General features: G+C 43.3%; 50 protein-coding genes and 2 pseudogenes (2 of these 52 running past the window's edge). 28 read left to right on the top strand and 24 right to left on the bottom strand.

Going from position 1 to position 57,671, the window contains the following annotated elements; all coding sequences use genetic code 11:
- Window positions 1-2,847, bottom strand: partial view of a D-2-hydroxyglutarate dehydrogenase YdiJ gene (gene ydiJ / locus OCV44_RS06145; RefSeq protein WP_139686050.1) — the 5' portion only. It extends 189 nt beyond the left edge of the window; only the first 2,847 of its 3,036 coding nucleotides appear in the window; it begins with the start codon at window positions 2,845-2,847; the stop codon falls past the left edge of the window.
- A 219-nt stretch (window positions 2,848-3,066) separates the two neighbouring features.
- On the opposite strand from ydiJ, the pseudogene OCV44_RS06140 reads away from it, so the two are divergent.
- From OCV44_RS06140 to OCV44_RS06110, 7 genes and pseudogenes are all read left to right on the top strand, one after another.
- Window positions 3,067-3,743: pseudogene (locus tag OCV44_RS06140) on the top strand (DUF3334 family protein).
- 231 nt (window positions 3,744-3,974) lie between these two features.
- Window positions 3,975-4,664 carry a DUF2786 domain-containing protein gene (locus tag OCV44_RS06135; protein ID WP_139686051.1) on the top strand — a complete coding sequence of 230 codons (690 nt, stop codon included), beginning with the start codon at window positions 3,975-3,977 and terminating at the stop codon, window positions 4,662-4,664.
- 105 nt (window positions 4,665-4,769) lie between these two features.
- A complete protein-coding gene (locus OCV44_RS06130; protein ID WP_139686052.1) occupies window positions 4,770-5,438 on the top strand; it encodes an OmpA family protein in 669 nt (222 codons plus the stop codon).
- 151 nt (window positions 5,439-5,589) lie between these two features.
- Window positions 5,590-6,690 carry a tetratricopeptide repeat protein gene (locus OCV44_RS06125; protein ID WP_139686053.1) on the top strand — a complete coding sequence of 367 codons (1,101 nt, stop codon included), beginning with the start codon at window positions 5,590-5,592 and terminating at the stop codon, window positions 6,688-6,690.
- 165 nt (window positions 6,691-6,855) lie between these two features.
- Window positions 6,856-7,044 carry a hypothetical protein gene (locus OCV44_RS06120; protein WP_139686054.1) on the top strand — a complete coding sequence of 63 codons (189 nt, stop codon included), beginning with the start codon at window positions 6,856-6,858 and terminating at the stop codon, window positions 7,042-7,044.
- 392 nt (window positions 7,045-7,436) lie between these two features.
- The gene (locus OCV44_RS06115; protein WP_139684633.1) at window positions 7,437-7,844 is read left to right on the top strand and encodes a SulA-like leucine-rich domain-containing protein; all 408 of its coding nucleotides are present in this window, start codon (window positions 7,437-7,439) and stop codon (window positions 7,842-7,844) included.
- 316 nt (window positions 7,845-8,160) lie between these two features.
- Window positions 8,161-9,264 (top strand): phosphoribosylaminoimidazolesuccinocarboxamide synthase, encoded by a 1,104-nt coding sequence (locus OCV44_RS06110; protein ID WP_139684634.1) that lies wholly within the window; start codon window positions 8,161-8,163, stop codon window positions 9,262-9,264.
- 183 nt (window positions 9,265-9,447) lie between these two features.
- On the opposite strand, the gene OCV44_RS06105 is transcribed toward OCV44_RS06110, so the two are convergent.
- The gene (locus OCV44_RS06105; protein WP_009846478.1) at window positions 9,448-9,825 is read right to left on the bottom strand and encodes a hypothetical protein; all 378 of its coding nucleotides are present in this window, start codon (window positions 9,823-9,825) and stop codon (window positions 9,448-9,450) included.
- Window positions 9,826-10,028: 203 nt separating this feature from the next.
- Window positions 10,029-12,428 (bottom strand): helicase-related protein, encoded by a 2,400-nt coding sequence (locus OCV44_RS06100; protein ID WP_139684635.1) that lies wholly within the window; start codon window positions 12,426-12,428, stop codon window positions 10,029-10,031.
- A gap of 183 nt (window positions 12,429-12,611) precedes the next feature.
- Between OCV44_RS06100 and OCV44_RS06095 the strand changes: the two genes are divergently transcribed.
- The 3 genes from OCV44_RS06095 (at window position 12,612) to OCV44_RS06085 (ending at window position 16,891) form a co-directional block, all read left to right on the top strand.
- A complete protein-coding gene (locus OCV44_RS06095; protein WP_139684636.1) occupies window positions 12,612-14,300 on the top strand; it encodes an NAD-dependent malic enzyme in 1,689 nt (562 codons plus the stop codon).
- Window positions 14,301-14,461: 161 nt separating this feature from the next.
- A complete protein-coding gene (locus OCV44_RS06090; protein ID WP_139684637.1) occupies window positions 14,462-15,322 on the top strand; it encodes an ElyC/SanA/YdcF family protein in 861 nt (286 codons plus the stop codon).
- Between the two features lie 198 nt (window positions 15,323-15,520).
- On the top strand, window positions 15,521-16,891 hold the full coding sequence (locus OCV44_RS06085; protein ID WP_139684638.1) for an SLC13 family permease: 1,371 nt from the start codon (window positions 15,521-15,523) through the stop codon (window positions 16,889-16,891).
- A 312-nt stretch (window positions 16,892-17,203) separates the two neighbouring features.
- On the opposite strand, the gene OCV44_RS06080 is transcribed toward OCV44_RS06085, so the two are convergent.
- A complete protein-coding gene (locus OCV44_RS06080) occupies window positions 17,204-18,499 on the bottom strand; it encodes a GGDEF domain-containing protein (protein ID WP_139684639.1) in 1,296 nt (431 codons plus the stop codon).
- Between the two features lie 302 nt (window positions 18,500-18,801).
- Here OCV44_RS06080 and OCV44_RS06075 point away from each other — a divergent pair, with 302 nt between their 5' ends.
- Window positions 18,802-19,626: a DUF2797 domain-containing protein gene (locus OCV44_RS06075; protein ID WP_139684640.1), complete on the top strand. Its 825-nt coding sequence runs from the start codon at window positions 18,802-18,804 to the stop codon at window positions 19,624-19,626.
- 132 nt (window positions 19,627-19,758) lie between these two features.
- Here the strand turns inward: OCV44_RS06075 and OCV44_RS06070 are convergent, their stop codons facing one another.
- Window positions 19,759-21,051 (bottom strand): sensor domain-containing diguanylate cyclase, encoded by a 1,293-nt coding sequence (locus OCV44_RS06070; RefSeq protein WP_139684641.1) that lies wholly within the window; start codon window positions 21,049-21,051, stop codon window positions 19,759-19,761.
- Between the two features lie 204 nt (window positions 21,052-21,255).
- Complete coding sequence (locus tag OCV44_RS06065) at window positions 21,256-22,140, bottom strand: LysR family transcriptional regulator (RefSeq protein ID WP_139684642.1); 885 nt, start codon at window positions 22,138-22,140, stop codon at window positions 21,256-21,258.
- A 218-nt stretch (window positions 22,141-22,358) separates the two neighbouring features.
- On the opposite strand from OCV44_RS06065, the gene OCV44_RS06060 reads away from it, so the two are divergent.
- On the top strand, window positions 22,359-23,030 hold the full coding sequence (locus OCV44_RS06060; protein ID WP_139684643.1) for a type 1 glutamine amidotransferase domain-containing protein: 672 nt from the start codon (window positions 22,359-22,361) through the stop codon (window positions 23,028-23,030).
- A gap of 155 nt (window positions 23,031-23,185) precedes the next feature.
- On the opposite strand, the gene OCV44_RS06055 is transcribed toward OCV44_RS06060, so the two are convergent.
- From OCV44_RS06055 to OCV44_RS06030, 6 genes and pseudogenes are all read right to left on the bottom strand, one after another.
- Entirely contained in the window at window positions 23,186-24,421 is a 1,236-nt protein-coding gene (locus OCV44_RS06055) for a cysteine desulfurase-like protein (RefSeq protein ID WP_139684644.1), read from the bottom strand.
- Window positions 24,405-25,061: a 2OG-Fe dioxygenase family protein gene (locus tag OCV44_RS06050; protein ID WP_139684645.1), complete on the bottom strand. Its 657-nt coding sequence runs from the start codon at window positions 25,059-25,061 to the stop codon at window positions 24,405-24,407. The genes OCV44_RS06055 and OCV44_RS06050 overlap by 17 nt, the downstream gene beginning before the upstream one ends.
- A 1,018-nt stretch (window positions 25,062-26,079) precedes the next feature.
- A complete protein-coding gene (locus tag OCV44_RS06045) occupies window positions 26,080-26,910 on the bottom strand; it encodes a ribonuclease H family protein (RefSeq protein ID WP_102548917.1) in 831 nt (276 codons plus the stop codon).
- Window positions 26,910-28,607: a P-loop NTPase family protein gene (locus tag OCV44_RS06040; protein ID WP_102548918.1), complete on the bottom strand. Its 1,698-nt coding sequence runs from the start codon at window positions 28,605-28,607 to the stop codon at window positions 26,910-26,912. The genes OCV44_RS06045 and OCV44_RS06040 overlap by 1 nt, the downstream gene beginning before the upstream one ends.
- A gap of 256 nt (window positions 28,608-28,863) precedes the next feature.
- A pseudogene (locus OCV44_RS06035) lies at window positions 28,864-28,983 on the bottom strand (regulator); the annotation flags it as partial.
- 82 nt (window positions 28,984-29,065) lie between these two features.
- A complete protein-coding gene (locus tag OCV44_RS06030) occupies window positions 29,066-29,452 on the bottom strand; it encodes a DUF6575 domain-containing protein (RefSeq protein ID WP_139684646.1) in 387 nt (128 codons plus the stop codon).
- Between the two features lie 312 nt (window positions 29,453-29,764).
- On the opposite strand from OCV44_RS06030, the gene trxB reads away from it, so the two are divergent.
- The 4 genes from trxB (at window position 29,765) to OCV44_RS06010 (ending at window position 35,994) form a co-directional block, all read left to right on the top strand.
- The gene (gene trxB, locus OCV44_RS06025; RefSeq protein ID WP_102567002.1) at window positions 29,765-30,724 is read left to right on the top strand and encodes a thioredoxin-disulfide reductase; all 960 of its coding nucleotides are present in this window, start codon (window positions 29,765-29,767) and stop codon (window positions 30,722-30,724) included.
- 161 nt (window positions 30,725-30,885) lie between these two features.
- Window positions 30,886-32,670 carry a heme ABC transporter permease/ATP-binding protein CydD gene (gene cydD / locus OCV44_RS06020; RefSeq protein ID WP_139684647.1) on the top strand — a complete coding sequence of 595 codons (1,785 nt, stop codon included), beginning with the start codon at window positions 30,886-30,888 and terminating at the stop codon, window positions 32,668-32,670.
- Entirely contained in the window at window positions 32,663-34,384 is a 1,722-nt protein-coding gene (cydC, locus tag OCV44_RS06015; protein ID WP_139684648.1) for a heme ABC transporter ATP-binding protein/permease CydC, read from the top strand. Before cydD ends, cydC begins: the two co-directional genes overlap by 8 nt.
- Window positions 34,385-34,563: 179 nt before the next feature.
- Entirely contained in the window at window positions 34,564-35,994 is a 1,431-nt protein-coding gene (locus tag OCV44_RS06010; RefSeq protein ID WP_139684649.1) for a hypothetical protein, read from the top strand.
- Between the two features lie 399 nt (window positions 35,995-36,393).
- On the opposite strand, the gene OCV44_RS06000 is transcribed toward OCV44_RS06010, so the two are convergent.
- Entirely contained in the window at window positions 36,394-37,260 is an 867-nt protein-coding gene (locus OCV44_RS06000; RefSeq protein ID WP_139684650.1) for a LysR family transcriptional regulator, read from the bottom strand.
- A 141-nt stretch (window positions 37,261-37,401) separates the two neighbouring features.
- Here OCV44_RS06000 and OCV44_RS05995 point away from each other — a divergent pair, with 141 nt between their 5' ends.
- Window positions 37,402-37,776, top strand: coding sequence for a YybH family protein (locus tag OCV44_RS05995; protein ID WP_139684651.1), 375 nt, complete (start codon window positions 37,402-37,404; stop codon window positions 37,774-37,776).
- Window positions 37,777-37,947: 171 nt separating this feature from the next.
- On the opposite strand, the gene proX is transcribed toward OCV44_RS05995, so the two are convergent.
- The 3 genes from proX to proV are packed head-to-tail and all read right to left on the bottom strand — an operon-like array spanning window position 37,948 to window position 41,242.
- Window positions 37,948-38,955: a glycine betaine/L-proline ABC transporter substrate-binding protein ProX gene (gene proX, locus OCV44_RS05990; RefSeq protein WP_139684652.1), complete on the bottom strand. Its 1,008-nt coding sequence runs from the start codon at window positions 38,953-38,955 to the stop codon at window positions 37,948-37,950.
- Complete coding sequence (gene proW / locus OCV44_RS05985) at window positions 38,948-40,051, bottom strand: glycine betaine/L-proline ABC transporter permease ProW (protein WP_139684653.1); 1,104 nt, start codon at window positions 40,049-40,051, stop codon at window positions 38,948-38,950. Before proW ends, proX begins: the two co-directional genes overlap by 8 nt.
- A gap of 3 nt (window positions 40,052-40,054) precedes the next feature.
- Window positions 40,055-41,242 carry a glycine betaine/L-proline ABC transporter ATP-binding protein ProV gene (gene proV / locus OCV44_RS05980; protein ID WP_139684654.1) on the bottom strand — a complete coding sequence of 396 codons (1,188 nt, stop codon included), beginning with the start codon at window positions 41,240-41,242 and terminating at the stop codon, window positions 40,055-40,057.
- Window positions 41,243-42,043: 801 nt separating this feature from the next.
- On the opposite strand from proV, the gene OCV44_RS05975 reads away from it, so the two are divergent.
- Window positions 42,044-42,781 carry an HAD-IIB family hydrolase gene (locus tag OCV44_RS05975; protein ID WP_139684655.1) on the top strand — a complete coding sequence of 246 codons (738 nt, stop codon included), beginning with the start codon at window positions 42,044-42,046 and terminating at the stop codon, window positions 42,779-42,781.
- A gap of 38 nt (window positions 42,782-42,819) precedes the next feature.
- On the opposite strand, the gene OCV44_RS05970 is transcribed toward OCV44_RS05975, so the two are convergent.
- A complete protein-coding gene (locus tag OCV44_RS05970) occupies window positions 42,820-43,032 on the bottom strand; it encodes a TIGR02450 family Trp-rich protein (RefSeq protein WP_139684656.1) in 213 nt (70 codons plus the stop codon).
- A 176-nt stretch (window positions 43,033-43,208) separates the two neighbouring features.
- Between OCV44_RS05970 and OCV44_RS05965 the strand changes: the two genes are divergently transcribed.
- Together OCV44_RS05965 and OCV44_RS05960 are read left to right on the top strand one after the other, a co-directional pair.
- Window positions 43,209-43,484 carry a nitrogenase-stabilizing/protective protein NifW gene (locus tag OCV44_RS05965; protein ID WP_139684657.1) on the top strand — a complete coding sequence of 92 codons (276 nt, stop codon included), beginning with the start codon at window positions 43,209-43,211 and terminating at the stop codon, window positions 43,482-43,484.
- Between the two features lie 138 nt (window positions 43,485-43,622).
- Complete coding sequence (locus OCV44_RS05960; protein ID WP_139684658.1) at window positions 43,623-44,747, top strand: M14 family metallopeptidase; 1,125 nt, start codon at window positions 43,623-43,625, stop codon at window positions 44,745-44,747.
- Window positions 44,748-44,942: 195 nt separating this feature from the next.
- On the opposite strand, the gene OCV44_RS05955 is transcribed toward OCV44_RS05960, so the two are convergent.
- Window positions 44,943-45,299: a PilZ domain-containing protein gene (locus OCV44_RS05955; RefSeq protein WP_139684659.1), complete on the bottom strand. Its 357-nt coding sequence runs from the start codon at window positions 45,297-45,299 to the stop codon at window positions 44,943-44,945.
- Between the two features lie 494 nt (window positions 45,300-45,793).
- Between OCV44_RS05955 and OCV44_RS05950 the strand changes: the two genes are divergently transcribed.
- The 3 genes from OCV44_RS05950 to OCV44_RS05940 all read left to right on the top strand — a co-directional run bounded on the left by OCV44_RS05950 (window position 45,794) and on the right by OCV44_RS05940 (window position 47,978).
- Window positions 45,794-47,035, top strand: coding sequence for a DEAD/DEAH box helicase (locus OCV44_RS05950; protein WP_139684660.1), 1,242 nt, complete (start codon window positions 45,794-45,796; stop codon window positions 47,033-47,035).
- 285 nt (window positions 47,036-47,320) lie between these two features.
- Window positions 47,321-47,542, top strand: coding sequence for a hypothetical protein (locus tag OCV44_RS05945; RefSeq protein ID WP_004734659.1), 222 nt, complete (start codon window positions 47,321-47,323; stop codon window positions 47,540-47,542).
- Between the two features lie 133 nt (window positions 47,543-47,675).
- The gene (locus OCV44_RS05940; protein ID WP_139684720.1) at window positions 47,676-47,978 is read left to right on the top strand and encodes a thiamine-binding protein; all 303 of its coding nucleotides are present in this window, start codon (window positions 47,676-47,678) and stop codon (window positions 47,976-47,978) included.
- Between the two features lie 91 nt (window positions 47,979-48,069).
- Here the strand turns inward: OCV44_RS05940 and OCV44_RS05935 are convergent, their stop codons facing one another.
- Window positions 48,070-48,237 (bottom strand): hypothetical protein, encoded by a 168-nt coding sequence (locus OCV44_RS05935; RefSeq protein ID WP_170213716.1) that lies wholly within the window; start codon window positions 48,235-48,237, stop codon window positions 48,070-48,072.
- 108 nt (window positions 48,238-48,345) lie between these two features.
- Window positions 48,346-48,606, bottom strand: coding sequence for a DUF1289 domain-containing protein (locus OCV44_RS05930; RefSeq protein WP_139684661.1), 261 nt, complete (start codon window positions 48,604-48,606; stop codon window positions 48,346-48,348).
- Between the two features lie 190 nt (window positions 48,607-48,796).
- Here OCV44_RS05930 and OCV44_RS05925 point away from each other — a divergent pair, with 190 nt between their 5' ends.
- The 5 genes from OCV44_RS05925 to OCV44_RS05905 all read left to right on the top strand — a co-directional run bounded on the left by OCV44_RS05925 (window position 48,797) and on the right by OCV44_RS05905 (window position 53,712).
- A complete protein-coding gene (locus tag OCV44_RS05925; protein WP_139684662.1) occupies window positions 48,797-49,243 on the top strand; it encodes an META domain-containing protein in 447 nt (148 codons plus the stop codon).
- A 373-nt stretch (window positions 49,244-49,616) separates the two neighbouring features.
- Window positions 49,617-50,783 carry an ABC transporter substrate-binding protein gene (locus OCV44_RS05920; RefSeq protein ID WP_139684663.1) on the top strand — a complete coding sequence of 389 codons (1,167 nt, stop codon included), beginning with the start codon at window positions 49,617-49,619 and terminating at the stop codon, window positions 50,781-50,783.
- Between the two features lie 5 nt (window positions 50,784-50,788).
- On the top strand, window positions 50,789-52,489 hold the full coding sequence (locus tag OCV44_RS05915) for an ABC transporter permease (RefSeq protein WP_139684664.1): 1,701 nt from the start codon (window positions 50,789-50,791) through the stop codon (window positions 52,487-52,489).
- Window positions 52,455-53,105 (top strand): ATP-binding cassette domain-containing protein, encoded by a 651-nt coding sequence (locus OCV44_RS05910; protein ID WP_139684665.1) that lies wholly within the window; start codon window positions 52,455-52,457, stop codon window positions 53,103-53,105. The genes OCV44_RS05915 and OCV44_RS05910 overlap by 35 nt, the downstream gene beginning before the upstream one ends.
- Entirely contained in the window at window positions 53,095-53,712 is a 618-nt protein-coding gene (locus OCV44_RS05905) for a CDP-alcohol phosphatidyltransferase family protein (protein WP_139684666.1), read from the top strand. Before OCV44_RS05910 ends, OCV44_RS05905 begins: the two co-directional genes overlap by 11 nt.
- 141 nt (window positions 53,713-53,853) lie before the next feature.
- Here the strand turns inward: OCV44_RS05905 and OCV44_RS05900 are convergent, their stop codons facing one another.
- From OCV44_RS05900 to OCV44_RS05885, 4 genes are all read right to left on the bottom strand, one after another.
- Window positions 53,854-54,408 carry a TetR/AcrR family transcriptional regulator gene (locus OCV44_RS05900; protein ID WP_246091725.1) on the bottom strand — a complete coding sequence of 185 codons (555 nt, stop codon included), beginning with the start codon at window positions 54,406-54,408 and terminating at the stop codon, window positions 53,854-53,856.
- A gap of 346 nt (window positions 54,409-54,754) precedes the next feature.
- Window positions 54,755-55,150 carry a phosphate ABC transporter substrate-binding protein gene (locus OCV44_RS05895; protein ID WP_139684667.1) on the bottom strand — a complete coding sequence of 132 codons (396 nt, stop codon included), beginning with the start codon at window positions 55,148-55,150 and terminating at the stop codon, window positions 54,755-54,757.
- A gap of 11 nt (window positions 55,151-55,161) precedes the next feature.
- The gene (locus tag OCV44_RS05890; protein ID WP_139684668.1) at window positions 55,162-56,412 is read right to left on the bottom strand and encodes a hypothetical protein; all 1,251 of its coding nucleotides are present in this window, start codon (window positions 56,410-56,412) and stop codon (window positions 55,162-55,164) included.
- 12 nt (window positions 56,413-56,424) lie between these two features.
- Window positions 56,425-57,671: the 3' portion of a methyl-accepting chemotaxis protein gene (locus OCV44_RS05885; protein WP_139684669.1), read on the bottom strand. The gene runs 373 nt beyond the window's last position; 1,247 of the gene's 1,620 nt are visible here — the last part of the coding sequence; its start codon lies off the right edge, out of view; it ends in the stop codon at window positions 56,425-56,427.

The raw sequence follows: 57,671 nt of genomic DNA, 5'->3' as shown, positions 1-57,671 counted from the left end.
GCCCGCCATGCCGCAACAGCCGACAGGAACGCTGGTTAACGCAGCACCAAAGTGTTTGAAGATAGCGCCCCACTCTTTTTCAGCGTTCGGCATTTTGGTTTTCTCAGTACAGTGAGCGAACAAGTACCACATCTCTTCATTTGCAGAGCGCGCTTCAAACTCACCCAACGATGGCATTAACCATTCATGCACAGTCAGTACATCAAAGTCTCCGCGTTTGTCACCTAAGATCTCAACGTATTCATCGCGGTAACAAAGCACAAGAGCCGGGTCCACACCCACCAAAGGAATACCGATATCCGCCACCATCGACAAGAAATCCGATGTTGATTTCGCTTCACGCGCAAAACGACTTAAAAAGCCTTTAATGTGCAGAGCTTTACCATTTGGCTTAAACGGCAGCAACACCGGAGTTTTACCAAGTTTTTGAGCCAGAGTGACGAAGTCTTCAATCACCTCCGCATCATAGAAGCTAGTGAACGGGTCTTGAACGATCAGCACATGCTGTTTCTTCTCTTCAGAAGACAAGCCTTCTAAGTACTGTAAGTCGAAGAGTTGCAGTTCTTTGCTCGCTAGACGATTTTTTAGCGTAGGCACCGACATCAGTGGTGCGTCAACATAACCGACCGTCTTAGCCGTTGCGGTTTGTATCCACTTTTGACCCAATGCCGCGTTCACTACTTTTGGCGCTTTCGCCATCAGCGGCAGCATGGTTTCAATGTTGGCAACTAAATAGTCTTTTGCTGGGCGCTGGTAACGCGAATAGTAGATGTTTAAGAATCGAGAACGGAAACTCGGCACATCAACTTTGATTGGGCACTGGCTCGCACACGCTTTACACGCCAAACAACCGTTCATCGCTTCATGAACTTCATGCGAGAAATCGTACTCATGGCGTTTGTTCATCGTGTTACGAACACGTTCCACCATGGTTTTAATCGGAGTATTGTCCTTCAGCGCTTCTTGCTCTAAATCGAGAATATCGACGCCTTGTTCCGTTAACTGACGCAACCATTCACGAACCAAGCCTGCACGGCCCTTTGGTGAATGACGACGGTCAGCCGTGACTTTCATCGAAGGACACATTGGCGAACTCGTATCGTAGTTGAAACACAAGCCGTTACCATTACATTCCATGGCTTGTTTGAAGCTATCACGAACTTGTACGTCGATCTGACGATCGTAGAAACCACGCTTGGTATCAGTGACTTTCACCAACTCAGCATCGCTTTCTAACGGCGTACAGATCTTGCCTGGGTTCATCTTGTTATGCGGGTCAAATGCCGCTTTAACTCGTCTCAATTCGGTAAACAGCTCTTCACCAAAGAAGTCAGGACCATACTCAGAACGGAAGCCTTTACCGTGTTCACCCCACATCAAGCCGCCGTATTTAGCCACCAGCTTAACCACTTCATCAGAGACTTCATGCATCAATGCTTCTTGCATCGGATCACACAAATCTAAAGCAGGACGAACGTGCAGTACGCCCGCATCCACGTGACCAAACATGCCGTAGTTCAACTCTTTTGAATCGAGTAATACTCTAAATTCAGAGATGAAGTCGGCCAAGTTTTCTGGTGGTACACAGGTATCTTCAGCAAAAGCGACTGGCTTAGCTCGGCCTTTCGCCGCACCTAATAGACCTACCGCTTTCTTACGCATGTTGTAGATTCGGCCAATGCTCGCCAAATCACTGCACACTTGGAAGCCAATCACACCCGCGTCTTCAGTTTCTACCATGCTTTCAAGCTGTGCGGTCAGCGCTTGAACTTGTTGTTCAACTTCCGCTTCATCTTGGCCTGCAAACTCAACCATGTTGATACCAAGCATCTCTTTATTTGGAACATCCATAAGCAAATCGCTCACGGTGTGCCAAACAATGTCTTGTTTCGCTAGGTTCAATACTCTTGAGTCAACGGTTTCAACAGACAGCGCTTTCGCTTCTACCATGAACGGCGCATTACGCAGTGCAGAATCGAACGTGTTGTATTTCACGTTAACCAACGTTCGTGCTTTTGGAATCGGCGTGAGGTTCAGCTTTGCTTCAGTGATGAATGCTAATGAACCTTCTGCACCACATAGAACACGAGTCAGGTCAAAGCTATCGTCTTCTTCGTTGATTGCGTTCTTTAAATCGTAACCAGTTAAGAAGCGGTTCAATGGTGGGAATTTATTAAGAATTTGAGCGCGCTTATCTCGACAAACGGCTTCAGTTACTGCAAGGGCATGGTGAGCAAATTCACCTTCAGCAGGTAAGCCGTGTGATAAATCGGATTCGAGACATGAACCATCCGCGAACACCGCTTGTAGCGACAACACATGGTCAGACGTTTTACCGTACTTCAATGACCCTTGGCCCGAAGCATCGGTATTGATCATGCCACCTAAGGTTGCTCGGTTACTGGTAGAAAGGTCTGGAGAGAAAAAGTAACCATACGGACGCACAACATCGTTCAATTGATCTTTAACGATACCAGACTGAACTCTTACCCAGCCCTCTTTCTCGTTTATCTCAAGAACCTTGTTCATGTATCGTGAAAGGTCAACCACGACGCCTTTTGTTAAAGACTGTCCGTTAGTACCGGTACCACCGCCTCGAGGGGAAAAGGTCACGCGTTCGTAAGCAGATTTTGCACCCACTTTACCGATCAACACAACGTCTTGAGTTGTTTTAGGGAGAATAACTGCCTGCGGCAATTGCTGATAGACACTGTTATCAGTCGCCACAGCCAAACGGCTAGAATATTGAGATTCAATGTCGCCAGTAAAGCCCGCTGTTTTTAGTTCATCTAAAAAGCGTACGACAACTGGATCGACATCAGCATTGAGTTGAAGTCTTGGTAACATTTGCTTCCTGCCCCTACTTCGCTGATCCTATCAGCATTGGGTTATCTGAGATTTTTAATATTTTTCTTTGAATTTCGTCACTTTACTACTATTAAGATCATATAAAAAGGTGATCAAATAAGAATCTCGGTGCAAGAATGGAGAAATAGTCACTTTCGTCTTAATTCAGTAGTAAGATAGTAGATAACTTTTTTACGACATCTCCATGAGCAAATAACAATGAAAAAAAGCAAAACAGTCACAACTGAAGATATTCTTCTTAAGCTATGCCAATCAGTCTCAAACGTACTTACTTCAGCGACGGCTTCACAGGTGTCCTACTCAGCCATGGTTCAAAAGATCAACAAGACAAGTCTTAAGCCAGATTTTGGTTGTTTCGTCTTGTTCGACGGCGGGTTTTCAGGTCTTGTTGTTATCAATTTTACGTCGAAAGCAGCGCTAGAGATCTACACAAATTACATGCGTAATATGGGCATGCCTGAAGACGAACTCGCTGTACTTCAGACGAAGTAGGTGATGTATTAGGTGAGTTGATGAACCAGTTGGTTGGCGATTTTACAAATAAAATCCGTAAAGAACTGCAAACTAACATCACACAAAACCAACCGAAAATGCTGGCGCTGAACAAGCAAGTGAACCTTTCTGTTGATACTAACTTAGATCGCCCGCAAGCTCGTCGTGTTACTTTCTCGACTGCCGACAACAACATTTTCTACCTTGAGCTTGCAATGGACAAAACAGAATTCATCCAATTGGAAGAATTTGAAATCGCTGAAGACGAATGTCCAGACAGCATTCTTGAAGCGACTCAGAAAAAAATGCAAGAACCAAAGCAGCCAGAGCAAAGTTCAGGCAACGATTCTGCAGCCGATTTACTCGATGAACTTGGAATCTAGTTTGCGAAAGCTCTAGCACTTCCTAAAAATCGTGTCACTAACGCCATCAATACTCTTGATGGCGTTTTGTTTTGTCCGGGAGCCGCCGCTTCCTTCCTATATCCTTATCCTTATCCTTACCCTCACAATCGTTCACCACCTTCCTACAAATGACTTTTGACTTTGCTGTTACTCGCCAAAACATGTAAAATGTTGGACTTTTAAAAATTTGCGGTAATGATTAAGTTGTCGATGGATAAGAAAAAAGCCCTAAAGAAAATTGCCAAGTGTCTTGAGCTTGGAAATTCTGCGAACGTCAATGAAGCTGCCAATGCGATAAAAATGGCGCATAACTTGATGCTGAAATATGGTCTCGAAAAGGACGATATTGAATTTATCAAGATGGGAAAAACTCAGTCCAGTCACCTGTTACCTGCAAATATCAGCTCGACGCTGCTGCGTGTTATTCGTGGTATTAACACCAAGTTTGGCGTAGAGGCCGTGTTACTGAATCACAAAGGCCTCAAGCGTGTTGAATTCATTGGTGAAGCCGACCGCGCTATCTTCGCGGCTTTTGCGTTCGATATTATTTATCGCGAACTGAATGAGCATACTGGCCAATTCAGAAACAGTTTTGCGGGCTCGGGAACTGGGACACTAGAAGTAACACGTCGCGTAAACTCTTATGTTTCAGGTTGGGTAGAAGGTGCGCTTGAAAAACTGCCTGTTATTACCCCAGACGACGAGTCAAACAACAAGATCAATAACTACATTGATAAAGAGTTTGAAAATATTGACCGTGAGACCTTCAAACAACAACTCAGAGAAGCGATGAAAAACCTCACCGCAGACTATGAAGTTGGTTTAAAGAAAGGTCGAAAGCTGTCTGTAAATCGACCAGTTGCTGGTGCTCAAGCAGTTAAAAAGATAACTAAATCATAGAGCCACTTTACAATGCTTCAGCGTATTGATAAAAACCATCAATAGGACTTATTGTTGTCTTTCGTAATTCATGCGTTTGACAGAAGTACATGATGGAGAAATACGTTGAAAAAAATCACACTAGCCCTAGCACTCACTGTTGCTCTAACGGGCTGTCAAGCGACACAGCGCCAAAACGCTACAACCGGCGAATCTGAAACTAACTCCGCAACTCAAGGCGCTTTAATCGGTGCTATTGCTGGTGCCGTTGCTGGTGCTGCGACGGGCGACGACTCTAAAGACCGTCGTAAGCGTGCGCTCATCGGTGCTGCAGGTGGCGCCGCTGTTGGCGGTGGTATCGGTTACTACTTTGACCAGCAAGAAGCTGCACTTCGTGAAGAACTCATGAACTCAGGCGTTCAAGTAGAGCGTGTAGGTGAGAACCAACTTCTACTTCGCCTAGAGAACGGCATTGGCTTCGATTCTGGTTCTTACGCTTTAGAGTCCAGTATCCACAAAACACTTCGCGGCGTTGCGCGTATCTTAGTTGAATACCCAAACACTAGCCTAGTGATCGAAGGTCACACAGACAGCACAGGCAGCGAGTCTTCTAACCAAGTACTTTCTGAGCGTCGTGCTGAATCGGTTCGTGGATTCTTGATCTCTCAAGACGTTGCTGCAGGCCGTGCTATTGCTCGTGGTAACGGTGAACGTTACCCTCTATGTGACAACAACACCTCTCAAGGTCGTGCTTGTAACCGTCGCGTAGAAATTCAAATCTTGCCACTTAAGTAGCACGATTAAAGCCCAGCTCGTCTTTATCTATTGAATTAACCTCTATATAGTTGCTTACCGTCGTGTTACTTGTTTAAAGTAATACGACTAACCAACATAAATGTATTCATACTGAACTATCGACTCTGGGCTTTTTTACGAGACTTATCTATTGTTTATCCTATCAAACTTTCTGTCATCATCACCTCTCAGAACTCTATTTTTTGCCCTCATATTTTCCACGATGCAGTTCTTTGCTGCACATTTTGTTCATGCAGAAAGCAACGTGGCATTCTCGATAGAATCTCAACCTCAAGATCCAGTTTCTCAATACCAACTAGCTCAAGCTTATGAATCAGGTAATGATGTCCCTTTGAGCACCAGCGATGCATTTTATTGGTACTCACAATCAGCGGATAACGGCAATGCCAATGCACAATTTAGGCTGGGTGAATGGTACTTGGCAGGAGCAGATGTGGAACAAAGCAATAAGCTTGCTTTGGAATGGTTTATTAAATCAGCCTTGCAAGGTAACCAACGCGCGCCTATCGAAGTCGCAAAGCTCTACGAATCCTCACTAGAGAAAGAACTCCTGAAACCATTGGATGAAGCACAGTTATGGTATGAAGCGGCCTTAAAAAACAATCCTAATGCAGAAGATGGCTACAATCGCATTCTGGAAGCGCAATTCAACCAGCAGCGTGCCAAGCAGATCTCTTCGATTGAGAAGCTCAATGACAACGTCATTGCTGAAAGCAGCACGAATCAGAAGCTATCTAATCCAGAGCGAGCAAGTAGATCCCCTTCTTCTTTGCCCCCTAGATATCAAGCAACACGTTCTAACCTAACGTATTCAGACTATCTGATTGGCTCAGCCTTGGCCGTGTTGATTTCAATTATCAGCATTATCATGACTCTGGTGATATCAAAAAGAAGACACGCTCTAAAGTCGGGTGAATTGGGGCAACAAAAGCAGACACTTGAAGCACAGCTTAGCTCAAAGGACTTCACTATTAAGCAACAAAAACGTCAGCTGCACACCATGTTCCATGAGTTAAAAAAACAGAAAAGTGACAAGAGCCTGAACAATTTACAAGTAGCCTGCGCGCTATTTGGCTATACACCTAGCTCAATTCCGAATCAAAAAAGCATTAAAATTCGATATAAACAGCTATCCAAAATCTATCACCCAGATGGTTATGGATGTGACGAAGAGATGAAACGTTTGAACAATTCGCTAAAAACCATCCTTAAGAGTGTTACAAAAACGTAAATCAATTCGCTAACTAGATTTCCATAGTCACAAATGTATCGATTTTATTAGTGTTGCAATCGATCCCCCTCTCAAAAACGAGTAACAAACTATTAACTAATGAGTCTTACTTGTGTCATAATTTGCGCCGAAAATACACCTGACTTAAACAGGTGAGGAGAGAATATGTTCACAGTAGAAGGCGTTTGTGATTGGTGCAAAAAGCCAAGCCTAGTTAAAAAGCACGATTACCTAGATGGTAAGTGTCATCATGCATGTAAAGAGTGCAATGATATGGCAACCATTGATGTTCGCCAGTTCAATATTGGTGAAATGGAAATGAGAGCAAAAATCTCCCAAGCGACATTGAGATAAGCAACACCGTGAAATATAAGAAAGCGCCTAAGGCGCTTTTTTTGTGCCTGTGGTTTTAGATCTTCTATCTTCTATCTTCTATCTTCTATCTTCTATCTTCTATCTTCTATCTTCTATCTTCTATCTTCTATCTTCTATCTTCTAGACAGGTGTATACAGTACTTTTCTGTAAAAACCACTGTATACACCTGTATAAAGCTCACATTTCTTCAACTTATGAGACAAAACAACAAATTCATTCGAATTTAATTTTTATAATACTTTCAATTGCTTAAATAAAAACCACCGCCCTAACCAAGCAAGATCGTCCAATAATCCCTCAAAAAACGCTTGATTTTATAAGCAACAAAAACTACTGTATAGACATACAGCATGTATATAAGGACAGTAAAATGATTCCAGCTCACGTTAAAGCACAACACTCTAGCTCGCTAACTCACTGCGCATTTACATCCGTCTCTCGTGAAACAAAAAGTTCAAACGAAGAAGCGTTGTTTGCCAAAATGGCGTTGCTGTCCAATCAACATCAGTGGTTACTGTTTACGGCTCAAACACCAAGACCATCAGCTAAACAGCTGCAGCAACATAATGTTTGCTGTGATCGTGTTATCCACATGAAAGCCTCTAATCAAATGACAGAAGTAGAAACCGTCGAGAAAGCCATTCGCTCTAAGAATGCGAGCGCGATTGTTGCGAGCTCCTCGATTGATCAGTTCAGTCAGCAATACCTAAGAACATTAGGAATGCGCTTTCAGTGTGAAGTCTTCTTTATAGATGCTAATTCAGAGCGTATTCACTAAACCGCCTGCCTTGCTTAATAACATGCGGATTAATAACATGTTGACTCAAAAACATAGCTTAATCTTTTAGCTAACAAACATAAGTTAACTTTACAGCATAGCTCCAAAGCACAGTCCAAATATACTGCCTTCCCCTGCCCTGCAATTCGCCAATTTTTTAGCGAATAGTTAGGCGGGGGTTTTTAATTAAACAATATATTTAGCAATCGTTTGCTTTTCCTCTGGAAGCAAATAGTAGATTGGGTATAATGCCCGTCTAATCATGTGCACACCGCACTTCTCTGTATGACGTTTGATAAAAGATAGGAATGTCTAAATGAGCCTTGCTGATCAAGTTCTTGCCGTAAATGATGACCTACCAATCCGTACTGATAAACCTGTCCACAGTGGCAAGGTTCGCTCAGTCTACTGGTTAACTGAAGAAGATAGCCAACGACTAATTAAAGAGAAAGGCTACGATGTAGCACCAGATGCGCCTTTAGCAATCATGGTGATCAGTGACCGTATCTCTGCGTTTGATTGTATCTGGCGTGGTGAAGGTAATCTTAAAGGTGTTCCAGGTAAGGGAGCAGCTCTGAATGCTATCTCTAACCACTGGTTCAAATTGTTTAAAGACAACGGCCTCGCTGACAGTCATATTCTTGATATCCCTCACCCGTTCGTATGGATTGTACAAAAAGCTCGCCCAGTCATGATCGAAGCGATTTGTCGTCAATACATCACAGGTTCAATGTGGCGTGCATACGCAAACGGCGAACGTGAATTCTGTGGTATCGAGATGCCAGAAGGCCTTGAGAAAGACAAGAAATTGCCTGAGCTACTGATCACGCCTTCTACAAAAGGGATTTTGAAAGGTATTCCTGGCGTTCCAGAAGCTGACGATGTGAACATCACGCGTAACAACATCGAAGACAACTTCGCAGCATTCAACTTTACTCAAGCAAGTGACATTGCGCATTACGAGAAACTTCTAAAAGAAGGCTTCAACGTAATTAGCCAAGCGCTAGCAAAAGTCGATCAAACCTTTGTCGATACGAAATTTGAGTTCGGCTATGTGAACGATGCTCAAGGCAAAGAAAAGCTTATCTACATGGATGAAGTCGGTACGCCAGATTCATCTCGCATTTGGGACACTAAGGAATACAACAACGGCAACATCGTTGAGAATTCAAAAGAAGGTTTCCGCCAGTTCTTGCTTAACTACTTCCCTGATGCTGATATTCTTTTGAACAAAGAACGTATGCCAGAGCGTGAAGCGTTAGCTCGTGACAATGAACTTCCATTGGATTCATTGATGTCTCTATCGCGTACTTATCTTGATATCGCAGCGAAAATCACAGGTGCGGAAATCGTACTGAGTGAGAATCCTAAGCAAGAGATCATCGATGTACTGCGTGCTGACTATGGTCTAGTCGACTGATTGATTGATTTCATTCTAGAAAGCTAGAAAGCTTCTAAACACAAGTTTCAGATACTAAAAGGGCCTCATCATTATTGAGGCCCTTTTTACGTGTACGATTTTTAATATTCTTTGAGCTCGCTTCTAAGCTATATGTTCTAAGCTCTAAGCTCTAAGCTCTAAGCTCTAAGCAATACTGAAAGATCACAGCTTGATAGTAAACTCTTCTCCAGTATTCTCGGCAATCACCAAATGACTGCGCGATTCAATATACTCGATCTGCTCTTCTTCAAGAGAATATGGCATAGCAACTTTGAGTTCATTGATCCCCTCTAGCTTGGCTAGCTTGAGTAAGGTAACAATGTTTGATTCATCACTTTTACGCGTCGACATCGACTTCAATGCCATCTGCCATAAACGATCTTCAGGGCTTGCGAGCTCTTTAATGCTATCTCGCCAGACGGTACTGAATACCGGCGCAATTGTGGTTAGTGCTTCCAGAAAAGTCCATTTTTTACTGCATGAGGCGCCAAGAAATGTTGTGTAATCAAACTCTACACGCGTCTCTGTCTGTTTATCCATGATGTCCCCCGACACTTTGACAACACAATATACTCAATATCCACCAACTCCTTCTTTATAGCAATAGGATATAGAAGAATAGTCTTTTATGAACTTTTGATTGGTTAAAAAGGCATATAAAAATCAAACTTGTAACAAAATAAGCTCTGAAAAAACATATGTGCACCTATTTGATTAATATTTTAGAGATAAAACTAATCTATCTATTTAATATCAATTATCCGACTCGCTTTTTTGTACTGAATACGCCACCCAGACCATGTCGGTAGCTCCCAACGTTTTGGCGATAACTTTCGACTGCCCGATTGATAATGAACGTAAATCAGCTTGCGTGCTGGCAGGTATTCTACTTCAAGTTGCAAGTCGGCAAGGCTCAATGAAAACGGGTATTTTTCCGAAAACTCTGAATAGATCCAAGTAGGGATACCATCGAATGGAATATCAGCATGGTCGAACATTTCCAACTCACTCACATCCGTAACGCCTAACACTTCAAGCTGCTCTATCAACCATAGCTCAAAGTTAATGTTCTCAATTTCTGGTGTGTATTTGGTTTGTTCATCGAGACCGAGTTTCACATACAGCTGCCAATGTTTGATTTGTTGAGTGCGAGCTTCTGCAAAACCGGGAAGTTGAACCCCATTCGATACTAGATCGACGATGGGCTTTAACGATAGTTGCCCTTCCGCTGCAACGAGCTTGGTCGTGATCGTACGGCCTGCGTACACCAACGCCATCTCGGTAAATACGCCATCATCATTTATGATTGTTTCACCTTGCTCCCACTCTCCTAGTTCAGCTTCAATAATAAGCTCAACAGGAATCGGTGCCGTGACCGTCGCTAAGGTCAGTGTTTGCTTAACGCCTCTTCCCGGCAAGCTGTGGGTATCAAGCACCAACATCGCTTGTACATTGTCTGGAAATCGATTCTGACGTCCAAGAACAACCTCTAACATTCCGTTGGCAAAGGCTTCTTTCCTTTTCAGTCGGCGCACAAACACCAGTTCAGGATGCAGACTTACAATGGTCTTTAGCAGTTCGATACGTTGATAGCGAGACGCGACTTCTAATTGAGGAAGTTCAAATATTTCTCTCATTTGCGTCGCAAGCCCTTGTGCTTCATTCAGTGCCTGTTGCTCTATTTCTAGATGCGGATATTCGCGACCGCGAACGATCTGAATCAACAGAGATAAATCACACCCTTCCTTTTCTTGTTGAGCGAGCGCTTCCAAATGTTCTGCATTGCTAGGCAACTGATATAAACGAGCCGGAACAGACAACGCAGCCGTGAGATCGACCATGGCTTCTTTGAGTGCTTTGGTTTTGATTCGCGTAACAATATCGGCATACAAAGCGTCAATCGGCAGCGGGTAAAGTCTTTTTCCATGCTCAGTGATTTGATGGTCGGTATTAATCGCTTCCATCATCAACAGTGTTTGAGTCGCACTGTTTAGTGATTTTTCAGGAATAGGATCAAGAAAAGACAAACTCTCAAGCGGAGTACCACAACATGCCGCGGCCAACATAGGTTCAGTCAACTCTTCACGCTGCAATTCAGGTGGTGTGACCAACTCTAACGCCGCATGCTCACCATATAGACGCACACAAACACCATCCATCACTCTACCCGCTCGGCCAGCGCGTTGCTTGGCGCTGGCTCGTGAGATGGATTTAAGCATCAGTGTGGTTCTGCCATTTCGTTGAACGGTGCGTCTTTCTAATCCTGAATCTATCACCACGCCAATGTCAGGAATGGTTAATGAAGTTTCTGCAACGTTGGTAGCAAGGATGACTTTTCGCAAACAGTCGCTGTTGTCGGTATTGGTGTAGGCGCTAGTATCAATATTACGACCCGATAACGCTAAATCTCGCTCTTTATCACTGACCGAAGCATGCAATTTGACCACTTGGGTGTCTGGATTTTTTGCCAAGGCTTGTTCACATTGCACGATCTCTTTTTTACCCGGAAGGAAAACCAAGATATCGCCATGTGAAGCGATCAGTTGATGATTCACTTCTTCAGCAATGCGTTGCTCTAGGTGTCGAATATCTGGCAGTGTTCTGGATTCATTCGCCCTGTGTTCAATGGCGACTTGATAAGTACGGCCTTCACAGCTTATTCGACTCGCATCTAAATAATGAGCAAGACGTTCCCCTTCGATGGTAGCAGACGTAATCACCAAGCGATGACACGCTTTTTGTTTGAGAATCGCCACCAGCAAATCAATATCCCAGCGTCTCTCATGAAACTCATCCACCACGATCACATCAAAGTTAGCGAGTCCATCTTCAGATAACCAACGAAGCGCGATACCGGGAGTCACAAAAACCACATCGGTTTGCTCGGTATATTCAGACTCAAGCTTGATCGCATAACCGATCTTGCTACCCAGTTTATCGCCCGATTGCTGTGCTAAGTATTTAGCTAATGACGTACACGCGATTCGTCTTGGTTCAACCACCAGCACTCGCCCATGTTGGCAAGCCCAAATTGGCAAACGTGTTGATTTACCCGATCCGGTTTCAGCTTCTACTACAAGGTGAGAATTGGCGATTTGTTCGTGAAATACGTTTTGATAAGCATCAATGGGAAGTAATGACATAAAAGGAGGCGTCGCGAAAAAGTGTGAGCGAAGTATAACGAATTATGGTGCTAAAATTCGATAAGTGTGGGACATGGGTAAGAATATCATTTTGTTTGCTAAGATCGCTGAGAAACTATTTACAATTGAATAACTAAACCGTTATCATTTTTCAGTTACCCTTTCTCCCATATTAGGCATCTAATGAACAACGATAAACGCCCTCTATATATCCCTTATGCTGGTCCTGCTCTACTAAGCACCCCTCTTCTAAACAAAGGCAGCGCATTCTCTGCTGAAGAGCGCAGTTCTTTCAACCTTGAAGGCTTGTTACCGGAAACAACCGAAACAATCCAAGAGCAAGTAGGACGTGCATACAAGCAATATTGTAACTTCGAAAGTGATATGGATAAGCATATCTACCTTCGTAACATCCAAGACACTAATGAAACGCTTTTTTATCGTTTAGTTCAAAACCACATCTCTGAAATGATGCCTATCATTTACACGCCAACAGTTGGCGCAGCATGTGAGAACTTCTCAAATATTTACCGTCGTGGCCGTGGTCTGTTTATCTCATACCCGAACCGCGATCGTATCGATGACCTACTGAACAATGCGACAAACCACAACGTTAAAGTTATCGTGGTTACGGATGGTGAGCGTATTCTTGGTTTGGGAGACCAAGGTATCGGTGGCATGGGTATTCCAATTGGTAAACTAGCACTTTACACAGCTTGTGGCGGCATCAGCCCAGCTTACATGCTACCAATCGTGCTCGATGTGGGTACAAACAACCCGCAGCGTCTTGCTGACCCAATGTACATGGGCTGGCGTCACCCTCGTATCACAGGTGCAGATTACGATGCATTTGTTGAAGAATTCATTCAAGCCGTTCAACGCCGTTGGCCTGATGCATTAGTTCAGTTCGAAGATTTCGCACAAAAGAACGCAATGCCACTGCTTGAACGCTACAAAGATCGCCTCTGTTGTTTCAACGATGATATCCAAGGCACAGCCGCTGTAACGGTTGGTTCTCTACTTGCAGCGTGTAAAGCAGCGAACAGCAAGTTGTCAGACCAACGCATCACCTTCTTAGGTGCGGGTTCTGCAGGTTGTGGTATTGCTGAAGCGATCATTGCTCAAATGGTGTCTGAAGGTATCAGCGATGCACAAGCACGCTCTCAAGTTTACATGGTTGACCGTTGGGGTCTGCTACAGGAAGGCATGCAAAACTTGCTTGATTTCCAACAGCGCTTAGTTCAAACCAACGCGAACACCAAAGATTGGGAAAGCGACGGCACTGGTTTCTCTCTACTAGACGTTGTTCGTCACGCGAAACCAACCGTATTGGTTGGTGTATCTGGTGCTCCAGGCCTGTTCAGCAAAGAAGTCATCAAAGAGATGAACCTACACTGTGAACGTCCTATCGTGTTCCCACTGTCGAACCCAACAAGCCGTGTTGAAGCGACACCAAACGACATTATTCGTTGGACTGATGGCCAAGCACTGGTTGCAACGGGTAGCCCGTTTGAGCCGGTGACTCATAATGGCACCACTTACCCAATTGCTCAGTGTAACAACAGCTACATCTTCCCAGGTATTGGCCTTGGTGTATTAGCTGTAAATGCTTCACGTATCACTGATGAAATGTTGATGGAATCAAGCCGTGCGCTTGCTACTTGTTCTCCACTTGCTATCAATGGTTCAGGTGCTCTACTTCCACCACTGGAAGAGATCCACACCGTATCTAAGAAGATTGCTTTTGCCGTTGGTAAAAAAGCGATTGAGCAAGGTGTTGCTCTAGAGATCACTGAAGAAGCACTGCAACAAGCAATTGACCAGCACTTCTGGCAGCCAGTTTACCGTCGCTACAAGCGTACTGCGTTCTAATAGAGCGTACTTGTTCTCAAATAGCACTCTTACAAGAGCCTCTGCAATTGCAGGGGCTTTTTTCTTTTCTCTGTCTTGTCTTTTTAACTGATTTTTCTCATTTTTATTTGGTATTATCGAGCACTCAAAAATTAATGTTCAGCCAAAGGACCATACCGAGAGTGAAATTCGATTCTCACATTTTCCGTAGCTACTTATTAAAAGCTTACAAAAAACTGCAAGGTTTTCTGTTTGGCGCATTCCTCGTGTTCTTAGTAGGCAGCGCTGCGGTCATTGCGATTGATTATTGGGTTTCATGGCAAGCAAGGGATCGCATCATCTACCATATCGATGACGTGCCAGAGCGAGAAGTAGCCGTGGTACTAGGTACCAGTAAATACCTAGGTCGAACACTCAACGAATACTACAAACATCGAATTGACGCAGCGATTGAGCTATTCGATCGTGAAAAGGTAGACCAATTTCTACTGAGTGGCGATAACGCTCATCGTTCTTACAATGAGCCGTGGACGATGAAACGCGACTTATTGAAAGCCGGCGTACCCGATGAACGTATCAACCTAGATTACGCAGGGTTTAGAACCCTAGACTCGATTGTTCGCGCCAAAAAGATATTCGATACCGATAACTTCCTGATCATCACTCAGAAATTCCACTGTGAAAGAGCGCTATTAATCGCAAGCTCTTACGATATTCATGCCCAATGTTTGGCGGTTTCAGGCCCGACTAACCACTCAGGAAAAACCATACGTTTACGTGAGGTATTTGCGCGCACTAAAGCGTTCCTTGACCTTTATATTATAGGTACCACGCCAAAGTTCCTTGGACCTAAAGAGCCAATTCAACCCAGTCCGAAACCAGAATCATTGCCGATTCCTAGTCCTATTACAGATCCCGCTGCAAATCCTATAGTAGATCCCACGGTAAACCCTATAGCTGACCCCACGGCAAACCCGAGTGAAAATCCGATTGCAACTCCCTCAGCAAGCCCTATTTCAGAACCAGCAGAGACCGATGTGTAGAAAACTACACATTTTGAATTTGTTGCCTCACACTTCCCCATTGTTAAGCAAAAACACACCAACACTCCTTTATTAACTTGAGTAACATTCTCCCAACAAAGTCTGACCCTACATCAAGTCTATATACCTCGAAAATAATAAGCACCGCTCAACGAAGTTGTGCACCAATAAAACGAGGATAAACAAAAGGAGCGTCTTATGACGGCACTTGTTACTACACTGAAACACTGGTTATTTACCCGCAACAGCATGATATTAATCGGTAATTTCACGCTATTTGCAGTTTTGCTCAATTCCCTGCCATTCGAAGCGCAAGTGAATACAGGTTTAAGTATTCTCGTGTTCGTTGCCATTCTATGGTTAACAGAAGCTATCCACGTCAGCATCACCGCTTTGCTCGTTCCCCTATTGGCTGTCTTGTTTGGTGTATTCAACACGCCCGCTGCGCTGGCTAACTTTTCGAATCCCATCATCTTCCTATTCATGGGTGGCTTCGCGTTGGCAGCTGCACTGAACAAGCAAGAGCTGGATAAAGCGATAGCTGACAAAGTATTGCTGATAGCAAAAGGCAAAATGTCGGTCGCCGTGTTCATGTTGTTCGGTGTGAGTGCCGGTTTATCCATGTGGATCTCAAACACAGCCACCACTGCAATGATGCTTCCTCTTGTTCTTGGCATCATGAACAAGGTTGACCAAAGTGAAGACCGAAACACCTATGTGTTTGTACTTTTGGGTATCGCTTACTGTGCTTCAATCGGTGGTATCGCAACTTTAGTTGGTAGCCCACCAAACGCCATTGCTGCGGCAGAAGTTGGCTTAAGCTTCACTGAGTGGATGGCACTTGGCCTACCTATTTCGATGATCTTACTGCCAATCACGATGATTATTTTGTACGTGATGACTAAGCCAAAGCTTGACCACAAATTCGAGCTAGACCATGCACCTGTCGAGTGGACAAACAGCAAGAAAATCACACTGTCTATCTTCCTTTTAACCGTAACGCTTTGGATATTCGGCAAACCAATCAACGCTATGATTGGCGGGTTCTCTAAGTTTGATAGCTTGGTAGCGATTGGCGCAATTGTACTGCTTGGCGCTTCTAGAGCGGTGGAATGGAAAGACGTTGAGAAGACAACGGACTGGGGTGTACTTATCCTGTTCGGTGGTGGTATCTGTTTAAGTAACATTCTGAAAGCGACAGGAACAAGCGTATTCCTAGCACACTCACTAAGCGGATTTTTAGAAACAGCAGGCATACTTCTTACCATTCTAGCCGTGGTAGCGTTCGTTGTATTCCTAACGGAATTTGCGAGTAACACAGCAAGTGCCGCATTGCTTGTACCTGTATTCGCAACCATTGCTGAAGCGCTAGGTATGTCGCCTGTTATCTTATCAGCTCTGATTGCGGTTGCCGCTTCTTGCGCCTTCATGCTACCAGTTGCGACACCGCCTAATGCGATTGTCTTTGGTTCGGGCCATATCAAGCAGAGAGAGATGATGCGAATCGGTATGGTGTTGAACCTAGTTTGTATCCTAGTACTGACTCTGTTCGCTTGGATCTTCTGGTAAACAGCAAATGCTTATAGAGTTATGTTTATAGGCTTACGTTTATAGGCAAGTACTTATGGGAATGCTCCCCACTCTCAAAAAAATCTGGTTGCAGCTTCCCCCGGCTCAACCAGTACAAAAATGCCCGCTCAGCTAACAAGATCAGTTTAACTAACAAGATCACCTAAACGGGCATCTAAAAACAAGCAACACTTTCCCTTTTGGTGGCCCCGCGCCACCTTTTTTGTTTTGGCTTTTGGGATAAGAACCATAAAAATACCACACGTCACTTATGCACGTGTAGCTAATAAACGAATCAAAACAATTTGCAGTTTAGTGACTCAAAATCACTTGATTTCGCCCTGAATGCTTCGCTTGATATAAGGCTTCATCAGCGCGGGCAATGGTCTCTGTCACCCGCTCTTGTTTCATCTCGGCAATGCCGATACTGCAAGTGAGAGAATCCCCATGAATCCAAAGATGTTGGCTAACCAAAAGTCGGATTTTCTCCGCCTTTCTCTGCGCTTCACCCGCTTCGGTTTCAGGGCAAAAAACAATAAACTCTTCACCACCCCAACGTACAAGTTTGTCCGTCGCACTGATAGAACTGCCAACCACCATACTGAATTCACGCAAGATATGATCACCCATCTGGTGTCCGTATTTGTCATTCACACTTTTAAAGTAGTCAATGTCCAGGTAGATCATACTTAACTTGCCGTGGCCTTGCTTCACCTGTTGCGACTGCATTTTCAACCAATCACGAATCGCGTGTCGGTTAAGTATCCCAGTCAATTCGTCACGATGAGCCCTTTCAGAGAACTCAAAATTTTGCTCTCTCAATGCCCGATTGACGTTTTTTAAGTGATGGTGTCTTTTTTCAGCGATCGCCATACGTTTTCTGGAGCGATGTAATTCGGAAATTAGGAACACAGTGCCAGTGCCCACCCAGATAAACAGCAAGATCAGGAACAGGCTTTCAGCCGAAATATACGAACCCTCAAACTCAATACTTCGAATAATTATTCGATGATGACCTAATTTAGCACCAGAAGCGGTAGCAAATTCGACCATGTTAACGTTCGAATATTCAGGTGCTGAGTGCTCTAACGCAATCTCGTTATCCGCTAACCACCACGTCATGACTTGCAAATTTTTGATCGGGATCTCGATCACGCCACCATCGATTCCTGGAGAGAACTCCATCCCGTTGTACTTGTGTGTGTACTCATCATCAGGAACAGAATAAGCAGGATTGTAATTGCGTAGGTAAGTTCTCAGACGACCACTAGAGTCAGCCTTCGCATGGTAATCAATATTGACTCTAAAGGTGTGATACTGCGAAAGGTCAAGGCCAGTCGTTATATCTGGGTTAATACGAATCGATAGCCCACAATAGGGCCACGGATATTCGGATTTTTTAAGCTCACAATCGAGAACATACGTCCCATTTTCATAGGATAATTGAGATGTACTTACTCCCCTGTCTACTTTATCGCTGGTCGCAATAAATTCATATTGTTCAGGAGTAATTGTTGTTATCACACGATTTCCACTTATCTGGTAATACTGCACAATGGCAAGTGTTGCGATAACTAGAAAGATGACAATCTTATGGATCCACTTCATATCTAAGCTTCCGGCTTTAGATCCCTATAGTTGGGATTTGACGATATAAATAAACAACATTAATCATTAACTTGCATGCTAACAATTCACTGAAAAACGTTATATCACGCCCAAACAAAATGTCATACTATAATTTCAAGAGCAAATTATTTGCAAATCATTCACCAAGTAAATCAATTAATATTGCGTATAAACAAAGCCTCTATTTGCTATACTCATCGCATAATCATCGTTAACCGCAGCACCTGCTTACAAGGCGTTCGAGTCGACGAAATAATAATCAAAATACAACGAGTAATGTCATGTCTTTATTAGCAAAAGGAACACTCAAGAAAATGAGTGCTTCCCTTGATGGTGCGGTTACCTACCGCTTACCTGTAGGGGAAGAGTTTGTAGAGCTAAACCCTCTAATTGGTAAAACCATCAACCTTACACACACAGGCAATATTTTTTGTTGTTCGTGTGGCAAGAAAACCAAGAAAAGCTACTCTCAAGGCCACTGCTTTGTGTGCATGAAAAAGCTAGCTAGCTGCGACATGTGCATCATGAAGCCTGAGACTTGCCACTACGATCAAGGCACTTGTCGAGAACCTCAATGGGGTGAAGAAAATTGCTTCGTCGATCACTTCGTTTACCTATCGAACACATCAAGCCTAAAAGTGGGTATCACTCGCCATACTCAAATCCCTACTCGCTGGATTGACCAAGGTGCCACTCAGGGCCTACCTATTTTGAAGGTAAAAACGCGTCAGATCTCTGGCCTTATTGAAGTCGAATTAGCGAAGCACATTGCTGACAAAACCAACTGGCGCACACTGCTTAAAGGCGACGGCGACGATATGGAGTTGGTTGAAAAAGCCAAAGAATTATTGCCATTGGTTGAAGATAAAATCCAAGAGATCAGAGCGAAATTTGGAGATGATGCTATCGAGGTGCTAAGTGAGAACATCACTTCACTCAGCTACCCAGTTGAACAGCACCCAATTAAGATTGTATCGCACAACTTTGATAAGAACCCTGAAGTGACGGGCGTACTTCAAGGCATTAAAGGCCAATACCTTATCTTAGATACTGGAGTGATTAACATCCGTAAATTTGGTTCTTACGAAGTGGAAGTGTCTGCCTAATTTATAGAACTTAAGCGTTTCTCATAGTGAGAAGCGTTCAGTTAATAGCCAAAAACTAAAATGCCCTCAAGTGATGACTTGAGGGCATTTTTCGTTAACGATTCTATTCGCTTTCGATGACGGTTTTAGGCATTAAAGCGCGACTACATCTCCGTCTACACAATTCTTGCCATTAGCTTTCGCGCGATAGAGAGATTGATCGGTTAAATTCACGAGTGCGTCAATAGTGACACCGTTTTCACATGCCCGGCTATCACTCATGCCAATACTCACACTAGAATTAAATCGAACCTGTTCATCAATTTGAAACTCAACTTGATTGAACTGTTGGCGAATCTCTTCTGAAACTTCAAGAGCTGTTTCAAGAGACGCATTTGGGATAAATATAATGAACTCTTCACCACCCCAACGGCCTGCTACTCCACCAACTTTCTCGGCATTGCGCTTGGTAATACTAGCCAAAGCACAAATTACCTCATCACCCACCATGTGACCATAAGTGTCATTGATCGACTTGAAGTCATCGATATCAAGTAGCATACACACGACATAGGAATCAGAAAAAAGGTGTTCTCTTAGCCATTCATAAATAGCTCTACGGTTAAGTAAGTCGGTCATCTCATCGTAATTCGCTTGATGAACCAACTGCTTTTCCAACATCACCTTTTGAGTCACGTCTTCTAGCACAACCTGAACCGCGGGTTGACCTTTCCAAGTGATCGCATTGTCGTAAATATTGAAAAAGCGATGAACACCATCAAAACCAACATTTTCAACCACAGTGCTGGTTCCCGACAACTCACCCGACACAATCGCTTGATAGTGCTTATAGATGACATCTGTATGTTGCTGTGGCACTAGGTCAAGAATCGAATCCAACGCTAAGACTTGCTCTATAGAAGCTCCACCTTGCAGTTTTACCCATGATTGATTGACCATCAGTGGTTTGAAATCTCGGTGAACCAAGATGCCCTGCCCTGATTGCATGATCATGTCGTGATACATCTTATCTTGCTCACGCACTGCATTTTGCAGCTGAATCGCAGGGGAAAGATCGATAACCGTGACTTGCAGTGCAGGTCTTCCCTGCCACTCCGTCACATGATCAATAGAAAACACGGTGAACTCTCTGCCGTTGCGATCAATATTGGTATAGGTGTGAACCTGAGGGTCTCGTTGACCACTGACCGTTTCAAGGTAATTTTGATAGGCTAAAACATGGTACTCTTCTGAGATGAGATCTAGAAAGCTATCGATATCAGAAAGGAGTTCTTCGGATGATTGGTACCCATAGATGCGAGCATAGTTAGCGTCAACACTCACTACATTCATATCTTGAATCGTTATTACACCGTACGTGGATTCGAAATTTATTGAAGACATTGCCAACTCCGCATTCTCGCTACACTTCATAAGCTGAAACATAACAACACATCCTGCCAACGCTTCCACACAATCTATCACGCGCTAGGACATTAATATGATGTTAAGTATATCGTACTGCTTCTGGCTTCTCTACAATTCAATCGTAAGCGTAAGTCATCAAAAGTAGACAAATAGCACCTTCTTGTTACGCACGTCAAAAAACAAGAAGGATATTGTATAGCTATGTAAGCATTATCTATTCGGTTATTCATTCCAATCCGAAAAGTGAGAGACTAAGAAGTCGATAGCCAGCCTTGCTCTCTGTGGAAGAAAGCGACGGTTTTGATATACGATCCAACTGCTTGTACCTGCTCCCCAATACTCTTCTAGCACTGGAACGAGCTTTCCATTGGCAAGACCGCCGTTGAAGCTGCTTTTGGGAAGATAAACAATGCCAAGCCCTTCTTCACAAGCTTTCAGTACCGCACTCGAGTTATTGCTTTTCCAACGCCCATGTACGCGCACCGCGTTTAACGGTTTTCCATCTTTCTCAAACAACCACTGATCACTGTTGGCAATAATACAGCTGTGCAACTTCAACTGTTCAGGCTGTGTTGGAGAACCGAATTGATCGATGTAGTTCTGACTCGCGGCCGCTGCCATTGCGCGATCCACCAGCTTCCTTGCCACCAAACCAGAATCATCTAACCGACCATAACGAATCGCGAAATCAATACCATCTTCAATAAAGTTAACCATATTGGTATTGAAGTTCATTTCGATAGTCAGATCAGGGTGGTCTTTCGCAAATTCCATCAGCGCCGCGGCAACATGATTTTCAGCAAACGCACCCGCAGCACTCACGCGTAATGTACCGCTCAACTGAGCTTGTTGAGATGTGACTTGTTCATTCGCCTGTTGCAGCCCAATAACCAGATCTTTGCATTGCTGATAATACGTATGCCCAGACTCCGTCAAACTCACCATACGAGTGGATCGAGCGAGTAAAGCCACACCTACCCTCTCTTCTAATCTCGACACTTGGCGACTGACATGACTGGTACTGCAACCCAGCTGTTTTGCTGCTGCAGAAAAGCCGTGACATTCGGCTACCGCAACAAACTCATTAATACCTTCAAAACTATCCATACTTCACCTGTTTACATCTAACGAGTTCACATCCGACTAATTCACATCCACTATTGCTATATAGCAATAATGTTTTGTCTACTCGGCATATTATCACTCAAATGGTTTACTACTAGTATTACAGGTAACGAAACAGCGGTATCTAAATTGAAAGCTTTGGTTTTCTAAATAAAAGCCACGACGCTGAAACCAAACAAACGTGCTCAAAGGAACGAATCATGAAAAAAATACTAATCCCAGTAACTAACCACGCAACACTAGGCGATACAGACCAAGCGAACGGTACTTACGCTCCAGAACTGACTCATGCACTGAAAGAGATCATTGCTGCGGGTTTTGAGTACGACATCGCGTCTATCAAGGGTGGTAAAGGTCCACTGTATGGAACCGATATTGAAGGTGATTCAGTAAACGCAGAGATCTTAGCTGATGATGACTTCCAGAACCGCATTAACAATACAATTCCGGTAAGCCAAGTTAACATAGAAAGCTACGATGCTATCTTCTACCCAGGTGGATTCGGCCTACTTTCTGACTTAGCAACCGACGAGCAATTCGCAACGATTGCCGCTAAGCATTATGAAGATGGCGGTGTGATCGCATCAGTATGTCACGGCCCAGCAGCACTGCTTCCGATTGTTTTAAGCAACGGCGAGAAGCTATTAAGCTCTAAATCGGTGACTGGCTTTACACGTGAAGAAGAGATCGACTTTGGCACAATCAACGACATTCCATTTCTACTGGAAGAGTCTCTTGCTCGCAGCGCAGCGCGTTTCAACAAGGTTCAACCTTGGCAAGAGCTTGTGATCGTTGATGAGCGAGTGATTACCGGTCAGAACCCAACCAGTGCTCACGCAGTAGGTGCAGCTCTGGTTAAGCACCTGTCTTAGTTAAATCAAGGGCTTATTCGAATAACTGGCGTTGAGCAAATAAGCTCAATCAAACAAAAAGAGCATACTTCCTACTCAATATTCTTGAGAGAAGCATGCTTTTTTCTAATTTTGTCGCTATTAAAGCACTAGTGACTTCTTGCTAATTACTCCTGCTAGTGGCTTCGCAAGATCCCTTCAAGCACATTGAACAACAAGTCGATCTCTTCAATCGAGTTGTAATGCATACAACCAATACGCACCACGCCCTGCTCTTCAATACCCAACTGCTTCACCAAACCTAAAGCGTAGAAGTGACCATTCCACACACAGATATTATGCTCACCCAACTTCTTAGCGATGAACTCTGGAGAATGGTTCTCAAAGGTAATCGCAAAGGTTGGCGTTCTTAGATTCGAATCAAACTCGGTTTTTCCGTAAAGCTTTGCCCCTTCAAGATCGGCCAAGCGCTTAAGGAAATACTCACTGAGTTGGCTTTCATGCTTATTATAAAGCGCATAGCTTTGCTCTAAACGAGAACGCAATGAATCGGCGGGATCACCTAACTGCGCCAAGTAATCTACCGCCGCAATCACACCGGCAAGGCCTTCAAAACTTTGCGTACCTGTCTCAAAACGACCTGGGCCAATATTGGTTGCAGGCTCTACCTTGTAAGGCTTTAAAGTATGCAGCCATTGAGGCGCAACATAAGCAATACCCACATGCGGGCCGAAAAACTTATAAGCTGAACACGCTAAGAAATCACAATTCAATTGCTGAACATCGACCAAATGGTGTGGCGCGTAATGAACGGCATCGACATAAACCTGAGCGCCATATTGATGTGCAAGCTCGATAACTTTCGCCATGTCAACAATCGAGCCTGTCGTGTTTGAAGCAAACGTCACCGCGACAAGCTTGGTTTTCTCGTTAAGCAGCGATTCAAAGTGCGCCATATCTAAACTGCAATCCGACTCGTCTACGCGAACTTGGCGAACGATAGCACCTTTGTCGTCTGCCGCTTGCTGCCAGCTCGATACATTTGAGTAATGGTCTAACGCAGTGACAATAACTTCATCGCCCTCTTTCCAATCGCGACTGATCGATCGGCTCAATTGGAAGGTCAGCGATGTCATGTTCGGACCAAACACAACGTTGCCAGAAGACTCCGCATTAAGCAGTGCTTGCGCCGCTTCTCTTGCTTGCTGCATTAAGCTTGTGGTCTTTTGGCTAGAAAAGTAGTGGCCGCCTAGGTTTGAATTGAAATGCCCTAGGTATTCGGTCATTGAAGCTAAAACATTCTCAGGCACCTGAGAGCCACCCGGTCCATCAAAAAAAGTGACTGGCTTGCCGTTATGATATTGGCCTAACGCGCTAAACTGTTGGCGCACATCATTAAGAGTGAAGGACATTGCGCGCATCCTTAGCCGTTAATACAAACACATCCATGTAGCCCATCTCGCCGTGGTCTATGGTACGAATCGGTTGTGCATTGTGCCAAAGCTTACTATCAGCAAGCATTGCCACTTCGCCATCGCCTAACACTTTTCTAAAGAATGGCGCTTCGTGGCTATCTTGATACAGCATCACTTCACCACCAACGATGTTGTGACGAGTAACACCAATAATCGCGATGTGGTCAAAACCATCTTGGTGAACACCTTCTGGTGCAACCTGAGTTTCTTCAAAAATAGCGGCAATACGGATTTGATGGATTTCGATTTCTTGTCCGTCTTCAAGCCCATTGGTTTCAATAAACAGTTCACACATTTCTTGCATGCCTTCACTGCTTAAAATATTCGCTTCAATTGGCTCGAACTGACGAACAACGTCACCTTGAAAGTGATTAATGTTTTCAGACTGAACAAAGTTATGTTTGTCTTGCTCAACGACTTGTCCATTACTGAATTGAACCACCGAGTACCTTCTCAATCGAAACTGGCCATCCGCATGCTCTGTGCTTGGTAGCTTAGAGAATGATGGTGACAACTCCTCAACCGCGTGGTTACTGAGGTGGGTAATATGTAGGGTATTTTCGTGAGCATGTAACATCATCGACTCCTTAATGATTGTTAATTAACTTTCGATATTTAACGTTTTGTTTACATAAAGGATACTTGAAGATCTTGTCAAATCAACATTAAACAATCATTTATCCCGTAAGATTTAATAATTCAGACACTAAATCCAATCTAGAAATAAAAAGCAGTGTATAACACCAGAATAAAAGATGACCAACTCTTAAAACTAGCACACTCCACTAGCCAGTTATAAATCCCTAAAAATTTAAATTAAACGATATTATTAACTGGCAAGCTATGTTTCATATTGTGTCAGCCCTTTCGCTTCAATACGCCAGCCTCCTTACCTGAGTTCAGGCATCACGTTCACCATCATTCATTTCTATGCTTTTGCACAATGAAATACGACCTACCTATCAGTTGCCAAGCTATTGATTATTTACACAACAAACTGAAATTGGTTAATTTATGAGTAAGCCAGAAACCAAACGCCTTTGCTTGCGCGTCTGGAACAGGTCGAGTTCGGGGGGAACTCGGCCGCCCCAAGTCAATTAGCTTCCTTTAAAGACTAAGACTTCACTGATCTTTCAGTCACGAAAACACTCAGATTTAAACGGTGTACACCTAATTCGAATTGATGATGCAGTTTATGTGGATTGCTTGAAATGGAATATTACGAAGGTAGTTTACTTAGTATTTTTGACTGCCCAGAGCATCAGTAGATGTTCACAAATGTTTGATGTTCTTCGCCAATACGTTTATGCTTTTTTAGATAGACCTTTTACTCATTCACATCCTGTTTATGGGCTTTGCCCTACTAGAAGTTATCCATTCTTCTAATGCTGTTCGTCGTGAATCCCCGTGTTGTATCACGGGGGGGAAATTCGACGTAATGACAAGTGTTAAACCTGTGCGTAGTGTTCAAAACCTGTCAAAACTTGGTCTAAACTTCGAGAAAGTTATGAATTCGATTATGAGGTAAGAGGCTAGTTTAAGACTAAGTATCAGCCTCTTCTATCATCTTTAATATTAATTGAGAGGATAAAAGTTTAAACATTAAACTCTTTCTTCACTTCATTTCGACATTTTATCCAAGTAATATCTCGTGTAATTAAACTATTAGATGAATCCATATTAGAACGAAATAAGAACCAAATTTGCTTAAATTTTTCATTTTCTTTACTTGAAGTCCAAGACGGATTTGATCTCCAAGACTTAGCCCAACGCTCACACATGACACCAAATAGCGTTGAATTTGTCGAAATTATCAATGCTTGGCATACCGCCAATATTTCCTGAAGTTCTGCAAATTTCACATCAATCAAAGTAAGATTAGCCGAAGACTCGAGCTTAAGTTTTATCCCATTTTTACCGGCTAAAACCCTATTTGAGTGAACAATACCATGCCGTAATTCACATATCTTATCGAACTCTGCAAGTATTGCTTCAAGCCCAAGCGACTTAAGCTTTATACCTAGATATTTATCACTTGTTTTACAAATGTTTTCCGATGCAGCTAACGATGTATGTTCGAAAGCACCTTTAGCCATTTCAGAATTGGGGTGCCAAATTACTGATCCCATATTGATTGTTTGTGACGCCGCATTCTTTTGAGCATCACTACAGATGCTAAGTATTTCACTAAAGATTTGACGAAAATAATTTTCACAACATGACACAATTCCAACGGTACTTAATGCACCTAAAGTAGGTGAACTATTGATATTCTGAGGCGTCGCAAAAGATATAATATTTCTAGTTTCTTTGTAGAATTGATCAATAGGTGAATCAGTAGAGATTGAAACCCTAGACACATAACGATTCAGATCAGTGACTCTTTCCACACCACTTTGCTGGCATATGCTATTTCTCCATGACATTACGCAATAAACTCCTCTGCATAATTACGGATTTTTTTAGCCCATGTGGGACCAATCATTCTTACGCTACGTAACTCTTTATTATCATGATCCATCAAGATATCTTTGATAATTCTAATCTTTGATGACTCTTTTATCGATTGTGCACGAGCTTCTGTGATCGGTAATTTCGATATATCTTGATTAACAATGTCTTCAAATATAGATGCATCTTTTAGTTTTGAACCACAACTCATGCAAAACCTTGCTTCATCCGACAGCCTAGGTGTTTTACATACTTCGCACGCTGGTAATGCTAGGACAAAAGAACACTCTATCGCTTCTAACAGTGATTGTTCACCGTGCCTTGGGTAATGGTGGTTAGGCCGACTACTAAACGCTAAACAGTAGTTTTCAACATTAATACCACGGCTACTAAAGAACACATTTCTATCAATTATCGCTGCATAATGAAGCTCATAAAGTTCATATACACCTTTATTACCTCTACTACTTATACCTGATGGCGATATTATCCCTGAATACTGAAAGAAACCGATTACTTTACCTAATTCTGGGCTAATAGGCCTTTTTATGGCGATAATTGAGCTCTGCTTAGTTGTATCTGGTCCTTTATTAAATTCTTTTAAAAGTTTCAAACTGTTTTCAAAAAATGATGCACCTGTGTCAATAAAGTTACTATACATAGGTAGTTTCAATCTTAATGAATCATATATTTGATAACTTTTTTCAAACGATCCCTTGATAGCAGCGAGCGTTCTTTTATTATCCAATTTTATCTCTGCAGCATCCCCTCCATTTGCATCGGCGTTAATTTTACACAATTCAGAAATCATATTTAACAGCGAACGAGGAATACCATATGCTGCATAGCACATGAGGTTGAGTAGATGCTCATGTTTTGTTAATTGAAGATAAACCTGTTCGTTGAACCGACTTTTCAATAATTGATGCATAAAGTCTAAGTAGCCATTGTCCGTTGGTTTAACCCATACATCAATTTCTTCTGCATCATGCCCAACGTGGAAAGAAGACGAGTAGCTTGTAACTCCAGGGTAAATAGCTGCTTTAGGGGATATGGATTTAGATTTCACTTCTCTGAAAAATTCAAAAAAGTCATGCTGTTGTTCTGCTGAGAAAGCATGGCCAGCATCATCAAGCAGCAGTGCACACCTAGATTTACCGAGATTGGAAATAACACTATTTATACAGCTATCTATAATAGAGATGCTTACGTGATCTTCATTTTCATCAATCAAGTCAACTCTTCCCATTTCAAGTAGTTCAACTACTTTTTGAATATGGGCTTTACTCATTGATAAAAAAGATAAGCTTTGTTCGCCTAAAGCAATTTCCTGACTTTCATAAAGTCCTAAGAGAACTTTCAATAAAAGCCATTGATTGAACCAATAAGCTGCGTTTGGATTATTTCTGTACAAAGGCTCCAACTTTAATGAAGACTTGAAGTTAACATACACTGGTAAGGTATTGGCTCGCTTACTCGATATCAGGTTGTTATAAGCTTTGAGCATCAGAGTAGTCTTACCACACCCTCTAGGTCCGGTAATTAGTTTAGCTCCCCCTTGCGTGAGCTTTTTGACTATATCTACTTCATTTTGATGGCTGATTGTCCACTTTTTAAATGATTTTTTGGGGATGTACTCAGCTTGCTCAGTAAATACGTCTAAGTCTATCATTTTGTTATAATCTCTTGTTTAATCTCACGTCAATTATGGCATCAACGGATTTACTTGTCATTAAGGACCAAGTCAAATTGGGCTTCTAAGGCTAAAACAGGCTTTTGTTGTTACCAGTGTTTGAAATAATTGTTTAATTGATTAAGCCGAGCTGTAGAGTTTTGAGCTCAACTTTGACTACATAGCATCAAAACTATGGCTAAGTAGTCAGGTTAATTACCATTCTAGCTATCCCAACATAGCCGTATATTATTTCTTAATGTATGGCTATAGCTCTAGCAAGCCTAAGTAAATGTGTTGAAGTCTTAACCTCTAATTCAGATTGAATCCATGAAGGCGCAGTTCCTGCTAAGTATTGTTGTCGCCTAACTACTTGCATATTTTCCTTACAAGAAGTAATTCATTAATTGCTAATGTCCAATTAGACGCTTCGGAGCCCGTAACTAATCTTGTAGAAACTAAAACACACATGCTTCTTCAAGGTCGATTTCAAAATCAACGGGCGGTAGGTTTACTAAATGCTTGTTCGTTGTGTTTAGCAGTTCGACTTTCGCGGGCTTCCCTACTTCGTTTGTGTAGATAGTCGCTAAATAAAGCTTGTCTGAACGGTGGAACGCATCGTGAAAGCTCACTTCTTTGTTTAGCAAGCTGGCAAGCAATGGTTTGGTCACCGGAATGTAAGCCCACTTAATGCATTTGCCGGCGTCGTAATCCCCACTCCAATACACCATAAACCTTTGAGTGTTTTCATTCTTAACCGAAAAGCACTTCGGCCCTAAGACGTCTTGATACACTTCCAGTAGTTCCAATTTACCTAGCTGTGTGCCTGTTGGGAGTAAGTTCATCGCTCGTTCCTCATCTTTCTAACGTTGCCTATCAAACGTGCGTGCAATCTTATAACTAAATACTGTTTTTATATACAGGTATTTGGGCGTATTTTGATATGGAAGTTAGAAATCGAAAAAGCGGCAGCAGCAATCCTTAAAGAAGACGGTAGTTTCACCGATCTTCCAACCACGAAAACGTTTGTCTCGATTAAGTTCTAACCTATAACGATTAATTACACTTCTGCCCTTGTTTAACCTTTTATTGCCTCCATATTTTCCATACAATCCTAAGCGATTATAAATAAAAACAATTTCAATTTCGGAGTCCTCATGAGCGACGTAAAGCACTGTAATTTATTGATTCTTGGTTCTGGCCCTGCTGGCTATACAGCTGCAGTTTACGCTGCTCGTGCAAACCTAAACCCAGTACTGGTTACCGGTATGCAGCAAGGTGGTCAGCTTACAACCACGACAGAAGTTGAAAACTGGCCGGGTGATGCTGAAGGTTTAACGGGTCCAGCACTAATGGATCGCATGAAAGAGCACGCAGAGCGCTTTGAAACAGAGATCCTGTTCGACCACATTAACGAAGTCGATCTATCAAACCGCCCTTTCCGTCTTAAAGGCGATTCTGGCGAGTACACGTGTGATGCATTGATCATCTCAACGGGCGCATCAGCTAAGTACCTAGGTTTAGATTCTGAAGAAGCATTCAAAGGCCGTGGCGTTTCTGCTTGTGCAACGTGTGATGGTTTCTTCTATCGCAACCAGAAAGTGGCCGTTGTTGGTGGTGGTAACACCGCTGTTGAAGAAGCACTTTACCTGTCTAACATCGCGTCTGAAGTTCACTTAGTTCACCGTCGTGACACGTTCCGCGCTGAAAAGATCCTAGTGAAACGTTTAATGGACAAAGTAGAGAGCGGCAACATTGTTCTTCACACTGATCGCACGCTAGACGAAGTTCTGGGCGACGACATGGGCGTAACTGGCGTTCGTATTAAAGATACTCAGTCTGATAAGACAGAAGACATCGAAGTAATGGGCGCGTTCATTGCTATCGGTCACCAACCAAACACTGAAATCTTCAAAGGCCAAGTCGACATGAAAGATGACTACATCATTGTTCAGTCTGGTCTTGAAGGTAACGCGACACAAACTAGCATCCCAGGCGTGTTCGCTGCAGGTGATGTAATGGACCACAACTACCGCCAAGCAATCACTTCTGCTGGCACAGGTTGTATGGCTGCACTGGATGCTGAACGCTTCCTGGATGGCCTTAACGATAAGTAAATCTGAGATTGCAGATTTAAATATCGAAGCCCTCACCTCAGTAGATGCAGGGCGTCATCACATTTTGTTGTAAATCCCTAGAGCCCAGTGGTATATCCACTGGGCTTTCTTTTGTATACTAGCCGCCCTCAACAAATAATAATTATCATTAAGCCTTCATAATGGATAAGAAAAAACAACGCAGCTTGAACAAGTGGCTTAAGCAACAGAGTAAGTTAGCGAAACGCTGGCTTATGATTGCGATTAGCCTTGGCGTACTTTCAAGCGTGTTCTTAATTGCTCAAGCAGCTCTTCTCGCCTCTATTCTTCACCAGCTGATCATCGAAAATGTCGATAAATCTGAACTGGTTGGTCATTTCGCAGGCTTGGCATTATCGGTCGTTGGCCGTGCTGGCTGTACATGGGGACGTGAAATCGCAGGTTATCGCTGTGGTGAACAGATCCGTGTCTACATCAGGCAACTCATCCTAGATAAGTTACGCGAGTTAGGCCCTGCTTACATCAAAGGTAAACCTGCCGGTACGTGGGCAACGCTGTTGTTAGAGCAAGTTGAAGACATGCAAGACTTCTTCTCTCGCTACTTACCTCAGATGTCTCTGTCGGTGATGATTCCGTTTATCATTCTTGTGGTCGTGTTCCCAGTCAACTGGGCGGCGGGTTTGATCTTCTTGATTACTGCACCACTGGTACCAATGTTCATGGCATTGGTTGGTATGAAAGCCGCTGACGCAAACCGTAAAAACTTCAAAGCGCTTCAGCGTCTTTCTGGTCATTTTTACGACCGTCTTCAGTCTATGACAACCATTCGTCTATTTGACCGCACCAACGCTGAAACAGAAGTACTTAAAGGTGCATCTGAAGTGTTCAGAACGCGTACCATGGATGTGTTGAAAATCGCTTTCTTGTCTTCTGCGGTACTTGAGTTCTTCACGTCTATCTCTATCGCGATGACGGCGGTTTACTTTGGTTTCACTTATATTGGTGAGCTGAACTTTGGTCATTACGGTGCAGGCATTACGCTATTCGCAGGTTTGTTTATCCTTATCTTAGCGCCAGAGTTTTACCAACCTCTACGTGACTTAGGTACTTTCTACCACGCGAAGCAACAAGCGGTTGGCGCAGCTGAAAGTATTGTCGAGTTCCTAGAAACAGACATCACTAAGGTTAAATCAGGTAACACTCAACTCGATTCAGCTCAAGGCATCAATATTGAAGCTACCGACCTAAAAGTGTTAAGCCCTGAAGGTGTTCAATTAGTTGGCCCTATCTCGTTCGTATTGAACACTCGCCAATCGACTGCGTTAGTTGGCCCAAGTGGTGCGGGTAAAACAAGTTTGATCAATGCCATCCTTGGTTTCATGCCTTATGAAGGAAGCTTGAAAATCAATGATATTGAATTGCGTGACCTCGACTTAGCCTCTTGGCGTAAAACCATTAGCTGGGTTGGTCAAAACCCGTTGCTACTGCACGGCAGCATTCGTGACAACGTCACTCTCGGTAAGCACGGTATTGCTGACCAAGTTGTCGAGAATGCACTTGAGCAATCATTTGCTAGCGAATTTGTAAACGAGCACGGCTTGGATTACATGATTTCTGATCGCTCCGGCGGCCTGTCTGTTGGTCAATCTCAGCGTTTAGCTTTGGCTCGCGCAATGATTCAAGACGGTCAGTTCTGGTTATTAGATGAACCAACAGCCAGCCTAGATACTCGTAGTGAACAGTTAGTAATGAAAGGCATCAATAGCAATATTGAAAGCCGAACTGCCCTGCTTGTGACGCACCAACTCGCTCCTCTTAAATCAGTCGATAATATTCTGGTTATGCGCGATGGTGGTCTGGTTGAACAAGGTCATTACTCTCAGCTTTCGACTGCGGGTGGTTTGTTTGAAGAGATGCTGAACGCGAACTTAGCTCAACAAGATAATAAGGGTAATTTAGATGCGTGATTTACTGCCTTACCTGAAACTCTATAAAAAGCATTGGTTTGGCCTATCGCTAGGCATGCTATTGGCTTTTGCTACTCTGTCGGCTTCTATCGGCTTGTTAACACTATCAGGCTGGTTCATTTCAGCTTCTGCGGTTGCAGGCCTTACGATTGCACGTGAAACCTTCAACTACATGCTACCGGGTGGTGGTGTACGTGGTTTGGCAATGAGCCGCACTGCGGGTCGTTGGGGTGAACGTGTTGTCAGCCACAATGCGACATTCAAGCTATTAACTGATCTGCGTATCTTCTTCTTCAAGAAACTGGCACCGCTGATCCCAGGTCGTATTTCAAATCTTCGTGACGCTGACCTACTCAACCGTTTGGTTGCTGATGTCGATGCAATGGATCACGTGTACTTGCGCTTAGTAAGCCCTGTGACGGTGGGTGTGTTCGGGATATTCTTCCTGACTCTGTTCTTAATGTGGTTCGATAGCTCACTAGGTTTGATCTTGGGTTCTATCCTTCTGATCATGCTGTTGGTTTGGCCAATCTTGTTTTACAAGCTAGGTAAACGTAACGGTGGTGAACTGACACAGAACAAAGCCGATCTTCGTGTGACTACGCTAGATTGGATTGAAGGCTACAGCGAACTGACTCTGTTCGGTGCGGAAGAGCGTTACCGTAATGCGATTCTAGAAACGCAACACAAGCTGATGGCGAATCAGTTTGTGAATGCCAACCTAACCGGTATGGCTTCAGCAGCGCTAATGCTGTTCAACGGTTTGACGCTGGTTCTTATGCTTTGGCTTGCGGCTGACGGCGTAGGTGGTAATGCACCAGACCCGTTCATCGCGCTAATGGCGTTCGCTACTATGGCAAGTTTTGAACTGCTGATGCCTATTGCGGGCGCGTTCCAGCATTTAGGTCAAACTCTGTCTTCTGCTCGTCGCTTGAACGAAGTTATTTTGTCGGAGCCTGAAGTTCAGTTCGCTGAAGAGAAGCTTGACATCAACAAGCCGCTTGATATTACGTTCTCAAACGTGACGTTCAACTACCCTGATTCTGAGCGCAGTGTTCTGAACGCTGTTGACCTAACGATTCCTGCAACAAACAAGGTTGCGATTGTGGGTCAAACGGGTTCAGGTAAATCGACTCTGATTCAGCTTCTGACTCGCTACTGGGATCCTAAAAAGGGTTACATCTCAATCGCGGGCATTGAACTAACACAATGGAACGAGTCACAACTGCGTGAATCAATCAGTGTGGTAAGCCAGCGTGTCGACATCTTGAATGGCAGCCTACGCGACAACTTGTTGATTGCGAAACCAGATGCCAACGATGAGCACCTAGCTAACATCCTTAAAGACGTTGGTCTAGAAAAGCTGCTTGAGAATGACGGTCTTGATAGCTGGTTGGGTGACGGTGGTCGTCAACTGTCTGGTGGTGAAAAGCGCCGTATTGGTATCGCACGTGCCATTCTTCATGATGCCCCTATCCTGCTTCTAGATGAGCCAACAGAAGGCTTAGATAAGCAAACTGAGCAGAGCATCATGACGCTGTTCGAGAAGCACTTCGAAGGCAAGACGGTTATCTTCATTACGCACCGTTTGATTGGTCTGGAATCAATGGATTCTATCGTTCTGATTGAACAAGGCGAGATTGTAGAACACGGCTCTCACGAGAAACTGTTAAACGAAGAAGGACGTTACTTCCAACTTCGTCAGGCAATCTAGCGAGCTTTAGTTCACTGCCAAAAAAGAACACCATTCAAAGCCTGAGTTCATATACTCAGGCTTTTTTGTGCATCCATACCATACCTTTATAAGTACATGGGATTTACAAATGCTTACAAAGAAAAAAGACGATTTATTGTACCATGGTGGCCTTATAATTCGCAGATAGTCGGTTTCCTATGATGAATAAATTTACTATTCCAACTTTAGTTTTAGCCACAATGCTTACCGCTTGTGGTGGCAGTGATAGCAACTCAAGTAACCCAAGTAGCTCAAGTAGCTCAAACAATTCTAAGAACATTATTGATGCGTCCAGCTCAAGCTCAGTTGCAACCCTAGGAAACGACTACTCACTGCATTTTAGCGTGAAGTCGATGAAACTGGGTGCCGAAAAAAATACAAACATTGATATCACTCAGTATAGTTCTGAAAAAAAAACGAGCGGCTATTTCGCACAAGTTCACGGTATTCCTGAACGTAATTACAAAACTCAAAGCGATGCTGATATCACTTTCTCGTTAACCGCAACAAACTCTGCAGGCAAAAAATACGAGGTCGAAAATTTCACTATCTATTACGAAAATTTCAATTCGACGACGACACCTGAAAAGCTTGCTATCGCCGAGGTTGAAAGCAACATCAAGAATATTGTTCAATGGAAAAAGGCCGACACTGTTCGTATTGATAAACAATTCATTAAAGATAATGTTGGCGTCACGTTTAACCTGGCACAAAGGAGACCGATGAACCTTTACGTTCGTGTTGATGATACTTTGAGTAATGGTATTCAATTCGTTCCTTCTTTCGCTCAAAACGCTTCAAAAGCATTCAACCTCGTATCAACTAATGACTGCTCCGTTATCTCAAATGCTACGGGCGCTCTACTCAAGGCGGGAGTAAAGCAGCAGACTTGTGTTGAAGCTCATGGTTATAAGATCCCTCTTCTAGTTGAAGACAAGTCGCTAGAAAATTCAGAAGACAAAGTAGCTCACGTTAAGAAAATTATGCAGTACTACCTGGAGCACTTCCCGGCAGAAGTCACCAAAGCGATTTACGACAGCAAAGCGACAATGGCATTCTTTTTCGACAAAGATTGGTCAGAGAGAGATGTGAGTGACTTCTTAGATGCGAATTACCGTTACCAAGATTTATTTGCAACAGAGACAACAGATACAACATCAGGCGAAAATAAACCGGGTTTAGTGACAAAAAGAGACGCTGCATTTGAAGAGATAATTCACTTTGTACACGATTACGGCATCATGAACCTCGCGATGCAGTCACCGTCATCAAAATGGGGAGTGATGCAAAAAGAATTAGATGAACTCAATGAAAAAGCCATTCAAGCAGGCTTATATTTTCCTAATGGAAAAGACTCTACGATTGTCAAAGCTGATTTGGATGCAGAATCATACGATCAAGAATATCTAGCCTACTCTCTATATTCATACTACGACTTAAACCATAAAGGCTACAGTGCGCAAGAATTAAGTTCAGCTACGTTTACCGAGCTACAGGCTAACGACCCTGCAATGGTTAAATTTATGGAGAAGTACTTCCCGACTCGAACTGCACTTAAAGCTAAGTTCCCTGGTTACCCTAACAACTAGGTATCCAGGTGGCACAGGCTCAGTCAATGCGCTACAAGCTTAAGCCGAAGCTACCATATAGGACTTGTAGTCATTGTTAGCCTTTAGATAGCTGTGTCTAGTCCTAAAATAGATTGACGACTTTTAGTAAGCCAGTAACGCAAGTTACTGGCTTTTTTTGTGTATTATTTGGTGCATGCATACCTAGGCTCAGATGGGCCTCATCTCGTCATACGTACATATCGACTCTTCAACACACGTTTTTAACTCGTTAAGACCGTTGCACTGAGTAAGCAAGTTCTCTTGCTTGAGGGTACGTTTGACCCGCTCAGGTAACGTTTTTTTACTGTTACTCAGGCTAATCTCTTACCAAATTTGCTTGCAGCCCTCTGACTAGATCGCTGACTTATCGAATTGGTATTAAACAAAGTTCTGTTTGAGCTTCTCTTCCAACGCTTGAACACACAGTTTGATGGCGATAGGTGTGTTGGAAGCGAATGGGTTCAGCGCATAAACCGTGTTAGTGGGTAATTGAAAGCTAGGCATGATGTCGACTACCTCATCGGACAACTGATGAAGGTAAAAGTCTGGAATCACACCAATACCAACGCCAGATTTGATCAAGGCGAGGCAGCTATGAAAGGAGTTCGTAGTGCAGCTTGCTCGTTGTTGGTAAATAAAGTCTTGCTCATTTTGAGAAGTAAAATGATGAGAGACTTGCTTACCTTGCCATGAGTTAGCAATGTAAGGAATAGCGTCCAGCTCACGAGATCGCAGGCTTTCAACGCCACACAACACGTCTTTAAACTCGCCCAAGCGTTTCTGCTTTAGGTTACTGTCACGAGAAGTTCCTACTCGTACTGCGAGATCAATATCGTGCTCCATAAAATCCAAGTGTTGATCATCACTAATCAGCTCAGGCTTTAGTTTCGGATATTGCTTCATCAAGTCTGCAATAACAGGCGCGACCAATAAATCCATCAACGCATTCGGAGCAGTAATTCGAATTCTACCTTGTGGCTCTTCTAGCTCGGCTTTGGCCATATCCCAAGCCGAGTCAGCAATCACGTTGATGTCTTTGCAACTTAAATAAAAACGCTCACCCATACTGGTTAAGGTTTGTCTTCGTGTTGTGCGTTTGAGAAGTGAAGCCCCTAGCTCTTGCTCCAATATTTTAAGATGCTGACTGACCACTGATTTTGATAACTCAAGTTTTTCAGCCGCGCCTGATACTGAGCCCTGCTCTACGATGTGAGCGAAAATCGACATCTGCTTTAGCTTACTCATCTTATTGTTCTCTTTTTACATACAGTATTTTCTATTATCTCTGTTTTTCAAATCAATTTCCAAGACTAAACTGAATCCAACTTATCGAGATATCGAATCAAAGACACAGTGTTTGAAAGAAGACTGTTATGGAGAAAAGCAATGTTAAACAACCAAGTATTAGAAGCATGTAAGAAAGGCATTAACGCGTGGCAAAAAGCATTCAACAGCCAAGATGCGAAAGGTTGTGCTGATCAATACACAGAGGCTTGTGTGATGGAAGCTCGCCCATTTGGCACTTTTGAAGGCCGTGAAGCAATTCAAGCATTTTGGCAAAACATCATCGACCAAGGCTTCAAAGACGTTGATTACACAGACGTTACGTGGGAAGAGCACCCAGAAGGCGGCTACATTCTTACCGCTAGTTGGACAATGAACAAGGCGTTTGGTGTTGTGCATCGTGAGCACTGGGCACTAGAAGCGGATGGTTGTGCTCGTTTAGTCAGCGATGACTTTGAGGTTCAGGGCGAACGCTAAATTACTCGCCTTTAAAGAAACAAGCGGCTTTAAAAAACAATGCGATAACAGTAGTTATGTCGCTAAAAAATAGTTATGTCGCTAGAAAAACAAAGGCCGGTAGTCTGAATCAGACTACCGGCCTTCTCTTTTTATTACAGCCTGTCATCGACTGCTTACGAGAAACAACCGTTATAGTGCCGCTTTCTTCGCTTCTGTAATCCAAGCATCAAACGTATTTCGGTTCGCTTTGATCCAACCGTTTACGTGCGCTTCAATATCAGCCGAGCTGTTCTTACCTTTACTCATCATCATGTTCTGAGCACTTACATCATTGATGTTAAGTTTGATGATTTCAAAAAGCTTCGCCGCAGATGGGTTGTTCTTAGCAAACTCTTTGTTCGCAATAATACGCATCGAGTTCATTTCGAAACCATAGTTCTTGCCATTAGATAAAGTCGTATCAACATTCGCACGATCACCCGGAAGTGAAGAGAATGGAACTTCTAACCAAACTACATCTTCGTTAGGAACCAATACACCACTCACCCAATAAGGTGTCCACGTGTAGTAAAGAACTGACTCGCCCTTTTGGTAACGTGAAATCGTATCTGCGATGATCGCTGCATAGTTACCTTGGTTATGAGTTACCGTATCGTCCAGTTTAAATGAAGAAAGTTGGTGTTCGATGACCATCTCACAACCCCAACCTGGGTTACAGCCCGCAAGATCTGCTTTACCATCACCGTCAGCATCAAACAACTTAGCGATTTTTGGATCAGTTAGTTGACCAATGTTAGTGATGTTGTATTTTTCAGCCGTTTTTTTATCGATTAGGTAACCTTGAGCGGCACCACTTACATATTGGCCTTCACGGTAGAATTTGTCATCGCCACCCGACATTTTGTATTTATCAGCATGAAGTGGGAACCAACCTACGGTTAGGAACGTCGCATCACCTTTTGCAATTGAGGTGTAAGCTACGTTGTAGTCCACTTCTTGTGTTGATTTCACGTCGTAGCCAAGCTCTTCTAGAGCACGGTTAACAATCAGTGTTTGGAACGTTTCTTCAGCAACTGAAGATTGAACAGGCTGAACTGATACACCTTCACCCGGTAAGCTTGCAGCCCACACGTTCGTTGATACAGCCAGTGTCGAAACGATGCTAACGGCTAGCTTACTCTTCCATGAATTATTCATTGGTGTTTTTCCTTAGTTGTAGTTCTGATTGTTTACCGCGATTTAAAGCTTTTAGCACAAGGGAAACAGGCCCCATGTGATACCAGCGTAATTTTGTATTACCTGCATTCACCCCGAGAACTTGGGTAATGCGGTCAAGTAGTATTGCAAGAATAACAATGCCTAAGCCACCAACAGCGGCCAGTCCCATATCCAGTCGGCCAATACCTCTCAGTACCATTTGACCCAATCCACCGACCGCGATCATTGATGCGATAACCACCATAGATAGAGACAACATCAGTGTTTGGTTCACGCCCGCCATAATGGTTGGCAATGCCAGTGGCAGTTGAATTCGATATAACATCTGCTTTTTGCTTGCACCGAATGAGTGACCCGCTTCGATCAAATCTTCCGGTACCTGCTGAATACCCAAGATGGTTAAACGTACTACTGGTGGCAGTGCGAATATGATGGTTACCACGACACCCGGAACGTTACCGATACCAAACAACATTACGATGGGTACTAAATAAACGAAGGCTGGCGTCGTTTGCATGGCATCGAGAATTGGGCGTACGAATTTAGCCGCGGTATTACTGCGGGCGAGCCATATCCCCATGGGTAAGCCAATCAATAGGCAGAAGAATACCGATGTCATGACCAGTGAAAGCGTGGTCATCGCTTCAGACCAAGCGCCAATTAAGCCAATGAAAGTCAAAGAAACGGCTGTAGCCAAACCAAGCTTCAAGTTTGAAAACTGCCATGCAACTAAAAACAAGATGATCAACATGAATGGTGCAGGTGTCGACACCAACGCCGTTTCAAATGAACTTAGAATGAAATCGATAGGCACACGAATAGCTTGAAACAATGGACGTCCGTGCTCAACTAACCAATTCAGTCCAGACTCTACCCAAGTGTCGACGGGCAGAACTGCTTCTACAAAAGGGTTAAGTGGATCAAAAGGTGTCGTTTCGACTGTTTCGCTGCTTAACCAATCTGCTGATGGTGAGGTATCCGCTGCTTGACCCCAAGGATCACTTGATGGCTGAGCTGTCGCTCCTGAGTTAGTAGACTGCGACCATGGGTCATTATTTGTTTGTTCAGACGACATGATCTACCCCTTATCCAATGTTTGTAACAGTCGTGACTTAGTTACCACGCCAAAGTAATTACCTTGCTCATCCACAACAGGAACCGAATAAGGCACACCGCCAACAAGGCCAAGCACATCGTTGATTGGTAAATCAGGGTTCAGCGTTAGGCCATCATCGAGCTGCGCACTGACGAGTGATTTGTTCTCTTTATGTGCTTTACGAAGGGAATCAACAGAGACAATGCCGGAGTAACGACTGCTCTTCTCAACAACAATGCCGTATTCACGGTCGTTATCCATCAAGATTTGTAGAGCGGACGCTGGGCCGTCATGTTCTGATTTTTTAAATACTGCAGCTGGCTTCTTACGAGCAATGTCTTTCACAGTAAGAACACTTGCTACATTTACACCGCGGAAGAAAGCTTCGACATAATCGTTCGCTGGGTTGTTAAGAATTTCGTCTGGTGTACCCACTTGAACCACTTCACCGTTTTGCATGATCGCAATACGGTCACCGATTCGCATCGCTTCATCCAAATCATGCGAGATGAAAACAATGGTTCGTTTGTCGTCATTTTGAAGACGAATCAGTTCATCTTGCATTTCAGTACGAATCAAAGGGTCAAGTGCAGAAAATGCTTCGTCCATTAACAGAATATCAGGGTCACATGCTAGAGCACGAGCCAAACCAACACGCTGCTTCATACCGCCAGACAATTCATCAGGGTAAGATTCTGAATACGGCCCGAGACCGACTCGTTCCAACGCTTCAAATGCTGACTGTTTTCTCTTATCGACTTCAACACCCGCTAGCTCAAGACCAAACGCGGCATTTTCAATTACTGTCATGTGAGGCATCAATGCGAAGTTTTGGAAAACCATGGAGATGTTGTTACGACGGACTTCGCGGAGTTCATCTTCTGAGATGTGGGCAATGTCTTTGCCTCGAAGAAGCACATTACCTTTGGTAGGTTCGATCAAGCGATTAAGAAGGCGTACTAGGGTTGATTTGCCAGATCCTGACAGTCCCATTATGACGAAAATCTCGCCTTCTTGAATACTAAGAGAAACATCGTTAACGCCAATCGTTAAACCTGTTTCTTCAAAAACTTTGTCTTTGTTCGCGCCTTCATTAATCATTGTAAAAGCACGGTCGGAGTCTTCACCAAACACCTTGTACAGTCCCTTAACTTCCAGTATGGGATCCATGTAATCTAATCCTTTCTTAGTTATCTAAACTTATAGTTATCTAAACTTGAAAACAGTTATTTAAACTTAAAAACGGTTGTTTAAACTTTAAAACGGTTATTTAAACCCGAAAAACGATTAGCACTCTAAGCAATTAACCCATGCAAATCAAGGGGTGTCGTACCGTAAAAATGATGAGAAACCGTAAAAACCCCAGCCTAAACAAAGGTCAAATATCAAACATAGATAAAGCAAAATATTGATAATAAAGAAATTTAAATCTCAACCAACACCTGCGATATTATGTATTACTTACTGATGGATTATTGAATATTTATTTTATATCAGAACAATTAATAGGCTAAATAGACCAAGAACATGCAGAAATGGTTCGTGTACAAATAATTCGAATACAAACTATTTGGTGGTGATTTTGGTATTATTTCAAAACCGGAGATTAACTCTATTGCTAGAGCCAAAACTTCCTGCTGCCTTTGTCTATATACAAAGGAGGTTCTGCATAAAGCCAACGAAGAAAAGAAGCATTCAATATTCCAGACCAAAACAAATATTTGGGTAAAAAACCACCGAGAAAAGGTACAAAAAGCCGCTAGGAACGTACCCAATGAGGTATCGTTTCGATTGATAGAATGATCTTTGATATCCAGAACATAACGCCGAGTGTGATGCTTGCTGCAAACTATAGAATGCCGATTATCTAAGCCAACAGACAACTTGTAGAGTGCTCATTGCTGAGCCATTCTTTACAGAAGAAATGGATATTCTTTCCACTATGACTAGTGAAACAAGCAAGGAACTCGAATGATAAAAATGCTGATATGTGACTTTGATGGGACGTTAGATGGGGGCTCTTCTCATGGGGTTAATCAGTTATTTGACTACTTAACCGAGCAACCCGATATCCGTTTTATCATTGCAACAGGAAGAACACTGCCTTCAATTCGAGTCGGCCTGTCATCGGATAACTACCCGAAACCACACACGATTATCAGCGACGTAGGTACGAGAATTCATCACGAACACTCCCAAACGCCGGATCACACCTGGCATAATCAATTAGAAGCGTATTGGAACAAGTCAAAGGTTGAGTCTGCACTTGCATCGCTCGATTTCATGGGAGAACGCCTAGAGAGCCATCAAGGGGACTACAAAATCACTTTCGAAGGAAAACTCTCAGAGCCCCAGCATGAGTTGATCGAATCTCGTCTGGAATCACACGGCTTAGATGTACACCTTACTTACTCCCACGATTGGTACTTCGATATCACACCTAGAGGTGTCAATAAGGCCACAGCGATTCATCACCTACTAAAACAGCATCAGTTAAGCATTGAAGAGGTGTGCGTGGCTGGCGACTCAGCGAACGACACCTCGATGCTAACCATAGCAGGCGTAAATTCAATATTGGTCGCTAATCATTACCCTGAGGTCGCTTACCTGTCTAATCGAGATAACGTATACACCAGCAAAGCAACGCATGCAGAAGGTGTGTTAGAAGGGCTCAAATACTGGCAAGAGCGTGCAGCCGCGAGTAATTAATACAAGTGTATCAAGCAGAACGCCTCGACTTGATACACTTATTGCCAACCAGGAAGCCAATGACCCTTGTCGGTTAGATCTCGCCAGTTAATGGTTTCCTCTCGCTTGGTCATCACTGCTTCTATCAAGCAACGAATGACCTCCCCTTCTTCGAATTCGACCTCTGTGATCATAAAGTGCTTTTCTTTCTTTACTGGGCTAACGGCCGTCCATTTACTACGAAGTAGTTTCTTTGGATTGATTCGATTCATTAATTCTTTCCTGCCACTGTTTGTTAATACTTTATCTATAACCCTCAAAGAGTTAAAAAGATCACTTCAAGTTAAGAAAGCCTACGATTCAAACTCAAGTAAGTCATAACTAAAATCAATAAAACAAATCATGAGCTCGGTACAATAGTTGCCACCAGATCACAAACCAACTCCCCATGAACCAATCAGAATTCCAACAAAAAATAGCGAGTTTTACTTCGATTGAACAAGCGCTTGATTACTTCGAAATCGGCTTTGATAGCAAGTTCATCAACCAAAATAGAACCGAGCTTGTGAAGCGCTTTAATGGTTATCTGATTCTGTCAAAACCGGATGATTGGTTTTCTGGAAGAAGAGCACTGAAAAATGCGTACTGTAAGGTGCAGCGCAGTAAACTCGATCGCTATACACGTTCCGCCTGTCGCGGGTGTACAACTTGCCAGCGCCGCTAGTTAAAAATCAGGCCGCTTAAACATAGATAACAAAGAAATAGAGAGTTGAAATAACATCTTATTACGATTTAGTTAGTGGTTTGCTCGAAAAAAAGTGTGCTAGTCTTACGGCAACTCAACTACGAGATAAAAACTACAATGAAAATTTTCAGCAACTTCGAAAGCGGCAACATTCACGTCGTTTCAGCAGATTCACTACAAAACATTCAACTGACTATTCCTGCGGACAACCAAACTGAAATCTCACAATGGTTTCATTTCCGCTTAGAAAGTGAAGCTCAACAAGCTCACCACTTTGAAATCGGCCAATTGGCAACATCTGCCTACCCTGAAGGCTGGAAAGATTACGATGTGGTTGCATCGTATGACCGTGAAGAGTGGTTCCGTGTTCCATCTCAGTTCGATGGCGACACACTAAGTTTCGACATCATTCCTGAGCACGATTCAATGTACTTCGCGTACTTCGCACCGTATTCATACGATCGTCACCAAGATCTTCTGCACAGTGCTCAAACGCATCCAGCTTGTAAGCTTGAAACTCTGGGTCACACGCTAGACAACAACGACATCACTTTGCTAACTATCGGTGAGCCAAGTGAAGAGAAGAAAAACATCTGGGTTATTGGTCGCCAACATCCGGGCGAGACCATGGCGGAATGGTTGATCGAAGGTCTGCTTCAACGCTTGCTTGATGAAACAGATACAGTCGGTCGCTCTCTTCTAGACAGCGTTGTATTCCGCGTTGTACCTAACATGAACCCAGACGGCAGCATCCGTGGTCACCTGCGCACCAACGGTATTGGCGTTAACCTAAACCGTGAATGGCAGTCACCTTCTATGGAACGTAGCCCGGAAGTATTCCTTGTTCGCGAACGCATGCTAGAAACGGGTGTTGACCTGTGTCTAGACATTCACGGCGACGAAGCGATTCCATATAACTTTGTTGCAGGTAGCGAAGGCACACCGTCATACAACGAACGTATTGCAAAACTGGAAAACCACTTCAAGCAAGCGCTTCTGACTATCACGCCAGAGTTCCAAGATGAATTTGGTTACGATAAAGACGAACCGGGCAAAGCAAATATGACAGTCGGCACAAACTGGATCGGCGAACAGTTCAAGTGTTTGGCTTACACTGTTGAGATGCCATTTAAAGATCACATCAGCCACGCTGACGAACTTTACGGTTGGTCTCCAGAACGCAGTGTTGCATTTGGTCACGACATGCTAGCAGCGGTTTGGGCAACAGTAGACGAGCTATAAGACGAATCAAATTCGTTGGTTTGTCCTTAGAGACAGTTGATCTTTAAAAGCAGTTTGTCTTTAAAAGCAGCTTGTCTTTAAAAGCAGCTTGTTCATATAGACGACAAAGCCCAGCACTTGTCAAAGTGCTGGGCTTTTTATATCAGATAACAATGAGTTATTTTGGTTTAAGGCGTCTAACTTTAGAGGCTTAGTTTATGCCACTCTGAGGTTCGCGAAGAAAACCGGGTATCTTTGCCTAATGTATCGTTGTTCCGCCACCATATCTTTGAAACTTGGACCTTGAGATAGCAAAACGATCACTTCATCGCCTTCTTGTCTCAAAACAGAACCACGAATATCAATGCTGTTATTACCATGCAGCCATAAAGTGCCAGCCATTGAGAAACCACGATAGACTGGGATGATGTTACTCATCATCAAACGCACGCCTTTTTCAGAAATTTCAGTGACATGGAAAAGTTCATCCTTGATTCGTATCACCGGACGCGCCTTTTTGGGGTACTTCAGGCGGTAATACTCACGTTTCTGGGTGAATGACTCTTCACTCATCGATGACTCCCTGTCTCTATTTTTATTATTATTTCTAGGTAAAACACGCTAGCGAAACACGCTATCCACTGGCTTTCATCATCTTTTAACTTCAAATCGAGATTCAAACAGAGATGCCAACCTAATGGGTAACTGATAATTATATCGATTTTACGATCGAATGCTTTAGACTTTTACACCAAAATATCCATAACCCTTGGAATTCAATAAAAAGTGAGAGGTGAAACGTCTATTTCAGGTTCGATTCCCCTATCTTAAGACTACCGCTGAGAGTTTGCCGTTACGCTAAGATATCAAACTAAACTCATGTTTATAATGATACTCAAGTCCACAATGGCGCTCCGATTTACAGCAGCACCAAGGTGACCGTTAGAATATCGTTAGTCCGTATTCATTCTCAGCATCACTCGTTTATCTTTGATGATCGCAAAACTGATTCTCTAACTTTTGACGTCCTGTTAAACTCCATCTCCCTATTGATACTTGGTTCATTTATGTCATTTGAAAACCTCACCCTTAATGCAAAAACCGTCGCTACTATCCCTTCTCTATTCAATAAACCGACAGAGATACAACAAGCGGTAATTCCTACAATTATTGCGGGGAAAGACGTGCTTGCGTTGGCTCAAACGGGTAGCGGAAAAACGTTGGCATTCGGCTTACCTTTGCTAAACAACATCAAGCATGGTGTAAATGAACTGCAAGCGCTTGTTATCGTTCCAACACGAGAACTGGCATCTCAAGTTGCTAAATCTTTAGAACCAGTCGCGACAGCGCTCGATATCAAATTCGTAACCTTAACCGGTGGCGTTAATACTGATGATGAGCAGCAGCAACAATTACTAACACAACCACAATTGGCAATCGCCACACCGGGTCGTCTACTTGCGTTAATTAAAAGTGGCGAACTGGATGTAACTCAGTGCGTATCATTGGTTCTTGATGAAGCCGATCGACTGATCGACATGGGGTTTTGGCCAGATATTAAAGCGATTACCGCAGCACTGCCTAGCAAACGCCAGTCACTGTTGTTCTCAGCAACACTTCCACCGGAATTAGTGGCTCAGGCTGAAGAGCTTCTTTCAGACCCAGTTAAAGTCACAGCACACCAAGAAAACAGCGTGGTTGCGACGATTGAAGAAACTCTGTACTTAGTGAACAAAGGCAGTAAAGCTCAAGCGCTGATCGCCCTACTTAACCAACACCCGTGGCCACAAGTATTGGTGTTTATTGGCGCAAAAGACAATGCCGATGCGCTAACCAAGCGATTGAGTAAAGCCAAAATCAATGTGAGCGCGTTACACGGAAATAAGAGCCAAGAGGAACGAGAGCAAGCCTTAGAGAACTTCAAAAATGGTGAGACTCGTGTACTTATCGCCACCGACGTGATGGCTAGGGGCATCCATATTGATCAACTACCTGTCGTAATTAACTTTGATTTGCCATCGCATTCGGCGACTTACGTACACCGAGTTGGTCGTACAGCAAGGGCAGGAAGCACTGGTAGCGCTATCTCTCTGGTTAGTCACAGCGAAACTGACTACCTGAATGCGATTCGTACTCTGACCAATAAGCCTCTTGTGCTACAAGCGTTAGAAGGTTTCCCTGTTACAGACAAACCGGCATCTGAAGCGACAGCTCGCAAACGTCCGCCTAAAGACAAAATGGCTAACCGAAGAACCGCAAAAAAGAAGAGCGTTAAGCAATTTAAGAGCAAGCCAAGTTCTTCGAAATAACCAGTGCTTCTATATAACCACAGAAAATCAATTAGCCCAGTTTGAGTTTGCACTGGGCTTTTTATGGTTCATCTCATATAAGCAGGAACACAATACAAACTTACGCCATCAAACCTCTACCAAACCTCCATTAAAGATGCCAACTTAAATGACACTTTTATGAATTATGATGCCAAGGTATTGATTCTTGGTTGCTCAAAAAAAATACTCTGAAATCACGTTGACGCCCCTATATCTGGCAACTAGATTTTTCTATTAGTGTCTAAAAACCGGGAGGTCATTGAAATGAAACGTGCAAGTTCTACATATCGATTACAACTGATTAAGGAAGTGGCTACTCGCCGAGATCGTCAGAGTTCTAATGACCCGATGGCAAACTACATACAAAACCTAATAGACAACAAAGATGACTGCGATACCTCGGTAGAGCGCAACCAGAGATTCAGTGGTAGTCATTTTGATGAGCATATTGGTGGTTGGGTTAGCGACCATTGGGGTAGCAAGTAAGCCGACATCTCTAGTCACTGATATAGTCGATAGAACAGCGTCGTTAGCTGTAGAATTAATATCTGCATTAACCTATCATCTGCAACAATCCCCTATCCTAGAGTAAGCAGAAAGTGTCTGAGAAAAAGAAGTGATGGTTGCCTTCCAAGTGATCCCTCGCGTTAAAGAAGGCAACAACTTCGAAGTGGTTGATAAAGCCATTGACGTTGTGAAAGCTGCCGATGTGCCTTTCCAAGTCGGTGCAATGGAAACCACGATGAAAGGAGAACTCAATCAGCTGCTCGATATCGTTAAAAAAGCGGAGCAAGCTTGTTACGATGCAGGGGCGGTAGAAGTGATCACAAACATTAAAATTCACAGTAAAACCACCGAAGCCGATGATACATTTTGCACGTACCATCGTGGTGTGACGAAAGCGAATCACATGTTTGTTTAACAACCTGTATATTTAATAGGCTGTTTATTTCAGAAAGCTGTTTATTTAAGAAAACAGGGCCTTTAAGAAAGGCTCTGAAGAACTAATGGTGTTATTGAAAAGGCATGTCTGACAGGTGAGAAAGGATCTCCATTCGTTCTTCTTCTGACATCGAATGCCAATCACGCGGAGTTTCTTCAGTATCCTCTATCGCCCCGATAGGCTTTCGATCCAGTGCTTTGACTGGCTCTTTTTTGAATTTTCCGTTCTTTTTATTCATACCGAACCACTCCTTCAGGTACAAAGGTACCTTCTTTAATATTACACCCCAACCATTATGTAAAGTAATAGTTACTTCGGAGTTAAATAAAATTTCAATACTTCCTCTTTAGCCGAAAAGATCTCTTTGGGGACTTGTATTTCCCTCTTCGTCGACCGACTTACCAACCAAGTTTTTTTGCTTCATTATTTTTCTTCTATAGCGCTGACGACAGAGCTTAATCACGTGCAATTGTTCTGACGGATTCATCGACATCCAATTAAAGCGCTCTTCTCGTTTACGCATACAACCATTGCAATAGCCTTTGTCATCGCTTGAGCAAACCCCTACGCAAGGGCTTGGAACTTGGAAAAATTCTAACTGCTCCACCGCGCCTCCTTACACATCAAAACTAAGCTTACTATTTCAAAACTAAGCGATTAATTTGTCGCCTAGCTCATAAAATTCATACTAAACTATGACCTTATACTGACACATATAGTGTTTTGTAAACTATACTTTGAACCCATCAAGTTACCCTTATTCGGTAACTTCGTTCTTTCCTTTGGAGCCTTATAATATGAAGTTTAGTTCAAAAAAATTACTAGCAGTAGCCGCTTTACCTATGATGTTAGCAGCATGCACAACAACAGGTGATAACGCGATGCAAGTAACACCAACCGATCTACAGCACCATAATTGGGAACTTGCTCAAATTGATGGCAAAGACATTGAGAAAAGCGAAGATCAAGCAGCTCCTCGTCTAGAGATCGGCGAAAAGATGACGGCAAACGGCATGGCTGGTTGTAACAACTTCTTCGGTCAAGGCGAGTTGAAAGACGGTCAATTCCGTATCAAGCAAATGGGCATGACAATGAAAATGTGTCACGGCTCTGCGATGGAAATCGAACAATCGGTTTCTGCTACTCTAAGCGAGTGGAGCGACGTAACCCTAACAAACGATACGCTAGTACTTAAAAACGATGTACATACGCTAACGTACACAATCCGTGACTGGGTAAACTAATCCGTCATCGAAGCCAAATATTGATTGAAGGAGCCTGATGGCTCCTTTTTTATTGCTTTCTGACACTCATGACTCCTTCAACACTGCCACTCATCGCTTACTTTTCGTACCAAGCCCCAATAAACCTAAAAAATCTATCATTTGAGTGCAATAAATTCATCAGTTCAACGGTCTGTTGCTAGGATAGTAAGAGCCCTTAAGTAATTGATTGAATTTACTGTTGAATTAGAAATTATTTCAGAAACAGATAGAATAACTATAGAGCGTATTGATCTTTCGAACTCGAACAAAATGTAACCGCGGAAGGTCAACGCGCCCTAGGGAGTTTGAAAATGCAATGCTCTTACCCGTTCACTACCAAATGGAAAAGTTTATGAACAAGATAGTAAGTACGTTAGGAATCATGGCAACCGTTGCATACAGCGCAACCATTTATGCTGATGAAGCAACATCAACCAATGACTGGAACCAAATAGAACAGCAGGCAGAGGGACAAACTGTCTACTTTCACGCTTGGGGCGGTAGCCAAGAAATCAATCGTTACCTACAGTGGGCTGGTAAGAAGCTACAAAGCAACTACGGTGTCACCTTAAAACATGTGAAAGTGACCGATATTGCTGAAACGACGACTCGACTACTTGCAGAAAAAGCAGCTGGCAAGCACAGCGAAGGCAGTGTCGATATCGTTTGGATTAATGGCGAGAACTTCCGCTCGATGAAAGACAATGCACTGCTGTTTGGGCCATTCACTCAAACGCTTCCAAACTGGCAGTACGTGGATAAGTCTTTGCCGATCGATGTCGATTTCTCGGAGCCGACAGAAGGTTTAGAAGCTCCTTGGGGGGTTGGGCAACTTGTGTTCATTCACGACCAAGAAACACTGCACAACCCGCCACAATCGTTTTCAGAGATGTTGAGCTACGCTCAAGCTTTCCCTAATCGCTTAAGCTACCCTCGCCCACCTGAATTTCACGGTACAAGTTTTATTAAGTCTCTACTGATTGAGCTAACAAACACCAGCCCTGCGCTTGCTAAACCCGTTTCAGAAGATACCTTCCAAACAGTAACCGCACCATTGTGGGCTTACTTAGATAAATTCCATAAAGTGGCATGGCGAGGTGGAAAGCAATTTCCTGCTGGTACATCGGAAAGCATTCAACTCTTGGACGACGGACAGCTCGACCTCGCCATAACATTCAATCCAAACTCTGTTTATTCAGCACAATCAAGTGGCCGCCTAGCGGAAACCACTAAGGCTTATGCGCTAGAAAACGGCGCTCTGTCTAACATCCACTTCCTTGCGATTCCTTGGAATGCCAATGCAACCGCGGGTGCTCAAGTGGCCATCAATTTCTTGTTGAGCCCAGAAGCACAGTCTCGCAAAGGTGACCTCAATGTTTGGGGTGATCCTTCAGTATTGAGCAGCAAGTACCTAACTGGTAGCGCTAAGAATACTCAACAATTTAAATCGATTGATGAACCACACCCAAGCTGGCAAAACGCGCTCGAGAAAGAGTGGCTTAAGCGATACGGTAACTAAGCTTCATGCTACGCGCTCTATATTTTGTTGTTATAGCAGTATGTATTATCCCAACCATTCCTGGGGTAGCGGGAGTAGTGGCTTCGTCACTAAGTTTCATCCCGCCCCTAGGGTTAGAGGAGCCGACACTCAAGGGTTTTAGCCAAGTCTTTCAATGGGAAGGTGCTTGGCACTCTATTAGCTTAAGTTTAGGTTCAGCAATTGCCAGTAGTTATATCGCCTGCTTCCTGACCTTTTGCATTCTTCAAGCCTCTTGGGGAAACAAGTTTTGGAGAAAGATTGAGTTAACGCTATCGCCAATGCTTGCTATTCCGCATGTGGCTTTCGCTATCGGCTTTGCTTTTCTGTTTAGCCCCACAGGGCTTGGTGCAAGAGCCGTACATCACTTGCTCGGTGAATCAGCTACGAGTTCTGAATTGGCTTTGTTGGTAAAAGACCCATACGCTTTCGGGCTCATCATCATGTTAGCGCTCAAAGAAGTCCCTTTCTTGTTGCTGATGAGCATATCGATACTTCAGCAGATTGATGTAGAACGTATCACTAAGGTCAGTGCCTCTCTGGGTTATAGCCGTGCTCAGATCTGGTGGAAATGTATTTTTCCACAATGGTTTACTAAGCTTCGCTTCCCTATGTTGGCGGTGCTTGCTTACAGCGTGTCGGTTGTCGATATTGCTCTGATCATTGGCCCAACCAACCCGCCTACCTTTGCCGTTTTGGTATGGCAATGGTTTAACGACCCAGACCTTAATTTATTGCCACGAGCTGCCGCTGGCGCCATCGTTTTATTCGGTTTAGCTTCGTTGATCATCGCTATAGCGCGTTTAATCGAATGGGCAATTCTCAAGTACTTTAGAACTTGGCAATATTCAGGAAGAACAGGTCTTAACCTCCCTGGGAAAACGGTATTCACAGTTCTTGCAGCTTTGTCACTTATGATCATCCCACTGATGATTATTTGGAGCTTTGCACAGCGTTGGCGTTTCCCTGATTTACTGCCTAGTCGCTACAGCATGCGCTTTTGGGACTTCGAGTGGGATGGCATCATGAGCACCGTTGGCCAAAGCTTATGGATTGGCCTTATTGCGGCATCTGTCGCGTTGTTGCTCGCGTTGGTTGCTCATGAATACCGAATCAAATACAAGTGGCAAGTCCCAGGCTTTATTATCGCTATCCCAATGTTGATCCCTCAACTCTCTGTGTTGTTTGGTATGCAGATCACCACCCTCTACATCGGCAGTAGTGCTTATGAGTTCTGGGTGATTTGGGCGCATGTTTTCTTTGCTTTCCCGTTTGTGTATCTGTCTTTGGACGGCCCGTGGAAAAGTTTCAACGATAAGTTGATTAAAGCCTCGTTGAGCTTGGGTAAATCGCCATTTCAGAGTTGGTACTCAATCAAACTGCCTATCTTGCTTCCTGCGATTGCCTTTGCTTGGGCAGTCGGGATCAGCGTGAGTTTGGCTCAGTACTTACCCACCTTGATGCTCGGCGCGGGCCGTATTAGCACAATCACCACAGAAGCCGTTGCCCTTACCAGTGGATTCGACCGCAGGGTGACTGCAATTTATGCTATCTGGCAGGCCTTATTGCCGCTGTTCTTTTTCTCTTTAGCGATATTGGTCAGCCGACTTCAACTCAGATATCGCCGTCTTACTTTTAAAGGTTTTCTAACGAATGAGTCTGCACCTCAACGACCTCGCCATCCATAAAAACGATGGTGTATCGCTGTTCTCAGCGCTAAATGTAACATTAGAATCAGGCCAAGTATTGGCTTTGATGGGGCCGAGCGGCTGCGGAAAATCGACGTTGTTAGACGCCGTAGCAGGTCACCTTAATGAAGAGTTTTCATATTCTGGCACCGTTTTTTTGAACGATATTCAGTTGGATGACCTTCCTTCACATCAACGTGAAGTCGGTATTCTGTTTCAAGATGACTTGCTGTTCCCTCACCTCAAGGTATGGGAGAACTTAGCGTTCTCTCTGCCTAATTCAGTTAAGGGTTCCGCTCGTCAACAACAAGCGATGAATGCACTTAAAGATATAGAGTTAACTCACTTAGCCGAGTCATTCCCTGATCAAATATCTGGTGGCCAACGAGCAAGAATAAGCTTAACTCGTATGCTGTTAGCAAAGCCTAAATTAGCTCTACTTGATGAACCGTTCAGTAAGCTAGATCAAGAACTCAGAGCACAATTTCGCGACTGGGTGTTTGAGCAATTGACCAGAGCCAATATACCTACGTTAATGGTGACGCACGACGAGGCTGACGTACCTCAAGGAGCGCAAGTACTGTCTTGGCCATGGAGAAGTAACAATGTTAGATAAGTACTCCATCAAGGTCATTAAGTGGCCATTAAATCAGTCAGCTAAGTTACTGAGCCAATTTGGTATCACAGCCAATCAAACCACGTTATTCGGATTTGTGGTTGGATGTTTGGCATTTCCAGCATTGGCATTTCAGCAATACGAATGGGCGTTGGGGTTTATTGTATTTAATAGGGTTTGCGACGGACTTGATGGGGCTTTGGCTCGAATCCAAGGCATTAGTGATGCGGGCGGTTTTCTTGATATCAGCCTAGATTTCCTATTCTACTCGCTGATCCCTTTTGGATTTGTCATTGCCAACCCAGAACACAACGCCATAGCCGGTGCATTTTTGATCTTCTCATTTATTGGTACAGGCAGCAGTTTCTTAGCGTTTGCAGTGATGGCCGGTAAGCGAGGCATTGAAAACCCTGTTTATAAACATAAGTCTCTCTACTACATGTCGGGGCTAACCGAAGGTACAGAAACCATTGCTTGTTTCATTGCTTTCTGTATTTGGCCTCAACACTTTGCTGTTATCGCCTACACCTTTGGCACCGCGTGTTGGCTAACTACGTTCATGCGAATTTACTTTGGATTCCAGACACTCAAGGATCAAACCAATTAGTATTAGTTTCTTGTATTTCTCATAAATAAAAACGCCGCTCAAATGAGCGGCGTTTTTTCGTGTCAGTTTTGAGGAATTAGGAGTTGAGACTTAAAAACCCAAAATGTAACTTACGAATAATTCATTTAATAAGCATTTTATTTAATAAGCAAAGCGAGTCTCTTCTTTAAATAAGCTAGCTATAACCTCTTGGTATTGCATAAGGTTAAATGTAGAGTTGTCATTGTTGTATTTTTGTTGCTTATTTGCTAAATATGGTTGAGACACTAACGACGTAACCAACATCTGGTAATAATGAAAGTTTGACTCGTTACAGCCATCAACTAAATAAAGAAGATTTTCAAGAGTCTTATTGTAGGTGTAACCAAACTTAGACTCTTTAAGGCGTTGAACATTTTCGTAATTGTATGAACTTCCGCCAAAAGTGAATAGTAAAAAGATGTTAGGCGAAGCTTCCCAAAACTCGATAAGTTCAGAAAGTAAGTGTTGTAGTTGTATTCCATCCACTCTCTGATACTTTGAGAACTGATCTTGAAAACGACTTGTATGCTCTTCGATGAGCTGATCAAACAATTGCTCTTTGTTATTAAAGTAATAAAGAATTAACGCGGGGCTTACACCCGCAGACTTAGCAATAGACCGAATTGAAACTTTACTATAAGGCTGAGAAATAAATAGCTTTTCTGCTGAGCTCAAGATTTTCGTTCTTTTGTCATTTAGCATCAGATTGTATCCTCACCTATTTGTTTATATTACCCGCGCATTCTATAACCCAAACAGATAATCTCAACATGCCCACTTTTATATCAAACAAACTAAATGCATAAAAATATAAAAAATTTGGATTTTTTAGAAAATAGAACAAAAAACAACCAGCAAGATTGCCTTGTAAAACAATGAGATAGGAAATTGACAAGAGAGTGTAAGCGGTAAGTAAGAGAGTTCGAGCAGTATGTAAGCCAATGTAAGAGTGGCGCTCTAGTAGAGCGCCACACGAAAAGCCTTTACTTTGCAGCTCAAGCTTTTATTTTATAGCTCAAGCTTAAAGCTTTAGAAGAACCTTAACTGAACTATCAACTAAAGAGTCATCGATATAAGCAATTTTGTTTGAAGAGCTAGCGACCATGTCTTTCGCTAAGCTTTCTTGACCTACAGCTTTAGGTGGTTGACCTTTACCTGTAAATACTCGCTTTGCCCAGTAAGCTTGAAGTTGTGCTTCTGTCTTCTTGGTAATTGTTTGGTGAAAAGTCCCCTTAAGTGGGTGACCGTCTTCCAAGTCTACCGCTTCAATTTGTAGAGACTTTGCTTTACCTAGGTACAGTTTTTTAACTGTTGAGGCATCAAGTTCATTCATTGACGGATTACCAACAACAACCAAACCTGCGAAAGCGTTCATGCTGCTAAGAAGAGCAGCGGCTACCAATGCTTTTTTAAACATAATTCTCTTCCTTAAAATACAGCGTCAACTTTAACTGTGTACAAGATGTTGTCTTCGTTCTTGTAAGATGCGTTAACACCACCATTAGTTGAACCGAAGTTAGTTAGGTAGCTAATATCACCTTTCAGCGCGATATTAGGCATGAAGTCCCAACGAGTACCAATGCTGTATGTTGTGCGTTGGATATTCATGTTGCTAGCGATAGCTGCTGCTGAGCCGAAAGCATATTTAGTAGCAGCACTTGGGGCTTTAACCATGTTTACGTATTGACGTTTAACCTGGTTGTTACGCTCAGCATCATCTGTCGATTCCATGTGCGCTACAGTTACGTAAGGCGTGAATTCATTCACACGGTACGCCGTTGTTAGGTAAGCAGAATCTACATCGTGATAAAAACCTTCAACCGTGGTGCGAGTCACTTCTGAAACTAGCGATAGGTTACCGTTGTCGTATCGACCACCAACACCGTAGAACTTCGCTTTCTCATCGTTAAACGTTGTGTTTAAAATAGGTGGTTTATTCTTAACATTCCAGTTTGTCGTTGAGCTAAACATCGCTTGAGCGTAAACCGCACGTAGCGTCCAAGTGTCGTCAGTCCAGTTGATCACACCACCAGCGATATCATCAAACTGAGTGTCTGCGTTGTAGCTATGCTTAGCCGCTGAAAGCTTTTGTGAACCTACGAAACCTTGGAACGATACCGTGCTGTCGTCTAGTTCCACATCGTAGATGAAATCACCACCAGTAAGAGAAGTCAGTACCACTGAGCCGTATACTTCGCTAGGTACGCGAACGCTAGTTTGAGCGTAACCCACTTCTAGGTAGTCAGAGTACATGAACAAAGGAAGACGTAGCTTACCGCCACGGACTGTCAAATTTGGTGTTACTTTATGGCTTAGAAATGCCCACTCAACATCCGGTGTCCAGTTCTCTTTCGCAGTGCCACGAGCGACCATTTGCACGACAGCTGAAGTAGAATCGTTAACTTCAAACTCACCCTGCAAACCAATTAGAGAACCTTCATCAAAGCGTACTTTGTTTTGTGACTTCATGAAACCGTGGCTATGGTTACCAAGTTGCATGTTCAAAGATGCAAAACCATTGAAGCTAAATTTATCAGCGACTGAATTTAGTTCTTTTGCTTCAAGAATAGCGACCTTGTTTTCAAGCTCAGCCAACTTTTGCTCATCTGTAGCGTGTGCAGCGAATGAAGTCGCAAGTGCTACCGCTAACGGTAATAAGCGAAAAGAGGAGTTAGTCATTGTTGTTCTCCGTTATACTTTAAATTGTGATGTTGATTTACTCAGCTCAGTAACGATGCCACTTAACTGGTGGCTTAGAGCTTCGAGTTGATCTGTCGACTGAGATACTTGATGAGAGCACTGTCTAAAATCATCCATATGGGTATGAATTTGTTTTGAAGCACGAGCTTGATGCTCAGTAGTGCTTGCAATTTGTTTATTGAGCTCGGTAATTTCTTCTACCTGCCCACTAATTTCTAATAAATAGTCGCCCGCGTTCTGCGCGTCTCCAACTGCCTGTGAGGAACTTGCTAAGCCTTGATCCATCGCACCAACGGCAGCGTTAGAACCCGACTTAAGATCAACCAACAAGGCATTAATTTCTGTTGCAGACTGTTGAGTATTGTTCGCTAACACGCGCACTTCATCGGAAACGACTGCAAAGCCTCGGCCATGTTCGCCAGCTCGCGCAGCTTCAATTGCGGCATTAAGTGCAAGCAAGTTTGTTTGCTCAGCGACGCTTTGTATTGTGTTTAGTATCGACCCAACATTACTTGCATTTTGATCAAGCTCTTTCAACTTACAGGCTGTATCGCGGATGTTTGTCGCCAGCTCTTCAATTTCTTTACTCGTTTTAAGAACGACTTGTGTTCCTGTTTGAGCACTAGAATTGGCTTTTTGAGCTTGAGAGTCTGCATGCGATGCAAAGTTAACAACTTGTTCTATAAGGTCGATGATATTATTAACCGCCTCGGTAACCTCTTCGATGTGATCACGTTGAGTGCTATTTAGAGCCAAGGTTTGATTCGACTCGCTACGAATCTTGTCGCTGACAACCTCGAGCTCGTGTCCAATGCTTAACGTACTCGCGATAATGCCTTGTAGCTTTTCAATGAATTGATTGAAACTCTCAACAAGCGTTGATATCTCATCCTTTCCTGCGTAGTCGATGCGTACCGTTAAGTCACCATCCCCTGTCGCAATCGCCTTCATCTTTTCTGTCACAAGCAATATTGAGCTAATAACCGACTTGAATATGGCGTAACCAACAGAAATAACAGAAATCAAAAAGAACACACCTAACCAAATAGATTGATTAGCAGCGTCATTAGCGGCTTTTTCAGAGTGTAAGATAGTCTCTACGACCTTCTGGCTCGCAGATGAACGTAACGTCTCACTTAACGCAACTAATGAATCATATTCAGTGCTAAGTTGGTTTGCTCTAGAAGTCAGATTTTCAAAAGAGTCATTGAGATTAATGAAATCTTCGCTCAGCGCGT

The sequence above is a fragment of the Vibrio tasmaniensis genome, assembly GCF_024347635.1.
Taxonomy (GTDB): domain Bacteria; phylum Pseudomonadota; class Gammaproteobacteria; order Enterobacterales; family Vibrionaceae; genus Vibrio; species Vibrio tasmaniensis.
This window is presented reverse-complemented; position numbering and strand designations above follow the sequence as displayed.

Bases quoted from the DNA above. Each gene is read 5' to 3' on its own strand.
- OCV44_RS05950 (WP_139684660.1), top strand. From the start codon at position 45,794: ATGTCATTTGAAAACCTCACCCTTAATGCAAAAACCGTCGCTACTATC.
- OCV44_RS06045 (WP_102548917.1), bottom strand. From the start codon at position 26,910: ATGTCATGGAGAAATAGCATATGCCAGCAAAGTGGTGTGGAAAGAGTC.
- proX (WP_139684652.1), bottom strand. From the start codon at position 38,955: ATGAATAATTCATGGAAGAGTAAGCTAGCCGTTAGCATCGTTTCGACA.
- OCV44_RS06085 (WP_139684638.1), top strand. From the start codon at position 15,521: ATGACGGCACTTGTTACTACACTGAAACACTGGTTATTTACCCGCAAC.
- OCV44_RS06115 (WP_139684633.1), top strand. From the start codon at position 7,437: ATGATTCCAGCTCACGTTAAAGCACAACACTCTAGCTCGCTAACTCAC.
- cydD (WP_139684647.1), top strand. From the start codon at position 30,886: ATGGATAAGAAAAAACAACGCAGCTTGAACAAGTGGCTTAAGCAACAG.
- OCV44_RS05970 (WP_139684656.1), bottom strand. From the start codon at position 43,032: ATGAATCGAATCAATCCAAAGAAACTACTTCGTAGTAAATGGACGGCC.
- OCV44_RS06050 (WP_139684645.1), bottom strand. From the start codon at position 25,061: ATGTTACATGCTCACGAAAATACCCTACATATTACCCACCTCAGTAAC.
- OCV44_RS06000 (WP_139684650.1), bottom strand. From the start codon at position 37,260: ATGAGTAAGCTAAAGCAGATGTCGATTTTCGCTCACATCGTAGAGCAG.
- proV (WP_139684654.1), bottom strand. From the start codon at position 41,242: ATGGATCCCATACTGGAAGTTAAGGGACTGTACAAGGTGTTTGGTGAA.
- OCV44_RS06135 (WP_139686051.1), top strand. From the start codon at position 3,975: ATGGATAAGAAAAAAGCCCTAAAGAAAATTGCCAAGTGTCTTGAGCTT.
- OCV44_RS06010 (WP_139684649.1), top strand. From the start codon at position 34,564: ATGATGAATAAATTTACTATTCCAACTTTAGTTTTAGCCACAATGCTT.
- proW (WP_139684653.1), bottom strand. From the start codon at position 40,051: ATGTCGTCTGAACAAACAAATAATGACCCATGGTCGCAGTCTACTAAC.
- OCV44_RS06095 (WP_139684636.1), top strand. From the start codon at position 12,612: ATGAACAACGATAAACGCCCTCTATATATCCCTTATGCTGGTCCTGCT.
- trxB (WP_102567002.1), top strand. From the start codon at position 29,765: ATGAGCGACGTAAAGCACTGTAATTTATTGATTCTTGGTTCTGGCCCT.
- OCV44_RS06105 (WP_009846478.1), bottom strand. From the start codon at position 9,825: ATGGATAAACAGACAGAGACGCGTGTAGAGTTTGATTACACAACATTT.
- OCV44_RS05975 (WP_139684655.1), top strand. From the start codon at position 42,044: ATGATAAAAATGCTGATATGTGACTTTGATGGGACGTTAGATGGGGGC.
- OCV44_RS06030 (WP_139684646.1), bottom strand. From the start codon at position 29,452: ATGAACTTACTCCCAACAGGCACACAGCTAGGTAAATTGGAACTACTG.
- OCV44_RS05910 (WP_139684665.1), top strand. From the start codon at position 52,455: ATGAGTCTGCACCTCAACGACCTCGCCATCCATAAAAACGATGGTGTA.
- OCV44_RS05960 (WP_139684658.1), top strand. From the start codon at position 43,623: ATGAAAATTTTCAGCAACTTCGAAAGCGGCAACATTCACGTCGTTTCA.
- OCV44_RS06080 (WP_139684639.1), bottom strand. From the start codon at position 18,499: ATGAAGTGGATCCATAAGATTGTCATCTTTCTAGTTATCGCAACACTT.
- OCV44_RS05955 (WP_139684659.1), bottom strand. From the start codon at position 45,299: ATGAGTGAAGAGTCATTCACCCAGAAACGTGAGTATTACCGCCTGAAG.
- OCV44_RS05920 (WP_139684663.1), top strand. From the start codon at position 49,617: ATGAACAAGATAGTAAGTACGTTAGGAATCATGGCAACCGTTGCATAC.
- OCV44_RS05940 (WP_139684720.1), top strand. From the start codon at position 47,676: ATGGTTGCCTTCCAAGTGATCCCTCGCGTTAAAGAAGGCAACAACTTC.
- OCV44_RS05995 (WP_139684651.1), top strand. From the start codon at position 37,402: ATGTTAAACAACCAAGTATTAGAAGCATGTAAGAAAGGCATTAACGCG.
- OCV44_RS05895 (WP_139684667.1), bottom strand. From the start codon at position 55,150: ATGTTTAAAAAAGCATTGGTAGCCGCTGCTCTTCTTAGCAGCATGAAC.
- OCV44_RS06070 (WP_139684641.1), bottom strand. From the start codon at position 21,051: ATGTTTCAGCTTATGAAGTGTAGCGAGAATGCGGAGTTGGCAATGTCT.
- OCV44_RS05945 (WP_004734659.1), top strand. From the start codon at position 47,321: ATGAAACGTGCAAGTTCTACATATCGATTACAACTGATTAAGGAAGTG.
- OCV44_RS06100 (WP_139684635.1), bottom strand. From the start codon at position 12,428: ATGTCATTACTTCCCATTGATGCTTATCAAAACGTATTTCACGAACAA.
- OCV44_RS05905 (WP_139684666.1), top strand. From the start codon at position 53,095: ATGTTAGATAAGTACTCCATCAAGGTCATTAAGTGGCCATTAAATCAG.
- OCV44_RS05890 (WP_139684668.1), bottom strand. From the start codon at position 56,412: ATGACTAACTCCTCTTTTCGCTTATTACCGTTAGCGGTAGCACTTGCG.
- OCV44_RS06075 (WP_139684640.1), top strand. From the start codon at position 18,802: ATGTCTTTATTAGCAAAAGGAACACTCAAGAAAATGAGTGCTTCCCTT.
- OCV44_RS06065 (WP_139684642.1), bottom strand. From the start codon at position 22,140: ATGGATAGTTTTGAAGGTATTAATGAGTTTGTTGCGGTAGCCGAATGT.
- OCV44_RS06060 (WP_139684643.1), top strand. From the start codon at position 22,359: ATGAAAAAAATACTAATCCCAGTAACTAACCACGCAACACTAGGCGAT.
- OCV44_RS06110 (WP_139684634.1), top strand. From the start codon at position 8,161: ATGAGCCTTGCTGATCAAGTTCTTGCCGTAAATGATGACCTACCAATC.
- OCV44_RS06120 (WP_139686054.1), top strand. From the start codon at position 6,856: ATGTTCACAGTAGAAGGCGTTTGTGATTGGTGCAAAAAGCCAAGCCTA.
- OCV44_RS06040 (WP_102548918.1), bottom strand. From the start codon at position 28,607: ATGATAGACTTAGACGTATTTACTGAGCAAGCTGAGTACATCCCCAAA.
- OCV44_RS06055 (WP_139684644.1), bottom strand. From the start codon at position 24,421: ATGTCCTTCACTCTTAATGATGTGCGCCAACAGTTTAGCGCGTTAGGC.
- OCV44_RS05965 (WP_139684657.1), top strand. From the start codon at position 43,209: ATGAACCAATCAGAATTCCAACAAAAAATAGCGAGTTTTACTTCGATT.
- OCV44_RS05935 (WP_170213716.1), bottom strand. From the start codon at position 48,237: ATGAATAAAAAGAACGGAAAATTCAAAAAAGAGCCAGTCAAAGCACTG.
- OCV44_RS05925 (WP_139684662.1), top strand. From the start codon at position 48,797: ATGAAGTTTAGTTCAAAAAAATTACTAGCAGTAGCCGCTTTACCTATG.
- OCV44_RS05915 (WP_139684664.1), top strand. From the start codon at position 50,789: ATGCTACGCGCTCTATATTTTGTTGTTATAGCAGTATGTATTATCCCA.
- cydC (WP_139684648.1), top strand. From the start codon at position 32,663: ATGCGTGATTTACTGCCTTACCTGAAACTCTATAAAAAGCATTGGTTT.